Genomic DNA, 57,671 nt, shown 5'->3' with positions numbered 1-57,671 from the left:
CGCGCAAAAAAAGTGGTCAGTATTCTGGCCGATTCAGGCACCTTGCAACAGGCGCTTACAATTCGAACAGTTCGCCGTAGTGGTTTAGTACAAAAGATCAATTTTGCTGGATTATAAAGTTATTCTTTAAAATTCACCGTTTTGTAAGAAAAAGCTTACAAGGATTCGAGATATTGTCGCTAGAGCAAGCCGAATGTTTTTGAGATTATGGAAACACAACGAGTCTGGCACGGAAAGCTAGATAAATCGCAAAACGATAATAAGAAAGTCTGAAAGACAGCGAACTTACAGTGAGGTAAGTGATAAAAGAGGAAACTTACAGCCGCTAAGCCTTGTAGTTTTGGGAGAGACTACAGGGCTTTTTTATTTTTATCCATATTAAATGAATAAAATCATGATAAATATTGGTTTTATTTTAACCAGTATTGTTTAAACTCTACTTGTTCAAGCATTGCGTCAGATCGGTTGCATGTCTTGTCCATGCACATTTATCTAGTGAAAAATAACGGCAACATCTAAAAGCTAAGATATCGTTGTTTGACAATTTTTCTGGATTATTCAGTTAAATTTTATAAAGAACCGTACGTTTTTGCTTACAAAGAGATGAGAGAAATCCTATTTTTCTTCATAATTAATTTCGACAGAATGGTAAGTACAGAGGAAAGAAGATATCACCAAAGGAAACGTAAAAATCATAAGATTGTGGTAAGCGTTCAGAGGGTCTGAATGAAAAATAACAAGCAATAAAAATAAATCAAAACCAGAATAATAAAAACTACGCGCAAAGGCTCAGGTGAAAATCTGGGCTTTTTTGTGCGTAGCTGTTCTTCAACTGATTAAACCAGATCATTTTCACTACGGTCAGTGGCAAATAATGAGCGGCGCTGGTTTTTTGGGATTTTTGGACAGTTACTTGAGATTTGGTACAACATTTTTGTCAGCGCAGGCAAGTGGGTACCGACTACAGATTTTCCTGTGGTGAGTAATGACACACTGATATCACGCTCTGGATCGGCCCAGCATAAAATATTGGAGAAGCCAATATGTCCAAAAGCCTGTCCTGTCATTGGCCCAAACAGACCGACAGGGTTGCTGCCCAGCATTGGGCCAAGTGCATAACGCATTGGCGCAAGTAAACTACGGTCGATACTGACGCCCGAGGTCGGCAAGGTCGAACGGAAAACGGTTTTGGCACTCATGATCTGTTTGCCCTGATATTCACCACCACTGAGCAACATTTCAAAAAAACGTCCTGACTGCTCTGCACTGGTGTAGATGTTGCCAGCAGGGCAGATGATGTCCATGAAACGTGTGTCATTGGTAATGTCCACAGCGGTTTGTAGCCCAGCACCCAGCACATGCTTTAAATAACGATCCGTACCTAAACCTGGATGCATGCCAGTGGCGTAGTTCATTGCCACATCTGCGCGGTACTCTGGTTTTAGGCCATAGTTGAAATAATCCAGACCCATTGGCTTTTCAATATGTTCAGCCAGATATTCACGCACGCTTTGTCCTGTGACACGCTTGATCACCTCACCCAGAATATAGCCTGCGGTCACGGCATGATAGGCAAGATGCGTACCTGATGGTGAAACTGGCTTGGCCGCGCACAGGCGTTTTAGAATCTCTTTCTCATCAAACAGCAATTCAGGGGTGATCTCACCGTCGATCCGTGGAATTCCACCGCGATGTGATAACATATGGAACAGGGTCGCACGCCGTTTGCCATTGACCCCATATTCAGGAATGTAATAGCTGATTGGATCCAGCAGGTTCAAGTCACCACGCTCATCCAGCATGTGTACCAGCATGGCCGTGACCATTTTAGAGGCTGAGAACAGGCAAACGGGGGTGTCTGGTGTGCCGATCTTGGCATCCGCCCCCAGACCATCGGGAGTGTTGCCCTGAGCGTAGCCAATGCTACGGTTCAGCAGGATTTGTCCCTGACGGCGTAGACATAAGGTAATTAAAGGATAGTTCCCTGTTTTATACAGGCATTCAACACTATCCCAAATCTTCTGGACCTGCTTTTCCGTCAAGCCGCCCAATTCAGCCGCGACTTCATCTTTGGAACGAATGACTTGATTGAGGTCATCTGGCACATAACAGGTATTGGTGGATAAGATTTTCACGATTCCCTCGCTAATTTTTCGTTTTCTTTCATTTCTGTTATAAACTGAAAACAGAATTGATAAATAGTTTGCCTGTTTTTCTGACAATTGTCATTGTCCCAATGATGAAATAAAAACATTTTTGCAATATAGCCATAGATCACTTAAAATAGGCGAATTGCTGTAGTGATGCACGGCAATCAGTTGCTTGCAACTGATCATTATCATTTTATTTTTTAAGCATCTCGGAGAAATCGAATGGCTTTAACTAACGCAGATCGCGCAGAGATCATCGCTAAATTTGCTCGTGCTGAAAACGACACAGGTTCACCAGAAGTACAGGTTGCTTTGTTGACTGCTCAAATCAATGATTTGCAAGGTCACTTTAAAGAGCACAAACATGACCACCACAGCCGTCGTGGTTTGATTCGTATGGTAAACCAGCGTCGTAAACTACTTGACTATTTAAATGGTAAAGATCACGGTCGTTATGTTGCTTTGATCGGCGCATTAGGTTTACGTCGTTAATTCGATTTGACTTTATTTTCGGTATTTCGCATGTTGCAATGCCTTAACGCTGAAAACGAAGTTTCGCCTGATTTAAGTTAGGCGATTTTTAGAAGGGGCGCATGTTCGCTCCTTCTTTGTGTTTAAATTTATTTAAAAATTTTGATCTGGTGCGATGGCTTCTAAGCTTTGTCATTTATCCACACGCCAGTTGTGGTCTGAATGCCAAACCTTAGGGGTCTCACTAGAATAACTTTTTAAAAGACATCAGGAAAATATAATACATGTCAATGTTTAATATCGTTCGTAAAGAATTCCAATTTGGTCAACACCAAGTTGTTTTAGAAACGGGTCGTGTTGCACGTCAAGCAAATACAGTTTTAATCACCATGGGTGGTGTAACTGTGCTTGTTGCGGTTGTGGCTCAGCCAAAAGCAAAAGCGGGTCAAGACTTTTTCCCGTTAACTGTGAATTATCAAGAAAAACAATATGCGGCGGGTCGTATCCCTGGTGGTTATGGCAAGCGTGAAGGCCGTGCTTCTGAAGCAGAGACTTTAATTTCTCGTTTGATTGACCGTCCAATTCGTCCGTTGTTCCCAGAAGGTTATTTCAACGAAATCCAGGTCACAGCAACAGTTGTGTCTTCTGACAAAACCATGGATGCTGATATTGCTGCAATGTTGGGTACATCTGCTGCATTGTCGATTGCGGGCACACCTTTCCGTGGTCCAATTGGTGGCGCACGTGTTGGTTTGATCAATGGTGAATATGTTCTTAACCCAACGTTAGAACAACTTGCACAATCTGATCTTGATCTTGTGGTTGCAGGTACAGAGTCAGCAGTGTTAATGGTTGAATCTGAAGCGAAAGAACTTTCAGAAGACCAAATGTTAGGCGCAGTACTTTTCGGTCATGACGAAATGCAAATTGCTGTACAAGCAATCAAAGAATTTGCTGCAGCTGTTGGTGCGAAAGAATCAGAGTGGGTTGCTCCAACTAAAAATGAAGCGCTTCTTGAGCAATTAAAAGCAGCTTTCGAAGCGAAAATCTCTGAAGCATATACCATTGCGGTAAAACAAGACCGTTATGCAGCTTTGGATGCGTTGTATGCAGAAGCTGTAGCTCAGTTCGTTCCAGAAAATGACGAAACTGGTATCGCTGATGAAGTAAACGAATTATTCGAAGACCTTAAATACCGTACAGTACGTGACAACATCTTGTCTGGCAAGCCACGTATTGATGGTCGTGATACAAAAACTGTTCGTGCTATCGACGTTCAGGTTGGCGTGCTGGGCCGTGCCCATGGTTCAGCATTGTTTACCCGTGGCGAAACTCAGGCACTTGTGACTGCAACTCTGGGTAACACACGTGATGCGTTGATGGTTGATACCTTGGCTGGTACCAAAACTGACAACTTCATGTTGCATTATAACTTTCCTGCATACTCTGTAGGTGAAACAGGTCGTGAATCTGGTCCTAAACGCCGTGAAATCGGTCATGGCCGTTTGGCGCGTCGTGGTGTACAGGCGGTACTTCCTCCAGTTGACCGTTTCCCGTATGTGTTACGTGTGGTTTCAGACATTACTGAATCAAATGGTTCATCTTCTATGGCGTCTGTATGTGGTGCTTCGCTTGCACTGATGGATGCGGGTGTTCCGCTTAAAGCACCAGTTGCGGGTATCGCAATGGGCTTAGTGAAAGAAGGTGAGCGTTTTGCAGTACTTTCAGATATCTTAGGTGACGAAGACCATCTGGGTGATATGGACTTTAAAGTAGCAGGTTCTGCAAACGGTATTACTGCGCTTCAAATGGACATCAAGATCGAAGGTATTACTGAAGAGATCATGGAAGTTGCATTAAACCAAGCTTTTGCTGGTCGTATGCATATCCTGAATGAAATGAATAAAGTCATTTCACGTGCTCGTCCTGAAATTTCAATGCATGCTCCTACTTTTGAAGTGATCAGCATTAACCCAGACAAGATTCGTGATGTCATTGGTAAAGGTGGTGCTACCATTCGTGCCATTACAGAAGAGACTAAAGCTGCGATTGATATCGAAGACAATGGTACAGTTCGTGTATTTGGTGAAACTAAAGCTGCTGCTCGTGCTGCGATTGCAAAAATCCAAGCACTGACTGCTGAAGTTGAGCCAGGCACAATCTATACAGGTAAAGTGATTCGTATCGTTGAATTTGGTGCATTCGTGAATATCTTGCCAGGTACGGACGGTTTGCTTCACATTTCGCAAATTTCAAATGAACGTATTGCCAACGTGACTGACGTGTTAAAAGAAGGTCAGGAACTTAAGGTTCAGGTTGCCGATGTTGATAACCGTGGTCGTATCAAGTTGACCATGAAAGACATCGAACAAGCGTAATCGCTGCAATCGACTGACAAAAAGCCCGCCTTGTGCGGGCTTTTTTATGGCATGATATTCTTGGGATTTAGATGAATATCATGGTTATGCAGCTTTATTATTTTTATCGTCATAACAGTGAAAATACGATTTTTATTAGCGTGGACCAACAAACAGAACATACGCTTGAGTTTTTATGGGTTGATAGTTTGAGACAGGATTTGGTCAACCATACAGAATCCTGGCAGAAGAATGTCTATGAACACACAGGACTGGTTCTGAATGAGTTTCATCTGCGCGACCTACTCAATATTGAACATCCGTGTGCTTTCGACAGTGTTGAGGAATATGACCTGCTGGTGTTCCGCAAACTGATTAGCCCAGACGACCAGATTTATGAAAGTGACAGTCCACTGGAATCCCATGAAAGTGTTTTTGGCCTGGCCACCACACCAGTGAGTTTTATCCTCACGCCGAATGTCCTGGTCAGTTTAAGGGAGCAGGGCAATAAGGCGATGGAAAGCTATATTCAACGTATCCAGACCATTATGGGGCGGGCGATTGAGGAACAAAATAAACCCCGTAAATTACCAAGTACACCTGCTGATTTATCACTTCGTTTATTAAACAGTATGATTGATGGCTACCTCAATCTGCGCACCCCATTAACACGACGTGTTGAATACTGGCAGCAACAGTTATTGCAAGGAAATCGTCGATTTAAACAATGGCATCAGTTGTTTCATGAAGATATGGCATTTCAGCAGATTGAAAACCTGTGTGAGGAACAGATTGAAACCTTGCAAGAGTTTCGGGATGAGCTTGTAGATAATTATCATCATGTGGTCAGTGAACATAAACACAAAACCCAGGACATTCTTCTGGTTCGGCTGAATGACTTGATGAGCCATGTGGAGCGTGTGCAAAAGCATACCTTACGCTTGAGAAACGCCATTCAATCAGCCATTGATTTACACTTTTCGGCTATTGCGAATCAGACCAATGAAAATATGCGGATTTTGGCGATCATCACCGCCGTATTCGCACCCCTGACCTTGCTGACGGGAATTTATGGAATGAACTTTGAGTTTATTCCAGGATTAAAGTCCCCTGTCGGGTTCTGGATCATGCTGGCGGTGATGTTATTAAGCACAGTGCTGTTGCTGTATTATTTCTATCAGCAGCATCTGGTGGGGCGGGGTGAGCGTAGTGTGATTGACCTGCTGGCGCAGCAGCATAAACAACGCAACTTGAACCTGCTCTGGTTTCTGGACTATGAACCGATTAAACAAACCCTCAAAGAGGTTGAGAAAATGACTAAACTAAAATAAAGCGTTTAGTCATATATAAAGATGTTGCCTTAATGAAAATGTTTTAACTGCTTGCGGAGTTGCTGCACTTCATCAATCAGGTCCAGCATCACCGCAACCGCAGATAGACTGGCATCAAAGTCACGCTGTAAACGGTAGGCACGACGGGCGCGGGCAACATCTTCACCAATGAACTGGTGGCTTTGTGGATCAACTTGAATCTGCAAAATATCGTAGTCGATCAGCTTGAGTACCCAGTCGGTGCTTTGACCACAGACTTCGGCAAAGTGTTCGAGATCAAGTGCCAATTGTTCATCAATGATTTCAACTTGGCAGTGACCATCATATTGAATTTCTTTGTATTGAATAGTTGTCATGATCTTACTCCTTATGATGCACGAGGTCTGAATGAAGCAAAAGCATCTGCAAACTGTTGATAAGCTTGTTGCTCTTGTTCGCTGTGTGCTGGTGGTAAAACAATATTAATAATTAGATATAAATGCCCTGCAGTTTTATTTGGTATCCCTTTATCTTTGAGACGTAATTGTTGTCCATTTTTGGCATTTTTAGGTAAGTTGACTTTGAGTTGCCCTGCGGGAGTATTGACTTCAATGCTTTGTCCTAGAGCTGCTTCCCACGGAGTTACATCAATAGTTTGATAGACATCAGCCCCTTCAATACGAATGCGATCGGTATCTTTATATTGAATTTCAATATAAAGATCACCATTTTCACCGCCATTAATACCACTTTGTCCTTGGCCATTTAAGCGAATTTGCTGACCTTCTTTCATTCCTTTTGGAATCTTAACCTGCAAGGTTTTCCGCTGTACTTCAGGCTCACCATAGACGTTATAAGTTGGAATTTGCAAGGTAATCTGTTGGGTTGAACCGTGATAGGCAATATCTAAATCAACTTGAATGCTGGCATGCTGGTCTTCGCCCTTGTAACTGCGTTGCTGGCGTTGCGAACGCTGCTGCCCGCCACCAAACCCTGCGCCAAATCGACCAAATAAATCCTCAAAGCCACTAAAGTCTGCACCCCCATCGCCTGAACTTTGGCGATAGAACTGGGAACCGTCAAAACCACCCGTGCCTTGACCAAATCCGCCAGCACCCTGACCAAAGCCAGCAAAACCCTGCGGATGATCCAGCATCTGGTCATATTCAGCCTTTTTAGTGGCATCACCCAAGGTATCGTAGGCGACATTAATCGCCTGCATTTTGGCTTCAGCATCTGCCTCTTTACTAATATCTGGATGATATTTCTTTGCCAGTTTACGATAGGCTTTTTTGATTTCGTCTGCTGAGGCATCTCTTGAAACACCGAGCTCTTCATAATAATTTTTTGCCATGATCTTAAATATAATAATGAGATGTTTCTTTTATTATGAAGCGAATTGCCAAGATTTCAATAGGCTGGATTGTATAAGACTTGTTTTGTTGTTTTGGAAAAAATGCCAGCACTTTGGCTTGGCTGACACCGATCATGATGTCCATTGAACTATCACTTTAACTGAGATAGAGTTTTGGGTAAATGTTTTATCCAGTAGACCTTAATATAAAATAAAAAAGACGGTAGTCCGTCTTTTTTATGAGAAAAATCAATTAACTCAAATGTTCGCCAAACAAAGCCAAAGCTTCTTCGGCAGTAAACTCATAGCGGGTATTACAGAACTGGCAATCCATCTGAATTGGATTCTGTGCTTCCAGCGTTTCGTGTACCGCATCCACCCCAATCTGGATCAGGGCATTGGCACAGCGTGCTTTGGAACAAGTACAGCCAAACTTTAATTGCTCAACATCAGGTAAACGTACCTCTTCTTCATTATACAGGCGGTACAGGATCTCATTGGCTGGCAGGTCGGTCAGCTCTTCTGTTTTTAGTGTTTCAGTCAGCATGGTCAGACGTGGCCATAAATCCTCATCCACCAGTTTCTGCTCTTCCTCATCATTGCGTGGTAGCAACTGAATGAGTAGGCCACCCGAACGTTTGTCGTTGGTTGCCAGAACAATATGCGTTGGAATCTGTGCAGACAGGTCATAATACTGCATCAGGCAACCTGCCAGTGTCGGTTGATCCAGTGGTACAATCCCCTGATAGCGTTCGCCATGCTCAGGTTCGATATTGATAAATAGAACAGGACTGCTCAGTGATGCAAGTACAGTACGGCTATCCGACCCCTCTACGAATCTTGGGTCATCTTCATAATCCGCCAGTGCGCGCACTTCACCCAAGTGGTTGCATTCCGCCATTGCCCACTTGAATGTGCCATTGGCTTGAATTTGCAGGCTGATACGGCCACGGATTTTAAGCGTGCTTGCCAGTAAGGCGGTGGCACTGAGCATTTCACCCAGCAGGCTTTGCACCGCAGGCATATATTCACGTTGTGCCAGAATGGTTTGCAGCGTTTCTTCCAAATGAACCACCTCACCGCGAACAGGGCAGTCTTCAATATAAAAGCGTTGGCGTAAATCAGACATCTTTTTCTCCAGTATTCCGTACAGCGCACAAACAACGCTTTGACTTGCCAAGTTTGAAAGACTTCACAAGTGGGTGAATGGCGGTATGCAGTCAATAATGGTGGCGCTTTACCAAAACTCAAGATGTTTCATGCGGCGATTTTGCATCAGTCTGTGTCACCTGATCATCAGGCAGGCGTTCAGGAGAAACAATTTTTATGTTTTCAAACAAATACTCAAGTTCAGCTAGTGCATTGGGATAATGGTCCATCATTGCATACTGATCATGAGACCAGAGCGACTGATTCAGCAACTGTTGATCCTGCTGCTGGAACTGGCTGATTTGTACCTGTGCATCCGCAGTTGAACATCCAGTTTCAATCAGTGCCTGTTGGGCCATGTCCAGTGAGGACAGGTAGGTTTCACGCCAAACATGCTGAATGCCCAAATCATGCAGTAAATGAGCATGATGACGGTCACGCGCACGTACCAGCAAGCTCAGGTCTGGATAATTTAGGCGAAGATGCCGTGCAAGGTTCATGCTGTCCTCAACGTCATCAATGGCAATAATCAGCAACTGGCAATATTCAATACCTGCCGCACGCAGGTTTTCGACTTGGGTGACATCAGCATCCAGAAAATGATGTCCATATTGTTCAATAAAATCAGCATCAGGCTGGTTGCTGTCTATTACGCTGAACTGTCTGCCCTGTGCATGTAGAGCGCGTGCAACCACCTGTCCAAATCGTCCAAAGCCGACAATTAGAATCGGATGCTGTGGCACATCATGGGCATGTTTAGGCGCTTTTTTTTGCATCAAGTGCAGGATTTTGGTGTTCATTAACCAAAATAATAATGGTGTAAGCAGCATTGAGCCAAATATGATCAGCAAGGTCGGTTGCAAAATCTCTTTGTTGAGTAACTGTTCGGTTTCTGCGATTTTTAGCAGAATAAAAGACAGTTCCCCGCTTTGTGCCAGCAGGATGGGCAGTCCAAGGCTGAACTTGGCAGAACGGTGCTGATAATAACTGCATACCGCAATCACAACGGTTTTAATCAACAACAATCCAAGAATGGAACTCAGAATGAATAAAGGTGACTGTAGCAGGGGAGTCAAGGAAAGTCCCAGTCCTATGGCAAGGAACAACAACCCGATTGCCGCATCTTTAAAAGGGGAAATAATCCGTTCAACCTCTACCTTAAACTCAGTCTCTGCCAGTAAGATGCCTGCCAGAAAAGCGCCAATCAGTGTATGGATGTTGAGAATATCTATGATTAAAAGCACTGAGAGAACAATCAATAATCCCAGAACTGGAATCAGCTCAATACTATGGCGATGTGCCAAAAAGCGAAAGGCAGGACGAACCAGATAACGGCTTGCGAGAAACAAGCCTGAAATGGTAGCAATAATCGCAGCGAAATAGGCGATTCCATGCTGGGTTGATGCGGTGTCTTCCAGTAGGGGAAACAAGCCAATCAGAACCACTGCAAACAAGCTGTGTAACTGTAGGCTGGATAGTGCAGTCTGCCCCAATTTACTGTTGATTTGTATTTTATTTTGAAGCAGTTGCTGTACAAGGGTGATGCATGACAGGGCAAGTGCAAAGCCCAGAATCATACTTTTTAGAAAATCCTGTAGGATGAAAAAACTGGCACTGACCAAGAAAATAATGCTAAGTAACAGTGGCAATCCACTATTGATCATCAGACTATGGCGCTGTACCCAGAGTTGTTGCGGTTTAAAGGCAAAGCCCAGAAACAACATCAACATGATCATGCCCAAGTCAGTCATTTGACTGATTAGCCCTGCATCATGAATCAGATTGAAAACACCAGAACCCAGCAATAGCCCTGCGATGAGATAACCCAAAATAGAGGTTGAGGCATAGCGTTTTGCCAATGGTGCAAAGATTAAGGTCGCAAGCGATAACAAAATGATTTGTAGCAGTAAGGACATCTAATGCCTCAAATTTTTATGTTTCTCATATTCAGCTCTAACTAAACTCCTGTGGGTCTACATCAATCGACAGTCTCAGTTGATGCTGACGAGGTAAATGTACCACTTGTTGCCACCATTGACGTAAATAAAAATGCAGTTTTGCCCGATCAGCAGACAAAATCACCATGTGTGCCCGATAACGGCCTGCTTTACGTTCCATCGGTGCAGGAATAGGCCCCCAAATATCAACACTGTCTGTTGCCATCACTCTGAATTGCTGGGCAATCTCAGACAGGAATTGCTGACTATATTCTCTATCTTTGGATTCAACCCGAACCAGTGCAGCATAACGATAGGGCGGCAATAACGCTATTTTGCGATCAGCCAGCATTTGTTTTGCAACGGTTCGGTAATCATGTTCAATCAATGTGGTCAGCATGGGGTGGTCAGGACGCAGGCTTTGCAGATAGACATTGCCTTTGTGTTCCCCGCGTCCTGCACGGCCCGCAACCTGAACAATCAACTGGGCAGTACGCTCTGGCGCACGGATATCCACACTTAATAATCCTGCATCTATATCCAGAATGGCAACTAGGGTGACGTGGGGGAAATGATGTCCTTTTGCCAGCATTTGCGTACCCAGCAAAATCGTGGGTTTGTTTTGCTGAATACGGTCATAAATCTTCTGCCAGCTCCCCACCCGACTGGTGCTGTCACGATCCACCCGAATCACATCGTGATGCGGAAACAGCTCATTCAGGTGTTCCTCAACTTTTGCTGTCCCTGCACCCAGACTTTTCAGCGTGTGTTGCTGACATTCAGGGCAGTGTTCAGGCAAACGGTGAATGGTACCGCAATGGTGACAATGCAAATAATGATAGGGTTGTGAATGCACAGTAAAGTGGGCATCGCAATGTGGGCAATTGGCCTGCCAGCCACAACTTTCACAGATCAACACAGGCGCATAGCCACGGCGGTTGAGAAAGATCAGTACCTGTTCCTTGCGTTCCAGTGTCTGCCTGATTTGCTCAATCAGGGGCTGACTGATGCCATGCTGTTTTTTTGCCACTTTCAGGTCAATCACATGCATCTTGGGCAGGCTTGCAACACCAGCACGTTGGTTTAATTCAAGTAAATGCAATTTACCTGACTCGACTAAGTGGTAGCTATCAATACTTGGTGTGGCTGACCCCAAAATTACGGGACATTGTTGCAGATGCCCCCGATAGAGTGCCACATCACGGGCATGGTAACGAAAACCCTCTTGTTGCTTATAGGAAAGATCATGTTCTTCATCCAGAATAATCAGGCCAAGACGGGGCAATGGCGTGTAAATTGCTGAGCGTGTGCCAATCACAATTGAAGCTTTACCCGTCTGGGCATGTTGCCAGGCCTGTAGGCGTTTTGAGTCATTCAGGCCTGAATGCAGCAAGGCTACATCACAGTGAAAGCGAGACTTAAAACGTGCAACGGTTTGCGGGGTCAGGCCAATTTCAGGCACCAGCACCAGCACCTGTTTGCCCTGTTTTAACACCTCATACATGACCTGCAAATAAACTTCAGTTTTACCACTGCCTGTTAAGCCATCCAGTAAAAAAGCCTGATAGTGATACAGCGATTTTAAAATCTGTTGAATGGCTTGCTTTTGGTCTGGATTGGCTGTGAGTGGCATTTGCGCCAACTGTACAGGCATAGGCGTGAAATCATGCGGTTCAAGCTGGCATTGCACCAGCCCCTTTTTTTCCAGTGCCTTAAGCGTGGCGGTTTCCACGCCGCTCAAGTTTAAAATATTCTCTGTGGTTCCGTGTGGATGCAGCTTCAGAATCTGGTAAGCATCATATTGTTTTTGCGAGCGTTTCAATAAGCCATTAGGGTCATCATGTGGAATGACTTTCCATTGATGAAACAGGATGTCCAGGGCGCGGCCTTGCCTGAGTAAGGTGGGTAAGGCGCTTTGTATGACTTCGCCAATTGGAAATTGGTAATATTGTGCTGACCATGTCAATAAAGTTAAAACTTTTTGGTCTAGAATCGCTTCATTATCGAGCAATTCTGTGATCGCCTTAAGCTTGAATTGACCTGTAAATGCCTCGTTTGGGTCAAGCTTTTCAGTGATGATACCAATGAGATTCTGCCGCCCGAAAGAAACCGCAACCCGTGCGCCAACCTGTGCCTGTGGATACTGCTCTGCACTGAGCGTATAGTCAAACGTGTCATAAATATAGACAGGAATGGCGACCCGAATACGGTAAACAACGGCGCTGGAATTTTGGTTCGGCATATTAGGCTTCAATCAGGTGTAAAATGGCATGACTGCATGTTGTTGAATTATGCTAAAGTGCTGTGCATTATGTCGATGAATTTCTTGCGGAACACTGGTTCCCCATCTCATACACGGATATAACGGTAACGACAACTATTTTGGGACAATTAGAACAGAACCATGCCTGCTTATCAATTTACTGCGCTTGATGCTTCAGGAAAGCAACATAAAGGTGTGCTTGAGGGAGATTCCGCGCGCCAAATCCGTCAACAGTTACGAGATAAAGCATGGACACCGATTGCGGTCGATGCGGTTGAACAAAAAGACAAACAGCAACAGCGCTCATGGTTTAGAAAGGGTTTTGGTGCCTATGATTTGGCGTTGATGACCCGTCAGCTTTCAGTGCTGGTTGCGGCAGGTATTCCGCTGGAAGAAGCCTTGCGTGCGGTCAGTAAACAAAGCGAAAAGGCCCATGTGCAAAACCTGTTAATTGCCGTGCGTTCTAAAGTGCTGGAAGGCCATTCACTGGCTCAGGCCATGCAGCAATCAGGTCGTTTTCCTGAGTTGTATATTGCTACGGTTGCGGCAGGGGAGCGTTCGGGGCATCTGGACCTGATTTTAGACCAGCTTTCAGACTACACTGAAAACCGCTTTGCCATGCAGAAGAAAATTCAGGGTGCGATGATCTACCCGATTATCCTAATGCTGATGTCATTCGGAATCGTGATGGGCTTGATGACCTACGTCGTGCCTGAAATCGTCAAAACCTTTGAGCAAAGCAAGGAAGCCTTGCCGTGGATTACGGTTCTGCTGATGAAAGCCAGTACCTTTATTCGCCATACCTGGATAGGAATGCTGATCCTTGCCGTAATCGCAATTATCCTATTTACCCGCTTTCTCAGAACCACAGCAGGGCATTATGCCTTTGACCGTTTAACGCTCAAGTTGCCACTGTTTGGTAAACTTTCACGTGGTATAAATGCAGCGCGTTTTGCCAGTACGCTGTCAATCCTGACCCGTTCGGGCGTACCTTTGGTTGAGGCATTACGCATTGGCTCGGAAGTGAGCAATAACTGGGTGATTCGCGATGCGATTGAAGTAGCGATGGAACGTGTAACAGAAGGTGGTAATTTGGCAACACAATTGGAGCGTTGCGGTTATTTCCCACCAATGATGGTACAAATGATTCGGAGTGGTGAAGCTTCGGGTGAACTGGACCGCATGCTGGATCGGGCATCGACCATGCAGGATCGGGAAGTTAGCACCTTTATCTCCACCTTGCTGGCATTGCTGGAGCCGCTGATGCTGGTCTTTATGGCAGCCATTGTATTGGTGATTGTGATTGCAGTCATGTTGCCAATTATTAATATGAATAATATGATCTAGGAAATTTGATGTTTGAGATGAAAATGAATAATTCAGTGAGTGAACAGCATTCTAAGCATAATCCTAATTCTGCTACTCGAAGCACAGCTTCTCGTCTTGCGACCCGACCGAGCGTTGCTCGGTTTTCTCGGGTCTCAGGATTCACCCTAATCGAAGTGATGGTGGTGATTGTGATTTTAGGTGTATTGGCTGCGCTGATAGTACCTAACGTGATGGGGCGTGGCGAAAAAGCTAAAGTTGATACCACGCAAATTACTCTAAAAGGTGTTGCTGGCGCTTTAGACCAATATAAATTAGATAATGGGCGTTATCCAAGCATGCAGGATGGTGGTCTGGATGCCTTGGTAAACCAGCCTGCCTCTGCAAAGAACTGGTTGCCAGGTGGCTATGTCAAGGGTGGCTATCCTAAAGACAGCTGGGAAAATGACTTGCAGTACGTGATTCCGGGCCGTGAAGGCCGTGCATTTGATTTATATTCCTTTGGTGCGGATGGTAAAGAGGGCGGCGAGGGTAATGATGCTGATATTTATTATCAGCCATAATAACTAATCAAAAATATCACTTCACTTTTCAAATAAAATAAATCAGGAGTGAAGTGATAATGTTTCTTAATTCGTAAATAAAATATAATACTTTGAAAAATATAGAACTATTAAAATAGATAATATTTGAGAGTTATAATAAGAATTATTCCCATATTTAATAGTTACAAGAAATAGAAACTATGTAGGGAAATAGACTTTCTCTTTATATCGAAGCTTTGCATAATAAATTCAGACCATTTAAATCAAGTATGGAGTCATCAGATGAAAGCATTTTTTATGTTGGATGAACTGAATCAGTTTCATTGGACAATGCTTAAGTCTGTGTTGTTCATTTTAAGCCTGTTGCCCATCAGTGAGGGTGCCTTAAGCCTTTGGCAGACCACAGAGGGCAGTAGCCAGATTATGATTGGCTTTTTTGCATTGAGCATGTTGAGCGCATGGTTTGTACTGTGTTTCCTAAGTGCCTTAAAAACAACGGTATGGGATAATCAGGAGATGATTTCCAAATATGAGCAATTGTTGTTTAAGGCCTACCGCTATATTCCGATGTTATTTTTATCGAGTCTGGTTGCATATTTATCAGTACACTTAACATTGGCCTTGTAATTCAGGTGCTAATCTAGGATTGAAAAAGAGCGTTGATTTACAACGCTCTTTTTTATTACCGCCGTGATTTAAACGATACATCAACTTTACGTGGACGATAAATCCAGCCTACAACCAATAGAAGAATGGAGAAGATCAGAATAGGATAATCGCTGAAACGACTATATAAGGTTTTTCCCTGCATTGCAGGTAAATCACCACGTAATACAAACGCCTCATCCAAAGGTGCCTGTTTCACGATATGGCCATTGTGGTCAATAAACGCAGTCACGCCTGTATTGGTGGCGCGAATAAACCAGCGACCATTTTCCTTGGCGCGCATTTGCACCATTTGTAGATGTTGCCAAGGTCCAGCCGTTCCTGTAAACCAGGCATCATTTGAAACCGTGATTAAAAAGTCGCTATTCGATGCATTGCGGCGGGTGAGGTTCGGGTAGGCGACCTCATAGCAAATTGCGGCTGCGAGTGCATGACCTTTTACGATCAGTGGCTTCTGATTGGCCTCACCACGCGAGAAACCACTCATGCTGACATCGTTCTGCATGGCGGGCAGTACCCATTTCAACATGCCTGACAATGGAATGTACTCACCAAACGGCACTAAGCGTTGCTTTTTATACAGACCGTGAGAGTCGCTGCCCGAAGACATGAGGCTGTTGTAGTACAGTGGTTCACCCACCTGCTGTGATTTTGCCACGTCCCAATAGGGAATACCTGTGACCCATGCTGTATCTGTCTTTTTTGCCTGAGCTGCCATGGCCTCCAAAAATTCAGGAATATCGGTCTGGAACATTGGAATTGAAGATTCAGGCCAAACAATCAGGTCACGCCCCCATTCGGCACGGGTCAGGGTTGCATAAATCTCCAAAGTCTTGATCTGGTATTCAGTCAGCCATTTCAGGTCTTGAGGAATATTGCCCTGAATCAGGGACACGCTCAGGGGCTTGGAGGCTTTGGGCTGAACAAACTGGATAAATCCAGCACCCCAGGCCCCTAGCACCAGCAAGGCGGAGGGAATGGCCCAAAACCAGCGTCGATTTAAAATTTCGACCAAAGCACATGCCAGCACGATGACCACAAATGAAACTGCATAAATGCCAAATAAAGGTGCATAGCCATCCAGCAGCCGTTCAGTAAATGCATATCCAGCAAACAACCACGGGAAACCTGTAAATACCCAGGTTTTTGCCCATTCGAACATGACCCAGAGCGGGGCAAAGGTTAATGGGGTTTCTGGAAAAAACCGACGGTACAGCCATGTTTGAAAAGCAGTAAATAAGCCCATTGCGGCTGCCATAAAGACAATCATCAGGATGCTTAAAAAGGCATTGGTATCGCCATAGGTATGGATGGAGGTGTAGAGCCAGAACGCGCCGACAAACCATAAACCAAAACCATAGGCCCAGCCCAGTGCAAAGGCCTGGCGTGGGTTACGTTGACGTAATACAGCATACAATAGTGCTGGTGATAGAATCGCCAACCACCAGAAATAATACGGTGCAAGTGCCAAGCTAAAGATTGCGCCTGAGATCAGGGCAATCAGCAGTGGAACAATAAAGGGGAGCTGTTTTTGTGGTTGAGATGGATTTAACAGCTTTTCAAAATAGCTTCTCATTGACGGACAGCTCGAATCAGATGAATAGTGCGTGCATCTGCTTCAATAATGGTAAATTGCCAATCTCCAAGCTCAATGGTTTGACCTTGTAAATCGCTCACTAAACCAATCTCTTGCAGTAGCAAACCGCCCATAGTTTCAACTTCATCATCAGAAAAATCTGCATCTAAAATAGTGTTGAAATGTTCAATGGGTGTAAGTGCTTGCACAATCCATGTATTGGCTGTGGTTGGGTCATTGTCTGGCACGATATATAGCGCTTCTTCATCGGCAATATCGTGTTCATCTTCAATTTCACCAACGATCTCTTCGAGAATGTCTTCAAGTGTCACCAAACCAGAGGTTGAGCCATATTCATCAATCACGATGGCGATATGGGTCTGGGTATTCTTTAACATGCGTAGCACCTGGTCTGAGCGTGCACTTTCAGGCACAAATACAGGCTGGCGCATCAATGAACGAATATCGACTTTGATATTGCGCTCGGTCAAAAAGGGTAAAAGATCTTTTGCTAATAAAATACCGACCACATTATCGCTTTGATCTGCTGAAAACACAGGGAAGCGTGAATGCGCTGAATCAATCAGCACATCCAAAATATCTAACAGTTGATCATCTTCTTGTAAGCTGATGATTGCAGTTCGAGGCGTCATGACTTCCCGAATTTTTGTTGCTGGTAGATCGAGAACACCCTCAAGCATAGCAACAGTATCTGGTTCTAAAAAACGACGTGAGTCTTGAACTAACCTGAGTAATTCATCGCGGGTTTCAGGTGCAGTACCTAACCATTTTCTTAAGCCACGCATACCCCACGACGGACTGGATTCCTCGACCATGATCTTTCCTAAAGACTCTCTATATCAATTAGATGATTTTCATCATACCGAAGAAAAAGCGGATATGCATTAATAAAACGATGCGAAAAATGTACAGTTTTTCAAAAAGCTGTTGATGATTTTTATCGACTTACTTTATGTTAAAATGTGAATATTAAAATATATGAGTATGATGATGTCCGAACAACCTCAACTTCCCACTGTTCAACTTAATACTAGAGGTTTACGTTGTCCTGAGCCTGTCATGATGTTGCATCAGGCTATCCGCAAGGCAAAGTCGGGTGATGTTGTGGAGGTGCTGGCAACCGACCCGTCAACCTCATGGGATATTCCAAAATTCTGTATGCATTTAGGGCATGAACTATTATTAAAAGAAGAAAGTCTCGATGAAAACAGTCACACTGAATATCGCTACTTGGTACAGAAAGGGTAGTCTGGATATTGAATTAAATTTGAGGAAATGGCCCAGTGAAATTAAAACAGCTTGAAAAACACATGTGGGTTTTTGAAACTTTGATTGATGAGGATATAGAGCAGCAATTTGATGAAGCATTGGAGTACTTGTCTCAAGGCAGTTTACTTGCATCAGAGCTGACTCTAACCAAGCTACTTTCTGAGTATCCCCAACATATTGATGCCTGGGTTCATCTTGGGTTGGTTTATGAATATTCTGGTCGAAAAATGGAATCTTATCTTGCTTTGCGTGAGGCTCATCGTATTGGATTGGCAGCATTTTCCACTACATTTAACTGGGATAAAGATTTATTAGAATGGGGCTTTATTGAGAACCGTCCATTTTTAAGGGCTTGCTTTAATTTAGCCTTACATTTGGCTAATACACCGATGGCTGTTGAAGCGGAGCAGATTTTTACAAGATTAGTGAAGATATCCCCAAATGATAATCAGGGAGCACGCTATCTGTTATTAAAACGCTTTCTTGAAACAGGGAATAAATTAAAATTTCAATGGCTGGATACCAAGTATCCAGAAGACCATAGCCCTGAATTTTTATATGGAAAAGTATTGTTTGCATTAATGCAGCAAGATATGGATAGAGCTAAAGCCACATTTTTTGAAGCAAAAGCTGCTTTTCCACTGGTTGCTCGAGAACTCAAGAAAAAACGTCATCCTAAACCTGCTGAATTTGAGGAGGGATATATCACTATGGGTGGGAAAGATCAGGCATTTGTTTACTGGAGAGAGTTTGGTCATCTTTGGGAATATGGAAGCCCCACTCATGAGTTTTTATTGGCCAATATATAGTCATGCTATGAATAAGCCCTGACATTTTGGGACAGGGCGATATATTTATTATGCTTCCTTGATCAGGCTATTTTTAAGCAAATTTTCAAACTTGGCTATCTCAGTAATTTCACGCCATTGAATATTCTGATGTTTGAGTTGCTTAAAAACCTTTCCTTTATCTGCATAAAAAGAAAAAATTGAGTTGATTTTAGCTCGAATGTTAAAAGAAACAAAGCCCCAATCTTTCAATCAGGGCTTTGAGTAATGACTATGATAATAGATTACATGTTAGGGTAATTAGGACCACCACCACCCTCAGGGGTTACCCAAGTAATGTTTTGTGAAGGGTCTTTAATGTCACAAGTCTTACAGTGTACACAGTTTGCTGCGTTAATCTGGAAGCGTTTGGAACCATCATCATTTTCCATGATTTCATAAACACCAGCAGGACAGTAGCGTTGAGCAGGCTCATCCCATTTCGGTAGGTTTACATTCACTGGAATCGATGGATCAGTCAATTTCAAATGCGCAGGCTGATTTTCTTCATGTACGGTATTTGATACAAATACTGAAGATAAACGGTCAAAGGTCAACTTACCATCTGGTTTTGGATAGTTTGGTTTGAACGTTGAGGTATCGACTGTTTTAAGCACAGCAAAGTCTTGCTGTAGATCATGCAAGGTAAATGGCACTTTAAGGATGTTTTGATCGATAAAGTTAAATGCGCCACCAATCCATTGACCAAACTTGTGCATCGCTGGGCCAAAGTTACGCGAGCTATATAACTCTTCTTTTAACCAAGAATTGTTATATTTTTCAGTGTATGCGGTTAATTCTTTGTCGAAATGATCTTCGCCTTCAGTGACACGTGCAACGGCTAAATCACCACCTTTGGCTGCACCCGCTACAATCGCTTCAAACACAGCTTCACCACACAACATGCCAGATTTCATGGCAGTGTGAGAACCTTTGATTTTAGAGAAGTTCAAGAAACCTGCATCATCACCAATCAAACAACCACCTGGGAAAGTGAGTTTAGGTAAGGCATTAAAGCCACCTTTCACAACCGCACGGGCACCATAAGAAATACGTTTACCGCCTTCTAGGAATTGCTTAATTGTTGGGTGAGTTTTCCAACGTTGCATTTCCATGAATGGATACATGTGTGGATTTTCATAAGATAAATCAACAATCATACCCAACGTCACTTGGTTGTTTTCAGCGTGGTATAACCACCAACCACCAGACGAACCAGTTTCGTTCAATGGCCAACCTGCACCGTGCATCACTAAGCCCGGTTTGTGCTTCGCTGGGTCAATTTCCCAAAGTTCTTTAATCCCGATACCGTAGTGTTGCGGATCGGCATCTTTGTCTAGGTTATATTTAGCAATTAGGCGCTTACCAAGATGACCACGGCAGCCTTCAGCAAATAGGGTATATTTGGCATGAAGCTCATAACCTGGGGTGAAGTTATGCGTTGGCTCACCATTTTTGCCAATGCCCATATCACCCGTCTGGATACCTTTTACAGTACCATCTTCATGGTAAAGAATTTCAGAAGCGGCGAAGCCAGGGAAAATTGAAACTTCAAGTTCTTCCGCTTTTTGACCTAACCAGCGAACAACGTTACCGAGGGAAATCACATAGTTCCCTTTGTTGTGCATTGATTTTGGTACCATCCAATACGGCATTTTTTGTGCCTTGGTATCAGAAAGCAGGAAATAGGTTTCGTCGCCTGTTACAGGAACATTGAGTGGCGCGCCTTCTTCTTTCCAGTTCGGAAACAGTTCATTCATGGCGCGTGGTTCAAGTACAGCACCAGAAAGGATATGCGCACCTACTTCAGAGCCTTTTTCAACAACACACACAGTAAGGTCTGGTAGGTTGTTTTCAATCGCTAGTTGACGAATTTTAATCGCAGCAGATAAACCCGCAGGCCCTGCGCCTACGATCACTACGTCAAACTCCATCGCTTCACGTTCGATGTGTTCCATGTAGGACTCCTCATATTTTTAAGGGTGGCAACCGTAATATTGCGATTCGGTGCTGCCATGAGTGTTCTGTATTGCCAAGCACAAAGACACTATTGTACTTGCAAACGTTTGGGATAGTATAGTTTTAAACCTTGGACTCGCCAATTGGCTGAGCGGTCATATTTTTTCGTCAGCTAGGCATAAACGACGATAAATGAAAATGATTCTCCATCAGACTCGCTACAAAATAAGGGAAAAATCATGTTTTCTGATGATAAAAACTTAATGAGCATTGCACAATACGTAAAAGATGTACAGCAAAGTCACAAAAGGTCAATTCCACCTTTAGACCAGTGGCATCCAAAGCATTGCGGCAAAATGGATCTAAAGATAAAAGCCAATGGAGAATGGTGGCACGAAGGTCAATTGGTCAAGCGGCAGGCTTTACTCGACCTGTTTAGCAAGGTGCTGTGGAAAGAGGATGGAAAGTTTTACCTGAAAACACCTGTTGAGCAGATTGAAATTGAGGTTGAGGATGAGCCACTGCTAATCAACCAGGTGGATCAGGTTGAGATAGAGGGCAAGCGCTATTTACAGCTCACCACCAGCAATCAGGATGTGGTGATTGTGGATGAGCGACACCCAGTTTTTATGCGTGCCTATCCAAATGAAGCTGGGGAGGATGAATTACGTCCTTATGTGCATGTTCGTTTTGGAATGAATGCCCTGATTCAGCGTCAAAGTTTTTATCACCTTGTGAACTATGGCAGTTTGTCTGAAAATGCACGGGGTGAGACAGTTTTGACATTAAAAAGTGGTGATTTGGTCTTGCATTTAAGCACCTGAGGTTTAAGCTTAAAAGAGTGAAGAAACCACAGTGTTAATGTATTTGTATGACTGCTGTCCAATCCCTGCCCGTATTGGCTGACCCCATGCCACATGCATCCTCTGATGCGCCGATTGGGGTTTTTGATTCAGGCATTGGAGGCTTGTCGATTGCGCAGGAGATTGCCCGACATTTACCCAACGAACGGATTCTCTACTATGCCGATACCGCGCATGTGCCTTATGGGGCCCGTTCAGATCAGGAAATTCGACAATTAACAGCGCGTGCGATTGAGTGGCTGTATCGGCAGGGCTGTAAGATTGCGGTGGTGGCATGCAATACTGCATCGGCATTTAGTCTGGACTACCTACGTGACTATTATGGCGAGCATTTTCCGATTGTGGGATTGGTGCCTGCATTAAAGCCCGCTGTACTGCAAACACGGTCGAAAGTGGTGGCTGTGTTGGCGACACCTGCAACCTTTCGCGGACAGCTCATCAAGGATGTGATGAGCAGGTTTGCCGAACCTGCTGGCGTTCGGGTTTTAAAAGTCACCAGTCTGGAACTGGTGCCTTTTGTTGAGGCGGGACAGCAAATGAGCCAGGCCTGTCTGGATGTGTTGCAGGATATATTGCAGCCTGTGGTGGAGCAGGGCGCGGATTTTTTAGTGCTGGGATGTACTCACTATCCTTTTTTAAGGGATGCAATTCATCAGGTTTTTGATAAAAAGTTAAAATTAATTGATTCTGGACAGGCAGTTGCGCGGCAAACAGCCTATATTTTGATAAAAAATAGGTTATTATGTGACAAAATAAGTCATAATATTACACGTATTGAATGTTATGTCAGTGGTCATAATGCTGTTGAATTAAAATCGGTACTGCAGCATCTCATGCCAGAACAATTAACATGGACGATTCAGAATTTAGATGATCTGGGCGCCTAAAAGCATCAGTTGATTCATATTTAAGATTTTATTGGGGTTATTGTTGATAAGGCTTAAGCGAAACCGCTTAAGGATTATTGATAAGTGAACTGGGACCTAGCCTATGCAAGATACTCGTTATCAGGTTTTTATTTCTACGTCTGGCAATGAAATGCAACCAGAACGGGCAGTTTTGGCCCAGACACTGATTGGAATGGGATTCTTTTCGTGGGGCTTGGAACAGCGCACACCCTTAAGCACCTCGATTGCTCGCCGACAGATTGATGACTGTGATTACGTGGTGATTTTGCTGGGGAGTCAGTATGGTGAGCAGTCCGTTTCAGGTGTGGGCTATATGCATCTGGAATATATCTATGCCATGACCAAACAGAAACCCGTGATTGTGTTTATGCATGAAGAGCCGGAAGCACGCGAAGCCAAACTGCATGACCATAAAGCCGAGTTAAAAGAAAAATTCAAAGAGTTTAGAAAACAGCTTCAACATGAAGTTGATCAAGTTTTTACCTATCTTAGCTTAAGGGATCTGGAGCTTGCTGTTCGCTCCAGTATGCCACAAATGCTGGAACGCTATCCTGTGGTGGGGTGGGTTCGTCCACAAAATACGCAAGTTTTACAAGATGAAATTGACAGTTTGCGTGCAAAAGTAAAGCAACTTGAAACTGAAATGGGCAGTCGGGAAGCCGATCCACTCACCAGTGTGCCCAAGGTGTCCATGCATGAGGTGTATTCATTTGAATACCGTATGCATGCCTATCAGGATGGTAATTTTAAGGAAGTCAAACCACACCGTAAAATGACCTGGGCACAATTACTGAATGTGCTTGGTTCATCATTTGTGATTCCGACGCCTGAAGAATATTTTTCCAGGCGCATGAATGAATATCTAAACGAAACTGGTCTGGATGATGCGCGCAAGGAAATGCCACGCGCGCATGCTGTTTCACGTGCACAGGTGAATATCCGTGCCCTGCATGAAATCAAGTTGCAGATGCGCCAGAATGAGTGGATTGTGCCAACAGGACGAGATGACCGCCAACGTATGCTGTGGCAACTGACCGCAAAAGGGCAGAAGCTTCTGGAAAGCAACATATTGGACAGCAATCGGGTTTTTCAGTTTAAGACCATGCATTAATCCAATTTAAAAAAGTACGGCAAAACTGCTAAAGTATAGGGAGAAATTCAGCTATAGCGGAAGCGATGTATGTCAGCGACACCAAAACCCAAAGTAACTGTGGTTTTAGCAAATTTAGGTACGCCAGACCAAGCCACTGTACCAGCAGTACGTCGTTTCTTAAAACAGTTCTTATCCGATACCCGTGTCATTGAAATCCCCAAAGTAATCTGGTGGATTATCCTGCACCTGTTTGTACTGACTTTTCGGCCCAAGCGGGTTGCCGAGGCGTATGCCTCAGTGTGGTCAAAAGATTCTCCAATGCGGGAAATTGTACTTGAGCAAACACGCTTGGTTAAACAACGCTTGCAAGATGAAAATCATCAGTTTGACCTCACGGTCGTCCCTGCGATGACCTATGGGCAACCGAGCATTTATGATGTCTTGGCACAACTGGAAAAAACACCGCAAGAGCATGTGATTCTGTTGCCGCTATTTCCCCAGTATTCAGCCACCTCAACTGCACCATTGTATGACGCCTTTGCCAGATGGATTCCACAGCAGCGTCATTTGCCAGGTCTGACCCTCATCAAGGATTACTACCAGCATCCGCTGTTTATTCAGGCATTGGCGGATAGTGTTCTCAACTATCAGGCTGAACATGGCAAGCCTGAAAAGCTGTTGATGTCCTTTCATGGCATTCCCCAGCCTTATGCGGACAAGGGTGATCCTTATGCTGACCGTTGTCGAATCACTGCCCGTTTAGTTGCAAATGTCTTGCACTTGAAAGATGAGGAATGGGCGATTAGCTTCCAGTCACGTTTCGGAAAACAGGAATGGGTCAAGCCCTATACCGACCAGTTATTACAACAATGGGGCGAGCAAAAAGTTAAATCAGTGCAAGTATTGAGTCCTGCATTTTCGGCGGATTGTTTAGAAACATTGGAGGAGTTGGCGATTCAGAATAAGGAAATTTTCCAGCATGCTGGCGGCGGTGAATATGCCTATATTGCTGCGCTGAATACCGATCAGGCCCATATTGATTTGCTTGCTAGTCTGGTTCAGGCTAATCTTGATGCCCTAACCCATACCCTAGCCCATCGTTAACTGCGTTTTAGCCAGAGGTTTTTATGCTACAAGTCAAAATTGTCCCTGTGACTGCCTTTCAACAAAACTGCTCGATTTTATGGGACAGTGAAACCAAAGACGCGATTTTGATTGATGCAGGCGGTGATGCGGCAGTGCTGAAAAAAGAAATCGAAGCCTTGGGTCTGCATGTGAAAGCATTATGGCTCACCCACGGACATCTTGATCATGCAGGTGCGGTCGGTGAGTTGGTTGATACATGGAAAGTGCCTGTGATTGGTCCACATAAAGAGGATCAATTCTGGCTGGACATGATTCAGGAAGTTTCGGCACGTTATGGCTTCCCGATTCCACAACCCGTCAAGGTCGATCAGTGGCTAGAGGGTGGTGAAGTGCTGAAACTGGGTGAGGATGAGTTTGAGGTGCGTTTTGCGCCTGGTCATACCCCAGGCCATGTGATGTTCTACAATGCCAAACATGGTTTATTATGGACGGGGGATGTCCTGTTTAAGGGTTCTATTGGGCGTACTGATTTTCCTAAAGGGAATCATCAGCAATTGCTGGATTCCATCCAGCGTGAATGTTTTAGTTTGCCTGATGACACGCAATTTATTTCAGGGCATGGGCCAATGAGCACCATCGGCTATGAAAAGCGATTTAATCCTTTTGTGGCAAGTAAAGCGGGTTGAGTTCGGTACGACTAAACAAGAAGATGATTAATCCTCATAATCATCTTCATGGCGTTTGAGATCGGCCTGAGGCGCATCCTGAGTTGGGAGTTTATATTCGTCACTTGCCCAGGCACCCAGATCAATCAATTTACAGCGTTCTGAGCAGAATGGACGAAAATCATTATTTTCCCATGTGCTTGGCTGGCCACAACGAGGGCAGGGAAAGGTACGGGGCATAGAAAACTCCTAAGGCAGAAGGTAAATAGATTAGGCAAACGTCAGGTGAGTTGTTAGACTTATGCCGATTTATAGATAGTTTGATGGGATTATGTTGATTCGTCAATTTCAAGCACAACGCATGCGGGCACCACGTGATTTTCAGCCGATTCCAGATACCCCGATCTACGTGGAGATTGGGGCTGGAAAAGGCAGGCATGCCTTGTTGTTCACGGCTGAACATCCGCAGGCAACCTTGTATGCGATTGAACGAACCAGGGAAAAGTTTGTGGCGATGCAGAAACAGCATCAACTGGAACCGCGTGAACATTTAAACCCTGTGCATGCCGACGCCTTGCCCTGGGTGGTGCATGCCCTGTTTCCTACACAGGTTGAACAGTTTTTTATTCTCTATCCCAATCCAGAGCCACATAATCCAGCACAGCGCTGGTTGAACATGCCATTTTTCGAGTTCCTGTTGTCTCGCCTAAAACCGAATGGCACGATTACGCTGGCGAGCAACATTCCAGCATATATTGATGAAGCTGAACAGCAGTTGATTGAGCTATGGAAATTACCTTACCAAAAGCAAAAGATTGCAACAGACTCAGCCCGTACCCATTTTGAAATTAAATATTTAGAACGTGGTGAGCTGTGCCAGCAGTTACTAATCACTAAACCACAGGACTATCAGACCCGTTTTGATGATTTTGCGCCGTTACAAGGGCGGAACATACAAGGGCAGCCTGATGGCAAATAAGCGTATTGCAATTATTGGTGCAGGTCCAGCAGGATTGATGGCGGCTGAAGTGCTGAGCCAATACAACTACGATATTGAGGTTTATGAGCAAAAACCATCGGCGGCACGCAAGTTTTTAATGGCAGGCAAAACGGGACTGAATATTTCCCATGCCGAGCCTGTTGCAACGTTTATACAGCGTTATGACCATGCTGAATGGCTAGGCTCATGGATTGAGCAATGGGATGCAAAGTGGATTCAGGACTGGATGCACGGGCTGGGCATTGAATCCTACATTGGCAGTTCTGGACGGGTATTTCCCGTGGAGATGAAAGCCGCGCCATTGTTGCGGGCTTGGTTAAAACGTCTAATAGCGAATGGCGTGAAATTTCATTATCGCCATCGTTGTGTGGCGCTGTCAGGCAATCAATTAACCCTTGAAAATCAAAAGCAAACATTCACAACAAGCTATGATGCGATTATTTTGGCCTGTGGTGCAGTGTCATGGTCACAATTAGGTAGTGATGGCGCGTGGCAGCAATGGCTTTCCACCGATGAAATTAAGCCATTTCAGGCCAGTAATGTTGGTGTATTAAAGGCTTGGTCGCCGTTTATGCAGGACTGTTTTGGCCAGCCACTCAAGCGTGTCAATGCATGGGTACAGCCTGATCAGCAAACGTATGGTGATATTGTGGTGACACATTATGGTTTGGAAAGTGGAGTTATTTATAAACTGGGACGTGAGTTAAAACAGCTTGCAGCCCAGAATCAGCCCTTGCAACTGCATCTGGATTTACTCCCTGATCTCAGTATTGAGCAATTGGAAAAAAAATTGCAGAGCAACAAAAAGCAGTCTCTCACAAATCTTTGGCGTAAAGCAGGGTTGGATCATGTGAAGATCAATTTACTACGAGAAGTGGTGGATAAAAATCTTTGGTCGCAGCCTGGCATGATGGCAAGACAGATCAAACAGTTAAGCATTAGCTTAGATGGTTTCCGCCCAATTGAGGAAGCGATTAGCTGTGCGGGCGGGGTCAAGCAAGATGTTTTATCTTCACAACTGCAATTGAAATCTAATCCTTATGTGTTTTGCTGTGGCGAAATGCTGGACTGGGATGCACCGACAGGTGGATATTTACTAACAGCCTGTTTTGCCACAGGGCGAGCGGCAGGGCAAGGCGTACATCAATTATTGAATGCAGCCATATAATATTTACCTTGTTGTTGAGCTTTCAAAAATGCTAGTTTTTAGAAAACTTTGATTAGGATAATGGGCATGTCTCAAGTTACCCCTATTTACCACAAGATGCTGAACGTCCTTAAGCCTGCATTGTTTTGCCATGATTTTTGATACAGCCTGCTTAAGTCCAGCCGAAGCCTATCGCTTACTGGTCGGTGGTGTTACGCCGCGTCCAATTGCATGGATCAGTACCCGATCTACTGATGGCATTGACAATATTGCCCCTTACTCATTTTTCAATGTGGCCAGTTGTAATCCTCCTATCCTGTGGTATTCACAGGTCAATCCACAAAGTGGTCAGGATAAGGACACCTTGAGAAATTTAATTGCGACCAGGGAATGTGTGGTACACATTGTGAATTCCCAGTTAATGGAAAAGATGAATTTATCCTGTGCCTTGCTTTCGCCTGAGCAGAGTGAGTTTGATTTTGCTGAGATTGAGTCATGTGCGAGCAATAGTGTTGAAGCGCTGGCAGTGAAAGACTCTCCCATCCGTTATGAATGTCATTTAAGGGAGGTGATTCCATTGAGTAGCCTGCCATCAGGTGGAACGGTTGCCTTGCTGGATGTAAAGTCTATTTATGTCGATGACCGTCTTTGGAATGGCACCATGATCAACCAGCAGCAACTGGATAGCGTAGGCAAAATGGGTGGAGATTTTTATAGTTTAACCACTGAGCTACGCAAACTGGAAAGGCCTTAAAAATAGCATAGATTAAAAAAGACAGGAGGCTTTAGCACCTCCTGTTTTTATTACTTTGCTGTCAAGGCCTCACCCTCAAACTTCACACCATCCCAGCCATTCTGCATAAACTGGCGGATATTCTGGTGGTCGCTTGCTTCAGGTGTGGCAAGTACAGAGGCATAATGTTCCGCAAACAACTTGAGGGTGTCCTGTTGGTTTAAACCCTCAAGTTTGGCAAAGGAGAACACTTTGGCACTGCCCTGATTTTCAGTTGCCGCATTAAACTGCGCGCCATTTTGAAAAGCCGTTGGCGTATGCTGATAACGCGCCTCGATAAATGCCAACACGTCTGCAAACTTCGCAGAATCATCTTTTAATTGTGCCAATAATGCTTGAGCCATATTTAGTTCTCTGTTGATCAAATGAATGGCAGCATCATAGCATTGAATCAGTGGAATTGATGAAGACAGGAATTAAACTGGATGCAGCAACACAGGTGGTTTAAGCCCGGAGTAAAGAATTAAGCTATTTTAAAGTCATCAATATAGAAACTATTTTTTCGTTTTTTAGCCAGATTCCCCTAAGCTGTGGATAACTTAAACCTTATGCACAGCCTTATCACCGCCTAAAAACAGCAGTTGAGTTGTCGCGGAATTATGTTATTTTAGGATAAAGGAGATGGCATTCTTCCTGTTACAAACCGCCATAGTGGCTAATGATGCCTACGTGACCCTGAATAGGGGACGTAGGTTCGTGCGTGCTCTATTCTCTATCTGGAGTTCGCAGATGAAAAAATTTCTAGCACAAGCAAAAATTTATATCCAATCCTCCATTTTCTCCAAATCTTTTTGGGGTGAGCCATGTATTATCCTTTAATTTCAATTGCTCTGGGTTCTGTACTGGGTGCATGGTTGCGCTGGTTTCTGGGTTTAAAGCTGAATCCTATTTTTCCCAATATTCCTTTAGGTACGGTCACCGTTAATTTTGTGGGTGGCTTTATTATTGGCTTTGCAATTTCTTATTTTTCCCAAAGTGCGCTGAGTCCCAATTACAAACTGTTTGTGATTACGGGATTTTGTGGCGCACTGACTACATTTTCGACTTTTTCCGCCGAAATTATTGCCCTATTACAAAGTGGCAAGCTGGGCTACGCCTGTGCAGCGATTTTAATTCATGTGATCGGGTCGTTGCTGTTTACCATTCTGGGCATGAGCCTGCATCAATGGCTGACGGCTGCTTAGCTTAAAAGATAAACAAACAGCTAATTTAGGCATAAAAAAAGAAGTCTAAGCGGAGGAGATATAACCTTAGACTTCCAATATTAATAGCTTAATGAATGAAACTTAAAACAAGATTAACCTTTGCGATTAAAACGTGCAAAGCGTTTATTAAAGCTGGCAACACGACCTTCATTACTTGCTTGGCGTACTTCACCTGTATAAAACGGATGTGATGCGCTGGAAATATCCAGTGTGACGTAAGGATAAACCTTGCCCTGATATTCCTTAGTCTGTTTGGTTTGAATGGTGCTTCCAATCAGGAAATAGGCATCGGCATTGGTATCGTGAAAAAGAACCTGTTGATAAGCAGGATGAATATCTTTACGCATTGTGAAATACTCCATTGTTTTATGAAATGTTATAACATAACATTAAATGGAGTCAATCTAATCTATTTCAAGTTTTGTTTCCGATCATTTTGGTCTGATGAATCCTTATGCAGACAGGGCGGTTATGAAAATCCTGTATCAAGTGCTAATTGGGAACCAATTCCTCAAACAGATCATTCAGGTTGTCATGTACCTTAAGATGGATCAGGTTCCAGTAATGTCCTGAAATTGTACGGTTGACCATTAATGTATCTGGAGATGGCTTAAACACATCCCAGTATTTCAATGATTTTTTCACCAGACGCATGCCATCGTGATGGGATGAGTTTTCGGCAAAGTCATAATGTGTGTTCAATGGACGCAACAGCACCTCTATCCACTGCACGTACAGCTCACTTGGGAATTTCTGTTTTTCAGCAATTGAATGCAGTTCAACCAGTAAATCTTCAACCTGGGCAATATCCTCCTGACGTGCGGCATTGACCAGTGCCTTGAAGTGCTGAATCAGTTCTGGTGAAAGGGTTTTGACACTGCCATAGTCGTAGATGATGATACTGCCATCTTCCCGAAAGGCAAAATTGCCTGGATGTGGGTCACAATGGAAGCGTTTCAGGAAGAATATTTCCTGTCCGAGGGCACGGATCAGGCGGCGGCCAATCTGGTTGCGGGTTTCAACCGACCATGTGCTTGCGGTTTCAATGGATTCGCCCTGTTCCAGACTTAGCGTGAGTACCCTTCGCGAAGAATATTGTTTATACACGGTTGGAATAATTACTTGATCATCAAGCTGTTCATGGAAAGTCTTAAATACTTCCAGATTCTGCGCCTCAATTTCGTAGTTTAATTCTGCGGAAAGGCTATCCTGAATCTCTTGAAACAACTGATCCTGTAATTTTTTATCAATCTTTAAAACACCCATTAAACGCAGGGCAAGACGCACCTGTTTTAAGTCACTTTCACAGGCTTGGTCAACGCCAGGATATTGCACTTTCACCACCACTGCCTGCCCGTCAGGGAGTACTGCACGATGCACCTGACCAATTGAGGCTGCCGCGAAAGGCTCTGGTTCAAATGAGGTAAAAATCTCATTCAGTGGTTTGCCCAACTCTTTTTCAACCTGCTGCTTGATTTCAGCAAAAGGCATGGCTGGGGCTTGGCGTTGTAGTTTTGAGATCGCCTTGGCGACTTCAGGAGGGAAAATGTCTTTGTATTGTGAGGCGATCTGTCCGACTTTCATCACTGCGCCTTTCATTTCTCCAAGTGTATCGGCAATCTGTAAACCGATTTCTTGAAAAAGCTGGCTGCGTGCCGCATTTTTTTGTTCTTCATCTGCGGTCAGGTTGCGAATGGAATTGGCAACGCTTTTGCTGGCGATGCTTGCAGTCATGCCCGCCAGTTTTAGAAAACGTTTACTGGGAGAACTTGCATGCTTTGCCATGATGATTGCGCCTCTATGTTCTGTTTTTAAGTGATACCCTGATCATAGGCGACAAAACTTAAATTGCCTAGATGAAAATGTTAAGTCGTGTAAGTCTTATGAATCAATCACTCCATCTTGTTGGGTTTTATTATCATGAGGGCAGTATCCACGCTAGCCTTATCATAGTAACTGAATAGGAGCTGTTGCTTATGGATTTGAGCTTTTCAGTTGCATTAAACGTTTATTATTCAAATATAAACGACCAATCAACAGGACACAGGCAATGGTTAAGCCAATGATCAAGCCAAGCCAGACACCTGTCACACCCCAACTGGTATAACGGGCCAAGTACAAGCCTATTGGAAAAGCCACAACCCAATACGCCATCAGGGTAATCCACATCGGAGCCTGTGTATCCTGCATGCCACGCAGACAGCCTGCCGCACTGACCTGCCAGCCATCCACCAATTGATATGCGATTGCGAACCAGAGCAGGTACATGGCAATCGGCATGATGTGTACATCATTGGTATAAATCGCCACGATATAGGGACGGGCCAAGGCAATCAGGGCCATGGTACAGGCAGCAAAGATGGTCGCACTAATCAACCCGACTTTTTGTACCTGACGCATGGCGAGCCAGTTTTTTTCGCCATAATACATGCCAACCCGAATGGTTAAGGCTATCGCCAAGGATAGGGGAATCATAAACAGTTGTGACGTGACGGAAATGGCGATCTGGTGCGCTGCAATTGCATTTTCACCTAATGGACTGAGGACAATCGCACCCGTACTAAAGATACTCACCTCAAAGAAAACCGCCAGACCAATCGGAAAGCCCAGCTTTAAAATCCGTTTTGTCCAGCCTAGGTCCAGCTTTTCCCATTGGGTAAAGATCGGTGCCTGTTGATAAGCCTGAGCTCTGGAAATATAGATGGCTAAAGTGATGAACATCAGCCATTGCAAGATGGCCGTGGCAAAGCCACAGCCTGCGCTTCCCAATGCTGGAATAGGACCAAATCCATACATGAAAACAAGGTTCAGGGGAATCAGCGCCAATAAGGCAAGTAGGCTAATTGCTGTAACAGGACGGGGATGTCCCAATGCCTCGGAATAACTGCGCAGGGCGGCGTACATCATTACTGCGGGCATGCCAAAACCAATGGCATGCAGGAACAGGCTGGCTTTGGGGAGTAAGCTTTCAGGCACACCAAACAGGGGTAAAAAGAATGGCATGCCTTGCAGGATCAACATGGCAACCACTCCAAGAATTGCGGCAACCCATAAGGACTGGCGTGCAATGGTTGGGATTTTCTCAGGGGTTTTTGCGCCCCGTGCTTCCGCAACCAGTGGGGTGGTGGCAATCATGATGCCTGCAAACAGCAGCATAATTGGAATCCACAGGCCCACACCAATCGCGATTGCGGCAAGGTCGGCTGCGGATAAGTGGCCTGCCATAATCGTGTCAATCAAGCCTAAACCCGCTTGGGCGAACTGTGTAATCAGGATGGGTAACATCAGGTGAAACAGTTGCTTAAGTTCAAACCGTGCAGTGTGGGTGTGGGGCACAAAAAATACTCTTTAAAATTGTGAAAAATCAGCGTTGTAAAGTCAGTAAAACACCAAGGAAAATGACAATACCGCCCAGTAGGCGCTGCCAGTTGATAGGGGTTTTCTCTGTCCCTAACCAGCCAAAATGATCCAGTAACATGGAAATGAAAAGCTGCCCAAAAATGACCAAACCCGTAAATGTTAAGAAGCCAAGTTTAGGTGCAGTATAGATGCTCGTACTAATTGCATAAACCCCAAGTATCCCACCCAGCCACAAGAACCACGGAATGTGTAAGAGTTCACTTAAACTTGGCTTTGCTGCGCTCTGGAAATAGACCATAACCGCAAGAATAATTGTACCAAACAAAAATGAAATAAAAGCGGCCTGTATGGGCGAATGTAAATATGTTTTAAGCTGGGTATTTATTGCAGTTTGAAAGGCCATTGCAATACCAATTCCCAAAGCGAGGGGAATGATAAAAAGTAACTGGCTTGAGAGTTTGATCATATTTATATCATTCATTATTCTTGGTAATTCTCATACATAACATAGATGATGAGCCGTTGATTAGTCGAGTCATGTTAAAATAATTAAGTTCTGTTATTGAGCTTATATTTTGAGTGCATTAAATCCAGCCCTTATTCCACTTTCACTTTATATCCATATGCCTTGGTGTGTGCGCAAGTGCCCATACTGTGACTTTAACTCACATGCTGTACCTGATGGTCAATTGTCTACAGATTTGGAACAGCAGTATCTGGCGGCATTGGTGGCTGACTTTGAAACTCAGCTGGAAATGGCACAAGGGCGCTCTATCCATAGCGTTTTTATTGGGGGGGGGACGCCATCGCTGATTTCTGCACAGGGCTACACATGGTTATTTGAAAAGCTCAGGGCTCGTCTGGACTTTGAGCCTGATTGCGAAATCACTTTGGAAGCCAACCCTGGAACGGTTGAGCATGATCCTTTTGCAGATTATCTTGCTGCGGGCATTAACCGATTGTCGATTGGTGTGCAAAGTTTTAATACGGAACATTTACAGCGTTTGGGAAGGATTCATTCTGCCGATAATGCGCTCAGTGCCATTCAGCAGGCGCGGCAGGCAGGCTTTGAGCGTGTTAATGTGGATTTAATGCATGGTTTACCGCAACAAACCCTTGAACAGGCTTTAACTGACCTTAAACTTGCGGTAGAGCAGGGCGCAACCCATATCAGTTGGTATCAGTTAACGATTGAGCCGAATACCGTTTTCTTTCGTACCCAACCTGCTTTACCGCAAGATGAACTGTTGGAGCAGATACAGGAGCAGGGCGAAGCTTATTTAAAGGCACAGGGCTTTATCAATTATGAGGTTTCTGCATGGCGTAAAGAACAGCCATCAGCGCACAACCTGAACTATTGGCAGTTTGGCGATTATTTGGCAATTGGAGCGGGGGCACATGCTAAGATCACCCGTCCAGATGGAATTTATCGTTTTCAGAAAACCCGTTTGCCTAGGGATTATTTAGCCAAGGTTCCTGCGGATCATCTCCAGATGAAAAAGATTGAAGCCGATGAATTGCCTTTTGAATTTATGATGAATGCCTTGCGTTTAAATGATGGAGTTAATGCCGAACTTTATGGACAGTGTACAGGACTTGATCTAAATGACCTGAATAAAACATTGAACCAATTGCGTGAAAAGAATTTATTGATTAACGATTTAAACCGCATCTCATGTACTAAACAGGGGCATGTGTTTTTAAATTCGGTGTTGGAAAGTTTTTTATAATTTAGCTGCAAGATTGCTTTGAGCAAGAATGCTTAAAGTAATCTATTATTTGTTGTCATCTTTTAGAAAGATAGTCCGCACAAAATAAAAAACCTCATCATTTAAGATGAGGTTTTTTAGAATCTGGTGGGTCGCCCGCGATTCGAACGCGGGACCAACGGATTAAAAGTCCGCTGCTCTACCGACTGAGCTAGCGACCCAGATAATGATCAAAACTATAAAGTGGTGGGTCGTCCGCGACTCGAACGCGGGACCAACGGATTAAAAGTCCGCTGCTCTACCAACTGAGCTAACGACCCTGAGCGAGGATAAGTAAAGCAACGCTTTACCCGAGCGCAAGAGAAAATCTATGACTTTCTTTGGTCTTGGATCCTAAGCAATCAGAGGAAAGATAAATCTTTCAAACACTGCATCGTTTTGATGTTGCGTATTCTAGCAATTTATTCAGCTAACACAAGAGGAAATTGTAAATCATGCGAATGATTGTTTATAAAAAACACGATTTCCTCTCGTTTAGCTAAAAAATAAACTAAAAGCGGTACTGATAATTTTGAATATTGTTAAAGATTTCAGCATTTACATCGCAATAGGCTGTTGCGCCTGGTAATAACACCAACAAACGTTCAGACGTTTTGGCTGGATTAAAGGCATCTTCTTTCAGCTTGTTTTTCTGATACTTAAATGTGCCTGTGGTTTCAACCTTGGCCTGAACGCGAAGGAATACTGGGATTGCGTATGATGGCAGGTATTTCTTGAATACGTTCACCATAGCGCTTAAATCAGCTTCATTCAGTTCTTCACCATCCACAAGCGTGATTGCAGCCATACCTGCACGGCCATTGGTATTTGGAATTTCCACGCCATAAACCACCGCTTCTGCGATCTTGTGGTATTCGCAAACCATGTTTTCAACTTCGGTGGTGGATACGTTTTCACCTTTCCATCGGAAAGTGTCGCCTAAACGGTCCACGAACTGTGCATGGCGGAAACCGATGTCACGAACCAGGTCACCTGTATTGAAGTATGAATCACCCTTGGTAAATACATCCTTAAGAATAACCGACTTGTTCTTTTCAGGATCGGTATAGCCGTCAAACGGGGAACGACTGGTAATCTTGCCAATCAGCAAGCCCACTTCACCTGTCTTCACTTTCTTGCAGTGGCCTTTCTTGTCACGGACAAGCTCATTCTTTTCCTTGTCAAACTCAACAATGGCATAAGGGGTAGGAGAGAAGCCCACGGTATTGTCAAAGTTGAAGATGTTGCTAAAGCCAACATTGCCTTCACTTGATGCATAAAGTTCAAGAACCTCCTGCACACCAAAACGTTCCTTGAATTTGCCCCAGATGTTTGGACGCATACCGTTACCAATCATTTTGGTGACACGGTGGGCGCGATCAAGTTCCGTTGTCGGCGCATCAATGAGGTAACGGCAAAGCTCACCAACATAACCAATCGCAGATGCATTGAATTTTTGAACATCTTTCCAGAATGCACTGGTTGAATATTTACGACGTACCGCAAGTGTTGCACTACCCGCAATCACGCCACACCAGCACACCACCACACCTGTTGCATGGTAAAGTGGCAGGGTCACATACATCACGTCATCCTTGCCAAGATTAAGGATATGGCCGTATGTACCATAAGCTAGCGTCCAGCGGCTGTGGGTGAAAATAACCGCCTTAGGCAGACCTGTTGTACCAGAAGTATAGATATAGAACAGGCCATCCTTACCTGTCACTGTACGTGTGGTGGATGGATTGAATTTCGGGAATTGATCAATTTGCTGGGCAAGATTGACATAGTCTTTAGGTGCAGTACCAGCATGCTTGCGCGTTTCCTGGTCAGCAAACCAGTGGAAACGGTCTTGTGGCACTTTTAATTCTGGGCGAGCTTCATCAATCGCAGCACGGACTTCTTCACCTGCAATCACTGCAATTGGATTAACCAAATTAATGCTATGAGCAAGGACTTTACCGACTTGTGATGTGTTTACGAGTGCGATCGTGACACCAATTTTAGCTAAAGCAACAATCGTAGCAATCAGTTCAGGACGGTTTTCAACCATCACCGCAATAACATCACCCTTTTTTGCGCCAAGAGACAAATAGTAATGTGCAATCTGGTTTGCCCATTCATTTAGTGCTCGATAGCTATAGCTTTGATCTTCAAATAACAGTGCAATACCTTGTGGGTTACGCTTTACTGCTTTTTCAAATGCGATCCCTAAACCAGTTGGAGAGGCTGGTGTACGCAAATATGCCTGTTTAAGACCACTGAGGATATGAGGTACTTTGGTAATGAAGTTCGGAAGTCGGGTTGCGACATCACCAATGGTAATAATATCGGTCTGCGTAGTTTGGCTCATATCAATCCTGTTTATTTTTTGATCAATCCAAGAAGTGGCTATTTTTTGGAACACTACCATTTAACATCTTTGCTGTTGATGCTGCTTTTAGTGGCAATTCCCTAGAGCAACCAACCTGAGCTGCGTCTAAAGCAGCGCAAGGGCCTACCTCTCTTACAATATCTCAATGACGCTACATTTTACAGTAACAAAAAAGCCTAATCATCGAAATGATTAGGCTTTTGCTTATTGAGTGTAATTTAGCAAATTATTCATTGCCAACGATACTCTTTTTCGGTGGTCGTCCACGAGGGCGGCGAGGGCGGGTAGATTTCTCCTTCTCCGCTTTGGCAGCTTCATCTTCCACATCTGTTTCTTCAGTGCTTGCGACTGATTCAGTGTTTTCAACAGTCTGCACTGCTTCAACTGCCTCTGTAACCACCGCAGTTTCAGTCTCAACAGCAGCTTGCGCTGACTCAACTGCTTCAACAGGTGCTGTTTCTTCCACCACCACAGGCATTTCTTCATTTGCAAGTGCCAGTGCCTGTTGTTCAGGTGCCGCATCACCAACAGTGTTTTGCGCAACAACAGCCTCAATTGCTGTTTCCTGCACTTCTTGCGTGGTTTCAGTGCTTTCTACAGGGGCACCAGGCGCTATATTGGAAGCCAGATGCTCCTCTTTTGCCTGCTCAGCCGCAAGTTTTGCTAAACGACGACGTTCACGTGGATCGTTGGCAACACGCGAAGCGGAAGCTTCTGGTGGTGTTAATGGCAATACAGGTGCTGGTTCAGCTTCTTCGGTTGGCTTCTGGCTTGGAAGTTCTACATCACGTGTAACAGGGCGCTTTTCCTCAGCAGCTGTTTCAACCACCAGGGTGCTGGCATATTGTTCAGCGAACTTCTGCAAGGCACGGTTGAATGTAGTCACTAAACCAAACTGCTCAATCAGGAATTTGCAGTCTTCACCATAAATATGACGAATCAGGCCACCCATGGTGTATTGTCCCAACGCTGGAATTTGCGATGGTACAATTTTTGGTGACACTTTTTGGCTGCTTTGCGCCCCACGCTGACCAGGGCGTGAACGTGGATCATTGCTTGCACGTTTCGCTGGTGCCTGGGTTGCCTCTTCAACTGGTGTTGTTTCAGCAGCAACCTGCTCTACCTGAACAGGCGCAGTTGTTTCAGCAGCCTCCACAACCGCTTTTACTGGCTCGGCCTGTGGTGCTGGCGCAGTGGTCTGCTGTGGATTGAGCGCAACAATTTCACTTTGTCCCTGATCAATGTTGACGATCAATGCCGTATTCATTGGTTCAGTGCGAGGTGTATCAATCACATCAACTTTAAGCTGCTGTGGATTGGATGCAGCCTCAACTGCAACAGGCGTTTCGTTGAGAACACTTTGGTCACGGTGACGGTTCGGGCGGTTTGGACGCTGCTGGCTATGACGGTCACGACGTGGCAACGGTACAGAGGTATCATTTCCATGAACAGCATCATTTTGCTGTTGCTGGTTTTGTGATTCCTGCGGACGTTTTTGCTGGCGTTTCAGGTCACGTTGCTCTTGGCGCTGTTCCTGACGTGACAGTTGAACAACTTCCTCATGCACCTGATTTTGTTGTTCATGGGCAAGTACATGCTGTTCACGCTGCTCTTTATGCTTACGTTTCTTTGGGTTTTGAGACTGATTTGGACGGTTCAGTTTTTCGTCTTTCTCAAACGCTTCGCGAGTTTCCTGCTTTACAGGTGTCTGGGAAATATAGACATTATTTGCTGTTGTTTCCGCAATTGCAGCTGTCTCAACCTGGCCGAATTGACCACGGCTCACAGCGCCATTATTGATCATCTGTTCAATAGCTGACGCCGCATTTTGTGCAGAGCGGGACTGATCAATGGTCTGAGCCTGTTTTTGAACAAACAGGTTCTCTAACCATGCGCAAGGGCTTGCTGCTTTTGACGCTGCTGCCTGTGCCTGTTTTGGCTGGGCAGTGCCTTGCTGTGTTATAGCCTTTTTCTGTGGCGCTGTCGCCTGCTGCTGTGCTGGAGCAGCATGACTGTGCTCAGCTTCTTCCAGATGCCATTCAGAAGACTCATAACCGAGTTGTTTTTCACTGTCACGGGTCGCTTCAGTGCGTTCATAGCTGGATGGCGCAAAGCCTGCTGGATTGTACTGGATTTCATAATGTGGCGTTTCCAAATGTGGATGCGGCAGAATGGTGACACGCACATTGGAGGTTTGTTCCAGATATACAAGGCTGTGACGCTTTTCATTCAACAGGAATGCAGCGATTTCTACAGGGACTTCCACCTGTACCTCGCCTTGACGTTCACGTAATGCAATTTCTTCCACTTTACGCATAATTGAAAGTGAAAGGGAGCGTAGGTCGCGTACCATGCCTGTGCCATGACAGCGTGGGCACACATAGCCCGTTGCTTCCTCAAGCGATGGGCGCAAACGCTGACGACTCATTTCCATCAGGCCAAAACGTGAAAGCTGGCCGAACTGGATACGTGCGCGGTCACTTTGAGTTGCTTCACGAAGTTTCGCCTCAACCATGCGCTGGTTGCGGTCCTTGGCCATGTCGATAAAGTCGATCACAACCAAACCGCCAATATCGCGTAAACGAAGTTGACGCGCAATTTCCTCAGCCGCTTCAAGGTTGGTATTTAATGCTGTTTCTTCAACATCATGACCACGGGTTGATTTCGCCGAGTTAATATCGATAGAAACCAGCGCCTCGGTTTGGTCAATCACGATTGAACCGCCAGAAGGAAGTTTTACTTCACGTTCATAAGCAGTCTGGATTTGGCTTTCGATACCGAAATGAGCAAATAATGGCTCATTCTGGGTATAGGTTTTTAACTTGTCCAGCTGACGTGGCATCACAGCTTTAACGAAGTTGTAAGCTTCATTATAGGCCTGTTCGCTATCAATCAGGATTTCAGCAACGTCATCACGTAGATAGTCACGGATGGCGCGTGTCACCACACCCGCTTCCTGATGCACCAGCATTGGTGATGGACCAGAACTTGCCGTACCCTGAATTTGTGCCCAAAGGTCCAGCAAATGCTGTAGGTCAAGTTGCAGTTCTTCCTGTGAGCGACCGATACCCGCAGTACGAACAATGACGCTCATGCCACGAGGTAAATTTAAAGAAGATAGAATTTCTTTGAGTTCTTCGCGCACAGAACCTGAAATCTGACGGCTGATGCCACCACCTTTCGGATTGTTTGGCATCAGAACCAGATAACGGCCAGCCAGTGAAATGAAAGTTGAAAGCGCGGCACCCTTGTTGCCACGTTCCTCTTTTTCAACCTGGACCAATAATTCTGTGCCTTCGGTGATCAGTTCACGGATGTTGGAGGTTTGGCGTGGGTCCGCCTTGAAATACGAGTTTGCAATTTCCCGCATTGATAAAAAGCCCTGGCGCTGAGCGCCGTACTCGACAAAAACCGCTTCTAGAGACGGTTCAACACGAGTGACATGACCTTTATAGATGTTTGATTTTTTCTGTTCGCGAGTACGATTTTCCAGATCAAAATCGTAAAGACGACTACCAGTGATAAGTGCAACGCGAACCTCTTCAGCGTGGGTTGCATTAATCAGCATACGTTTCATGGGTGTGACACCTAATAGTGATACACACAAACAACTCGCTCGCTATTTTTGAGCAAACATCAAATTGGCGTGATCAAGACTCAGGAGCAGCTTTGATATGCGAAGCTCTGAAACCACTGACTGTAAATCCAGTTCTGGGTTCTGATACGGTTATTTCGATGTCGGCAATCCTGCTTCAATCTTGGGTACCGTGATATATCACTGGACCCTAAGTGATCCAAGTTTCCTGTGCGCTTCACTGGCGGGTGAGCGGTGCATTGGATGTGATGACTTTCACTGTCATTAAGCATTAAGGCCGCCCCATTTGGACGTCCTGATACGGAATGATCATCGTATCTTCGCCTGGCAGTTCCAATGCATCAACGCTTTAGCCTGAATGCGGCATCAGGGAGCAAATTGTCTGATGTGGATCAGTTTACATTTAATAGCCAACAAACCTGTTGGCAACATATTTTTTCTGGACAAACCGCAGGGTACATTGAAATATCAATAAACCCTATGTGCAGATGCACAATTAAACGCAACAGTTTGCCATTTTTGCCGATATAATAAGCCTTCGGCGTCGGCATAATTCTTTAGGACCTATCCGAGCTATTGGTGAACATTTCGTCAATCTGAAATTTCAAGTTAATAAAATTTCTGAGTTGATGTTCACTTACGGTGGTATCCGTGCGCTGAATATATCAAACCTTGCAGCATCTGCCTATGGGCTAAGTTTAGGTTTCTTGTGAAATAACTTAGCTAAATGATCGTTCTTTAATCGTATTTAGCAAATCTTGGATGAATCTAGCGTATGAATTCTACACAGCAATGGCAAAGTGTCACTTGGTTTGACGTGGATGAGCATCAGGCTGGACAGCGAATTGATAATTTTTTATTTACCCGATTAAAAGGTGTTCCAAAAAGCCGTATTTACCGTTTGATCCGTGAGGGACAGGTCCGTGTAAACAAAAAAAGGGTAAAGGCCGAGACCCGTCTGGAAATTGGCGACCAAGTTCGAGTTGCCCCGATTCGCTACGAACAGAAAGATGACAGTGCGGTGCCAGTGAGTGATGGCGTGGCGCAAAGCCTGCTTAGCCGTGTGGTCTATGAGGATGAGGGCCTGCTGGTGGTGAATAAGCCATCGGGCATTGCGGTGCACGGGGGCAGCGGTGTGGCTTATGGCCTGATTGAGGCCCTGCGTGCCGCCACAGGTAAAAAATATCTGGAACTGATCCATCGTATTGACCGTGATACTTCTGGTTTGGTGATGATCAGCAAGAAACGCAGTACCTTAAAATTATTACAGGATTTACTGCGTGAGCATAAAATCCAGAAAACCTATGCGGCAATCGTCAAGGGGCAGGTCAGTCTGGATCAGCAACTGATTGATGCACCTCTGTTCCGTTATGAACTGGCCAATGGTGAACGCCGTGTGCGTGTCTCTAAAGAGGGCAAGCCGAGTAAAACCGAGTGGAACGTGGTTGAACGTTTCAAGGCGGCAACACTGGTGCATGCCTCGCCTTTGTCGGGACGTACCCATCAAATTCGTGTGCATGGTTTAAGTATTGGCCATCCGCTTATTGGCGATGATAAATATGGTCACAGCACCGCCTATGCTGGTCCAGAGGCCAGACGCTTGTGCCTACATGCCATGCGTCTGCAAATTCCAGGCTACCCAACCATTGAGGCCCCAATGCCTGAAGACATGCAACAGGTTTTAAATGAGTTGAGAAAGCAGAAATGAGTCAAAATATCGAACTGGTGATTTTTGATTGGGATGGAACCTTATTTGATTCAGTGGAACAAATCGTGGCAAGCCTGCAATATGCGGCACAACAATTCCAGCAGCCCTTAACCAATGAGGCTGCGAAAAGCATTATTGGGCTGGGTTTGCCAGAGGTGATGCAAATCCTGTTTCCGAAAGTACCGCATTTACAGCAGGATATTTTGCAATGCTATGCAGACCACTATGTTGCGAACTCTAAAGGTGATGCATGGTTTGGTGGTGTAGCAGAGTTGTTGGCCGATCTAAAGCGGCAGGGCATCAAGCTGGCGGTGGCAACAGGTAAGAGTCGTAAAGGTCTGGATCGGGTGTTGAACCAGACCAATAGTCACGATATTTTTGACATTACCCGTGCCGCCAGTGAAACCCGATCAAAGCCTGACCCATTAATGTTGCAGGAAATTCTGCTTGAAACAGGTGTGACGGTAGAGCGGGCCATTATGGTGGGTGATACCAGTTATGATCTTGAAATGGCACAAAACCTGAATATGCAGCGCATTGGGGTGAGCTATGGGGTGCATAGTGTTGAAACCTTGCAGCAATACCAGCCCCTGACCATTGTCAGTTCAGTTCAGGACCTGCATGGCTATTTTCAAGCTGTATTGCCATCCTCTGCCTTGATTGAAAGTTAACCAACACAATATTGATCTGACTGGGGTAAGGATGCCTATCAGGCCTTTGTTCAGGGGCTAAGCGAGGATGATCCATATCTATGTGGTCAGCAATTTACCGCTGCCGATGTGACGGTTGCCGCGATGCTGTTTTGGCGGCTTAAAATGGGAGGATTTCAGGCCCATCATCCAGCCATAGAATGTTATCTTGACAATATAAAGCAACGACCAAGTTACCAAAAGTTTGCGGATTTTTTTAGTAATGCCTAAAGGGTAAAAAGATAGCCGACTGAATCGGCTATCTTTTTCATCATTGGGACTATGCAGGAATATCGAGCTCAAATATCTGTCGAATTTCTTCCAGAAACTGCTCTGTGGCCAGGCTGGGCTCAAGCCTGTTATAGCTGAAAAATACATCCAGACAGGGGAGGGAATGACTCAGTCGGCGCATCACGATTTGATCGGTTGCCAGCGCCTGCATATAAGAGGGCAGAATGGCACAGCTTTGGCCTGAATGCACTGCCTGAATACTCTCCGCAATGCTGTTGGCCTTAGAAATTGTCTGAAACTGAATCTGTCTCTGTTCAATATAATGGACGATGGTATCAAACAGGGGCTGGGAGAGCTTTTGGGACAGAACGGTTATGGCCAGCCCATTTAATTGCCCTACTGGAATTTCAGTTAATTGCGCTAGGGGATGCTGTTTGGGCAGCATAAACACCAGGGGTTCTTTCAGTATTAACTGACTGGCAAAAACCTCATTTTGAAACTCCTGATTAATAAAAATCATGTCTAAGTCGCCTTTCTTGAGTTCAGCGATTTGGTCACTTTCTTTTAGGTTCAGGGTGCGGATTTGCAGCTTGGGAAGTTTGACCCTCAGGCGCGGTAGAATATAGGGAAAAATACGGATTTCAGCAGAAGGGACAAAGCCAATTTTGAGGTACTGGACTTTTGCCGCAGCCACCTGCCGTGCCATGGTGATGGCCTTGTCCGCCTGTGTCAGGGTAAGGCGAGCCTGTTCCAGAAAAATCAGTCCTTCCTCGGTCAGTTCAACCTTGCGTTTGGTGCGGTGAAAGAGCTGTACGCCAATATCATCCTCAAGGTCCTTGATCTGCTGGCTTAATGAGGGCTGCGCCGTGTGCAGCTTTAGTGCGGCTTTACTAAAACTGAGTTCTTCAGCGACGGTGATGAAGTAACGTAGATGGCGTAGTTCCATAAGACTTGTCCGTGTGTGTCTTACTGTTATTCTTAATTAAAGTATTAAAAAATAATTCTCATGGCCGCATTATATAGTAGCTGCTTTTCTAGACAATATGCTTTTTTCTAAAATATAAAAAATATATTAAAACGCTATACCTGTAAGTTTAGCTGAATTGTCATTTGGCGTTATGAGTTCAGTAAAATTGTATTGACTCAGCCAGAGAAAATCAGCATAACTCAATGACCTTATGTTAGGATCAAGGACCGATTATGGAAAGCCATGTTTTTAAAGGATCAGGCAGGTCAAGGCTAGGTTATCGTCCCAAGCCATATCTTGATCTGGAGAAGATAAAACCTTAAAAAATAAGCCATAATCCTAAGCCAATATAACTCAGCCCCACAAGCGATCAGGTTCCACCACAGAAGAAGTACATGAAAGATAAGCCGACATTAACCTACCAATTGCCGACACAATCTTGCTTGAGCCATACCTGGGGGAAACCTCCTTTTCCACATGAGGCCTCTGACCACTGTGGGATTGACCGTTTCTACAACCTGGACAAACCGTTGACACCGTTTGACCGTAAGGGGCTGCTAAAATGGCTGACAACACGTAAATCCTTTACCTGGAATGTTGACCGTAGCCATGAGTCTAATCTGCGTAACCAGATGCTTGATTTACCGCAAAACCGCCCACATGCCGACCTGAATGACTGGCAGATTTGGTTTGTGGGGCATGCCACCATTTTGATCCAGATCGGCCCCTATAATTTTTTAACCGATCCAGTCTGGTGTGAATATGTCAGCCCAAAGCAGGGACGGGGACCCAGACGGGTTTGCCCAGCGGGCATTGCACTGGAGCATCTTCCGACCATTCATGCGGTGTTGCTAAGCCATAATCATTACGACCACATGGATTTGGCCACCCTGGACTGGTTGCACCAGAAATTTGAAATGCCGATTTATACAGGGTTGGGCAATGGCCACTATCTACCGAAGCACCTGCATGTCATTGAAATGGACTGGTGGCAGGAAATCCCTTTTCATGATGAGTTAAAGATCGCCTATACACCAGCGCAGCATGCCTCAGGACGTGGTGTCAGGGACCAGAACAGGGCGCTGTGGGGCGGATTTTCACTATTGGCAAGAACGGGGCACTGTTTTTTTGCAGGTGATACGGGGTATGCAGGTCATTTCAAGAAGATTTATGAACGCTATGGGCCTGCAAGAATTGCATTGCTGCCGATTGGTGCCTATGAGCCACGTCAGTTGATGCGTTATGTACATATGAATCCACAGGATGCCTTTCATGCGCATCTGGACCTGCATGCGCACCGTTCACTGGCGATTCACTATCGCACTTTTCAGCTTACCGATGAAGACCGTGATGCACCAGAACATGAATTGATGCAGGCCATGAAATCCTCTTCAAAACTGGTGAACCCTTTTTACTGTATCCGTGAAGGGCACTTTATTCGGGCCTAGCTTGCTGTAGTGTCCTGATAAAGCATAAGGCAATGATGGAAAGGCTCGCAAGCCCAATATTTATCATCACAGGATTGAACGCTTATTCATGTCATGGCTTGACTAAATTGTCGCCTAATTCAATGTAAAAAGCCATCCGAAGATGGCTTTTTAAAAGGATTCTCAAGAATTAAAGAAAGCTTGGTAAATGACGGGCTGGATCCGTTTCACGGGCAGCCTGTGCGTCAGCAACGGTCATGCCAAGTGCTTTTGCAACTCCTTCACCATAGGCAGGGTGGCAGGCATGGCAGTTACGGATATGGCGATATTTGATGAAGTCCAGCGCATCGCCCATTGCACGGGCAGTATTGTCAAACAAGACCTGCTGTTGTTCAGGTGTCATCAGTTCAAACAGGGCACGAGGCTGGCTGAAATAGTCATGGTCATCTTCACGATAATCCCAGAAATCCGCATCACCATTGATTTTTAATGGGGGTTCCCTGTATTGGGGTTGTTCCTGCCACTGGTTAAAGCTGTTTGGCTCATAGTGTGGTAAACCACCATAGTTGGCATCAATACGGCCCTGACCATCACGGTGATTGCTGTGTACAGGGCAGCGTGCCGCATTGACTGGAATTTGCTGGTAGTTCACACCTAAACGGTAACGCTGTGCATCGGCATAGTTAAACAGGCGTGCCTGTAGCATACGGTCTGGTGAAGCACTGATACCAGGCACCAGATTGCTTGGGGCAAAGGCTGACTGCTCCACATCCAGGAAGAAGTTTTCAGGGTTGCGGTTCAGTTCAAATTCACCCACTTCAATCAATGGATAGTCACCATGCGGCCAAACTTTGGTCAGGTCGAATGGATGGTATGGTACTTTCTCTGCATCCTGTTCTGGCATAACCTGAACAAAAAGTGTCCATTTTGGATAATCACCATTTTCAATCGCATCAAATAAGTCACGTTGATGGCTTTCACGGTCTTTCCCTACGATGCTTTCGGCTTCAGCATCGGTCAGGTTTTTAATGCCCTGCTGGGTTCTAAAGTGGAATTTCACCCAGAAACGTTCATTGGCCGCATTGATGAAACTATAGGTGTGACTACTGAAACCATGCATATGACGGTAGCTGGCAGGAATACCACGGTCTGACATCACGATGGTGACTTGATGCAGTGCCTCTGGAAGCAGTGTCCAGAAATCCCAGTTGTTGGTTGCACTGCGCAAATTGGTTTTCGGGTCACGTTTGACCGCTTTGTTCAGGTCAGGGAATTTACGTGGATCACGTAGGAAGAATACAGGGGTGTTGTTGCCCACCATATCCCAGTTGCCTTCCTCTGTATAGAATTTTAACGCAAAACCGCGAATGTCCCGTTCTGCATCGGCCGCACCGCGTTCACCTGCAACGGTGGTAAAGCGGGCGAACATCTCGGTTTTCTTGCCGATTTCACTAAAAATCTTGGCGCGGGTGTATTGGGTAATGTCATGGGTGACGGTAAACGTACCAAATGCACCTGAACCCTTGGCATGCATACGGCGTTCAGGAATCACCTCACGGACAAAGTTGGCCAGTTTCTCATTCAGCCATAAGTCTTGGGCTAATAATGGTCCTCTCGCACCTGCTGTCATACTATTCTGGTTATCCACTACAGGTGCGCCAAAGTCTGTGGTTAAGTGGCTAAAAGGACATTTTTTATCGTCTTGGCTCATGTTTGTTCTCCATCAAGATGACCTGTGTAAACTCATCTTGACCATTTGACCGTTCTAAAAGATAGATGCTTGAATCAGCTCATATGCAAACTGGGTATCAAAATTTAGATGCCTGTACGGGATTTGCAATGATGATTGAACATCCTTTGTGTTTTTACTTTAGGTTGATGAAAGCTTTTTTTCCAATGGATTAAAGCTGATGCCGTAAATGTTTTATTCGATAAAAGCTGTATAAATATTAAATGTGGTACTGAGAATTGTTGGGCAATAAATTGTTAAAATTTTAAAAAATTCCCATTAAAATAACCAATTAAACGGAATTGAATAGTTCGTTAAGGGCAGTAGCTATTTATTTTTAGGCACTGACCAAACGATTGGATTTTACCATATCGGCCAAGCCGTGGGTTTTAAAGTAATGCTCAAGCCAGCTTTTAATGACCAGTGAGTTATTCATTTGCAGGACATTGTCCAGCAGCTGTTTGGCATCTGCCATTGGGACATGGCAAATAGCCTTTCTCACCCGCAGGATGTTGCTTGAACTCATGGAAAGTGTATTGAACCCCATCGCCATGAGCAGGATGGCGGTCAGGGGGTCGCCCGCCATTTCTCCGCATACACTAATCGGCTTCTGTTGCTGATGGCAGGCTTGAACAAGGTTTTGCAAAGCCCGCAGCACAGACGGATGAAAATGTGAATAGACATTGGCAACATGCGGGTTGTTACGGTCAACCGCAAGCAGGTATTGGGTCAGGTCGTTGGAACCTACAGAAAAAAAGTCCACCAACTCTGCAAATTCATCAATCTGGAACAGGACACTTGGAACCTCAACCATGATGCCGATTTTAGGTTTGGTGATCTTCACCTGTTCTTCTTCCTGAACCGCAATCCAGTCACGTTCCAGCAAATACAGGACTTCCTCCACCTCGCTGACACTGGTGACCATCGGCAGCAGGATATGTAGGTTATTCAAGCCGATGCTGGCCTTGAGCATGGCGCGAATCTGTGCGGAAAAGATTTCTGGATGGTCAAGGGTAAAGCGCACGCCACGCCAGCCTAGTGCCGAGTTTTCCTCTTCAATGCTAAAGTAGGGTAGGTCCTTATCCGCACCAATATCCAGCGTCCGCATAATCACAGGCTTGTTGGCAAAATGGATGAGCTGTTGACGATAGATGGCACGCTGCTCTTCCTCACCTGGGAAGCGCTCACGCAGCATGAATGGAATTTCACTACGGTATAGCCCCACACCCTTGGCACCGCGTTGAACGCCACGCACCACATCAATCATCAAACCTGTGTTGACGAACAATGGAATTTCCACCCCGTCAGGAGTAATGGCATCACGGGTTTCGTATTGCTTCAAATCTTTGGCAATCTGTTCTTCTTCTTTCTGGACTTCCTTATAGCGTTGACGGAGACGGCGCGGTGGATTGACAAAGACACGCCCCTGATAGGCATCGACAATCATCTCAATGTCATCCAGTGTGTTGATTGGCAGTTCGGTGACACCAACAACGGTTGGAATCCCCAGGGCACGTGCCACAATCACCATATGTGAATTGGCTGCACCTTCAGAGGTCACAATCGCCGCAATATTATCGACAGGCAGTTCAACCAGTGCCGCAGTGCTGATCTCCTCGCCAATCAGGATACTGTCAGGGCTGAGTTCACGATGGCTTGAATCCGCCTCCTGTAGGCAGGCTAAAATGCGCCGTCCCAAGTCCTTGAGGTCAGAAACCCGTTCGCGCAGGTAATCGTCCTCCATTTGTGCAAACAGTGCCACATGCTTGTCAATGACTTTGCGCACTGCACCCTGAGCCCAGCTACCTGTGCGGATATGGTCCTTGATTTCACTGGGTAATGCATTTTCATCCAGCATGCGCAGGAACACGCTGAATAACGCGCGTTCCTCTGACATGAGGGAATCCTGCATTTTTTCATCCAGAGACTGGATTTCCTTACGAACAGAGGCAATGGCCTGATCAAGCAATGCCAGCTCGTCACTGATGTCCTCAGCTTCACGATCTGGAATTGCGGTCAGGTCGGCAGGTGGATAGAGCACAATCGCCCGACCCAATGCGATACCACCCGCGCCAGAAACGCCCTGAAAGGTCTTGTAGGTGGAACCACTATTCGGTTTTCGGAAAACATCAATATTTCCGACTGCATGGGCATGGGCGATGACGCCAGAAAGCTGTGCGCACAGTGTGACAAGGAACGATTCAGCCGCCTCGCTAAAGTCCTGGGATTCCTTGTTCTGAACCACTAGAACGCCCATCACCTTGCGACGGTACATGACAGGTACGCCAAGGAATGAGTTAAACAGCTCTTCACCTGTTTCGGGTAAATAGGCAAAACGTTCGTGTTTTGGGGCATTGTCGAGGTTGACAATTTCCTCACGTTTTCCAACCAGGCCCACCAGACCTTCACCCACGCTTAAGGAAACGTGTCCAACCGCCTCAGGCTTTAGGCCCTTGGAGGCCATCAGCACATAACGCTTGTTGCGTTCATCCAGCAAATAAATCGAGCAGACATCGACATGCATGGCCTCAGCCACATGGTTGACCATAATGTCGAGGGAATCATGCAAACTGACGGACGCATTGATTTCCTGCACAATGCGTCTGAGCGTGTCGAGTTGCATGTTTGACATGAGGTGTCTGCTCCTGTTTATTGAATCGTTATATGCCTATTTATAACAGCTATATCGCTAAAAATCATTGCTTAAAATGATGATTTCGCGACAATTAACGCTGAGGTAACTGTAAACACAACTCCATCATGGCCTTGCGGTAAACATCACGCTTGAAGTTGACCACCTGACCCAATGGATACCAGTAACTCACCCATTGCCATTGATCAAATTCGGGTGGGTCTGACAGGTTTAGCTGGATATGGTGCGGCGATGCCGTCAACCTCAGTAAAAACCATTTTTGCTTTTGTCCAATACATACGGGATCTGAATCTGACCGAATGTACCGATGTGGCAAACGATAACGCAGCCAACCTTTAGTTTGCGCTATAATCTGGACGTGTTCGGGCAATAAACCGACTTCTTCTCTCAGTTCACGGTAAAGTGCCTGTTCAGGGGTTTCTCCAAACTGGATCCCTCCTTGTGGAAATTGCCAAGCATTGTGACCAATGCGTTTTGCCCATAAAACTTGTCCATCATCGTTTGCCAAAATGATCCCGACGTTGGGTCGGAAACCTTCTGAGTCGATCATTTGGCTACCTAAATTTTGTCTATATCGTTGACTTTGATCTCGGGGACAGTCACTCTTCACGTCCAACTCGAAAAAGGTCAAAGTAAAATGTTTAAATTGCTATGATCTTAACGAATTTTTAGTGACTTACGGAAATAGATTTACGTTTTTTTTCTTTAATTTGCATTTAAATGAGTATTTATATGAAATTGGCTTTGTTTGATTTAGATCACACCCTGTTAAATACCGATTCTGACCACTCATGGGGTGAGTTTTTGGTCAATGAAGCCCTGGTTGATCCTGTCCATCATCGCCAAATGAATGACAAGTTTTATGAAGACTATAAGGCAGGGCAGCTTGACCCGATTGCCTATAATGAATTTGTATTTGAATTCCTGACCAAACATGACAATGCCTATTTAATTGAACTACATCAGTTGTTTATGCAAAAAGTGATTCGCCCACAAATGCGCCCAAAAGGCTTTGATGCAATCAAGAAACATCAGGATTTGGGACATGCCATCGTTGGGATTACCGCAACCAGTGATTTTATTACCGCACCAATTTTCCGTGAGTTTGGCATTACTGAAATTATTGCCACCAATGCCGAGGTGCTTGAGGGTAAATATACGGGTAAGGTCACAGGCTTGCCATGCTACCAGAAAGGTAAGCTGGCACGTCTGGACCAATGGCTAGATGGTCGGATGGTTGAAGAATCGTGGGCCTATTCAGACTCGATTAATGACCGTTTCCTACTTGAATATGCCACCCATGCCATTGCAGTCAATCCTGATGATCGTTTGGAGAAGCTGGCACGCGAACAGGGCTGGGAAATTCAGGACTGGTCGATTTAATCAAAAAATATAGAAAAATGTTAAACATATTACAGTTTTAATATGTTTAACATGTTGAATAATAAGAAGATCAATAATTGGATATAAAAAATGCAAGAGTATCGTGATGAAACTGAACAAACTAAAAAACCAACCTGGCTAGATTATGTCGCCGAAGGTTGTGGGGAATTGATCGTACAACTTACATTATTAGGAATCTGTTTTTTAATTGGGAATGTTTATTTTGCCTATGTTGCTTTTGGCGTAGGTGCACTATTTCTAATTTTACCTTTTGCGATGTTAGTTTATTTTATAGCGAAAAAATATGTGAAAAAGCAAAGGCTAAACTATCAAAAAGCTCAGCAGAATGAGAAGTGAAAATATTTTGTTTTTAGGAAAGGTTTTTTTTGATATAAAAATGTTTTTGATAGGGGTAAATAATGAAAAAACAACAAATTGAATTGCCAGAGAAGTTGTGGAAAGAGCAAAGCATTGATTTAACCCGACACAGTTATCAAGGTCAGTTGCTGAGTAAACGTGATGGTTTCAAATTGGGCAAAACGCAACGCAAAAAAATTCCGCGTGAGCAATTATCACAATTGTCAGAACGACCAAAAGATACAACGGCTTTAATGATTTATGATTGGAGCAATCAGGGGCGTTTAGAAAAGCTTAAGCCCATTCGTGCCAAAAGGATGAGTGTGTCTCCATTTACCTTTTATCGTGGTATGCCTTCCCAGATGCTGTTTGATCAGGCATGGGAACAACATCATTCGGGTTTGTTCCAACAGATTTGTGGCGACTGTCATTTAAGTAATTTTGGTGGTTTTGCCAGTCCTGAACGTAATCTTCTTTTTGGAATCAATGATTTTGATGAGACCTTGGTTGCGCCATTTGAATGGGACTTGAAACGTTTGGCAACCAGTTTTTTGATTGCTGCACAAGATGTTGGGTTGGGCAACCGTGTAGGCTTAAAAGCCATTAAAACCATGTTGAATAGTTACCGTCAGCAGCTACTTGAAAATATGGAATTATCGCCATTACAGGTATGGTATGAGAAAGTTGATGCCAGTACATTGCTGGAAAATACGGAATGTCGAAAACTCAGAAAGAAAAGAGAGAAACATCTTGATTCAGCACAAAAGAGAAATGCCCACTCGGTTTTGCCTAAACTGACTCAACAGGACAAAGAGACAGGTTTCAGACATTTTATTGATGATGAACCTTTGCTTTGGCATCCAAAGCCAAATGAACCGTTCAGCAAGAATGTGGATGAATTTTTTAGACAGTATCGTGATTCATTGAAACATGATCGGCAGGTCCTATTTGACCGTTATCAACGTACCGATGTGGCATTCAAAGTGGTTGGGGTGGGGAGTGTGGGTACACGTTCAGCCATTGCACTGTTTCAGGATGCCGATCGTGAGCCGTTGATTTTGCAGATGAAAGAAGCCAACCCCTCTATTTTAAGTCCATTATTCCCTGAAAAAGTGAAGCATGAAGGCGAGCGTGTGGTGTATGGCCAGCAGTTGATGCAAGCTGCAAGCGATATTTTTCTTGGCTATTCCACCTTGGGGCAGCATTTCCATGTCCGCCAACTACGTGATATGAAGATTTCAGTCGACTTAACCGATATGGACGATGAGTATTTTCATGAATATGCGGAAAGTTGTGGTCTGGCTTTAGCCCATGCCCATGCCAAGGCGGGGAATGCCGATGTTTTGATGGGTTATCTGGGCGAGGGGAATACCATGGTGGAGGTTTTACAGGAATATGCCACACAGTCTATGGAACGGAATTTAAATGACTATCAGCATTTTATGAATGAGATTGCCGATGGTAGGATTCAGATTGCTGGAGATGAGGCACTTTAATCATCGGTATATTGCTACAGATGAATTGAAATAATTTAAAAGGTTTGTGAAAAAAATGTTTAAAAAAATGATGTCTGGTTTAAATATGCAAGGGGTAAACGTCGAAACACGTTTATATAATCCTACGTTACAGGCTGGTGAGACACTACACGGTGAAATTAATTTTACTGGTGGGTCAACGAATAAGGAAATTAATGGCTTATATCTAAAATTGATGACCATTGCAGAGGTTGAGTCTGGCGATCATGAATTTAATCAGGCTTTGGTGCTGGATCAGTGGTTGATTAGCTCGAAATTCTTGCTGGCTGCAAATGAGTCACATCATATTCCATTTACCATGGAAATCCCTCATGAAACCCCCATCACTGAAGTTTCCTGCCGACGTAATGGCGCTCGTGTATGGATTGAAACACACATGGATGTTGACTGGGGACTGGATTCAACCGATCGTGACTATTTAAAAGTGACCCCAACACCAGCGATGCAGGCTTTTTTACAGGCGATGCAACAATGTGGATTTGTTCTGTCGACTGTGGATGTTGAAAAAGGGCAACTTACCGCAAGAAATTTTAGATCAACGATAGGCTGTTACCAAGAGCTGGAATTTGTATCTTCAAACATGTTTAGCGGTTTTAATGAGGTTGAGGTATCCTTTGTTGCTGAAGCGCAGCAAACCCATATTATGCTGGAAATTGATCGTACCTTTCGCTCAGACCAGTTGCTTACGATGACCATATCAAACCATAATTTGGACGTGAATCAGATCACGCAGCAAGTTCGCCGTTTATTACAGATTGGATAAAAGATTGAACCTCCCTTTCTAATGGGAGGTTTTTTTGTCATCTTACTGTCATCTTTTCTTCTTAAGATTTAAGCATGAAAATAAAAATAAATCAGGAAGCACAGACTTCCAACAAGCTTGATGCATTAATTCAATTAAAACGCCATCAACCGCATATAAAAATACGCTGGATCATGTTACCCATCTTAGTCTTATTGGTCATGTATAGCTGGCAACAGCAGATCTTTAACGCTTGGGTTTTACTCCCATTAATATGGACAATTATTGTTTTAAACCATGTTTTGATCGCCAAGACTCGAAGGAATAAATTAGAGAAGATTGAGCAACTCAACATTGATCCAATATTTTGGAATAAATTAAAACAACAATATCCCGAACTGAGCTTAAAACAACGTCGGCTGATTGAACTTGGATTTAAGGATTATTTGGCATTACACGTGATGCAAAAACAAGCCTATGCCATGCCTTCACATGCAGTCGATGCTTTATGGCATGTGATGTTGCAATATCCGATCCAGTATCAGCAATTATGTGAGCAAACCATAGGTCGAATGTTGAATCATAGCCCTTATGACGGAACAACGAGACCAGAAGAACAAGCAAAGCAATTATTTGAAGCTTGGAAATATAGCTGTATGTTACATGGATATAATCCAAGGAATACGATGCAATTGCCACGACTATTTGCGGTTGATCAGGTGTTGGGTTGGGAAAATGGACAATCGTTTGAACTGGCGCAAATGACTAAAGATTTTGCAAAATATGTGCAAGATCAATCATCATCTTCATCCAGTTGTGGCAGTAGCTGTAGCAGTTGTGGCGGAGGCGGTGACTAACTTATCTTTAGCTAACCTAGCCAAGTTGCATCATATTGATTAATTCTTCCGCTGCTTTTGATTGGATTCGTGCAGGATGCCACACCATACCCAGTTGACGTTGCATATCGAGATTCAGATCAAGTTGTTTTAAATCCTGATTGAGTAAGGTCTTGGGTAGAACTGACCAACCCAAACCAATTGAGACCAACATCCGTATGGATTCTAACGGATTGTTGCTCATGGTAATTTTCGGTTTTAGCCCTTTCTTTTCAAATTCCGCCAGCGTGATCTGGCTGGTATAGGTATGTGAGGCGGGAAGCAGGCTTGGATAGGCAATCAGGTTTTCCAGACTCAGTTCTGTTTGCTGGGCTAAAGGATGAAAAGGGGAGGTTACAAAAACCAGAGGATCATTCCAGATGGTGACATAGTTGAGACGATCATCGCCAACAGGAGGCAGGGTTAAAAACGCCAGCTCCAGTTCACCTGCCAGAACTTGCTCATGCGCCTGTTCAGAATCAACAAAATGCACATCTAATGTCACTTGCGGAAATTGCTGTACAAAACGCTTTAGGGGTTCAGCAAGGTGGTGTAGGCCAATGTGGTGACTGGTGCCAATCTTTAAACGGCCTTGTACCTGTGATTGTTCATGGCTCAGCGTATGGTGAATTTCTCCAAGCTCATTCAGCCAGGTTCTCACTTTGGGTAAAAGGGAATGTGCTGCATGGGTCGGCTGAATACCACGTCCTGCGGATTCAAACAGTTTGACACCAAAATATTCTTCAAGCGTATGAATTCGTTTGGTCACCGCAGGTTGAGTAATAAATAATTGTTCTGCTGCAATTGAGATTGAACCTGTTTCCATGACTTTTAAAAATGCTTCAAATGCAGCAAGATTCATACAGACTTACTCAAATAACTTTAAAATAGGTGCTCAGATATTGAAGCGGAAAATTAGAAATAATTCCAAACTTTTTCATGGAAGAAAAAGGCAAAAGCTTGTACGGTTGGTTCAATTAAACTCAAGGTTGCAGCCATGATTAAATTGCCAGTAATCATATAGGCAACTATCATTGCAACACTAATATGCATGATGTAGTAACTCAAGGTTTTTTTTAAAGTCCGTTGATTGTTAATCACGAATTGCTGAATGTTTGCCATATCGCTCACCCTTTCAAACTCTACTTGATTAAATAATAATGATTATCATTTAAAAAGTAAAAAAGAAATTTCTCCTCTTGATGATCGAACTTTTAGATAGCTAAGGATTTATCTCTTTTATTGAAAAATTGATGCACAAATGAATTATGTATTCCAGAAAGTTTAATAACTAATAAAAATGATAAATTAGATTTATGTGAAAGCATTGCTATAATAAATTTAAGATTTAGTTACCCAGTCCTATGACAAGCACGTTGGAGAGCGACGACATGGCAGGCAAGACATTATATGACAAATTATGGGATGACCATTTAGTTAAGCAGCGTGATGATGGTTCAAGCTTGATTTATATTGATCGTCATTTATTACATGAAGTGACTAGCCCTCAAGCATTTGAAGGCTTACAACTTGCTGATCGTCAGCCATGGCGTTTAAGTGCCAATGTCGCAACACCTGATCATAACGTTCCGACCTCTAAAAAAGAGCGTGAGCAAGGTATTGCTGGGATTGAGGATGATACGTCTCGTATTCAGGTTCAAACTTTAGATGATAACTGTAAAACATTTAATATCGTTGAATTTGGTATCAATGATATCCGTCAGGGTATTGCGCACGTAGTTGGGCCAGAGCAGGGTTTGACATTGCCTGGCATGACGGTGGTGTGTGGTGATTCACATACTGCAACACATGGTGCTTTTGGCTGTTTGGCACATGGTATTGGAACTTCTGAAGTTGAACATGTGTTAGCAACTCAATGTTTAGTACAGAAAAAATCGAAAAACATGCTTGTTCGTGTTGATGGCGTATTAGGCAAAGGCGTGACGTCGAAAGATGTTGTTTTAGCGATTATTGGCAAAATCGGTACTGCTGGCGGCACAGGCTATGCGATTGAGTTTGGTGGTCAGGTGTTCCGTGATATGTCGATCGAAGGACGTATGACTGTTTGTAACATGGCAATCGAAGCGGGTGCGCGCGTAGGTATGGTCGCTGTTGATGACAAAACCATCGCTTATGTGAAAGATCGTAACTATGCGCCTAAAGGTGAGCAGTGGGATCAAGCGGTAGAATATTGGAATACCTTACACTCAGACGAAGATGCTGTATTTGATGCGGTAGTCGTATTGAATGGTGCTGAGATTGAGCCACAAGTTTCTTGGGGAACATCTCCAGAAATGGTGATCCCTGTTTCGCAAGCAGTACCGACTTTAGAACAAGCAAAAGATGATGTTCAACGTA

Annotated in this window: 51 protein-coding genes, 2 tRNA genes, 2 pseudogenes and 1 riboswitch (2 of these 56 running past the window's edge); of the genes and pseudogenes, 30 read left to right on the top strand and 25 right to left on the bottom strand. The window is 44.5% G+C overall.

Annotation, left to right across the window (positions count from 1 at the left end; translation table 11 throughout):
- Positions 1–117, top strand: the 3' end of a protein-coding gene (gene recD, locus F973_RS13115; protein WP_416201899.1) for an exodeoxyribonuclease V subunit alpha. The gene continues 1,587 nt to the left of window position 1, outside the view; the window shows 117 of its 1,704 coding nt (coding positions 1,588–1,704); its start codon lies off the left edge, out of view; the stop codon is at positions 115–117.
- 719 nt (positions 118–836) lie between these two features.
- On the opposite strand, the gene F973_RS13110 is transcribed toward recD, so the two are convergent.
- Complete coding sequence (locus tag F973_RS13110) at positions 837–2,135, bottom strand: serine hydrolase domain-containing protein (protein WP_004762243.1); 1,299 nt, start codon at positions 2,133–2,135, stop codon at positions 837–839.
- Positions 2,136–2,372: 237 nt separating this feature from the next.
- Here F973_RS13110 and rpsO point away from each other — a divergent pair, with 237 nt between their 5' ends.
- The 3 genes from rpsO to F973_RS13095 all read left to right on the top strand — a co-directional run bounded on the left by rpsO (position 2,373) and on the right by F973_RS13095 (position 6,309).
- On the top strand, positions 2,373–2,642 hold the full coding sequence (gene rpsO / locus F973_RS13105; protein WP_004637724.1) for a 30S ribosomal protein S15: 270 nt from the start codon (positions 2,373–2,375) through the stop codon (positions 2,640–2,642).
- Positions 2,643–2,911: 269 nt separating this feature from the next.
- The gene (gene pnp, locus F973_RS13100; RefSeq protein ID WP_171062367.1) at positions 2,912–4,999 is read left to right on the top strand and encodes a polyribonucleotide nucleotidyltransferase; all 2,088 of its coding nucleotides are present in this window, start codon (positions 2,912–2,914) and stop codon (positions 4,997–4,999) included.
- 86 nt (positions 5,000–5,085) lie between these two features.
- A complete protein-coding gene (locus F973_RS13095) occupies positions 5,086–6,309 on the top strand; it encodes a magnesium transporter CorA family protein (RefSeq protein ID WP_034431284.1) in 1,224 nt (407 codons plus the stop codon).
- 29 nt (positions 6,310–6,338) lie between these two features.
- On the opposite strand, the gene F973_RS13090 is transcribed toward F973_RS13095, so the two are convergent.
- The 5 genes from F973_RS13090 to F973_RS13070 all read right to left on the bottom strand — a co-directional run bounded on the left by F973_RS13090 (position 6,339) and on the right by F973_RS13070 (position 12,970).
- Positions 6,339–6,665 carry a chaperone modulator CbpM gene (locus tag F973_RS13090; RefSeq protein WP_004762240.1) on the bottom strand — a complete coding sequence of 109 codons (327 nt, stop codon included), beginning with the start codon at positions 6,663–6,665 and terminating at the stop codon, positions 6,339–6,341.
- An 11-nt stretch (positions 6,666–6,676) separates the two neighbouring features.
- Positions 6,677–7,642: a DnaJ C-terminal domain-containing protein gene (locus F973_RS13085; protein ID WP_004762239.1), complete on the bottom strand. Its 966-nt coding sequence runs from the start codon at positions 7,640–7,642 to the stop codon at positions 6,677–6,679.
- Between the two features lie 253 nt (positions 7,643–7,895).
- Positions 7,896–8,771: an Hsp33 family molecular chaperone HslO gene (locus F973_RS13080; protein ID WP_004762237.1), complete on the bottom strand. Its 876-nt coding sequence runs from the start codon at positions 8,769–8,771 to the stop codon at positions 7,896–7,898.
- A 118-nt stretch (positions 8,772–8,889) separates the two neighbouring features.
- Entirely contained in the window at positions 8,890–10,707 is a 1,818-nt protein-coding gene (locus F973_RS13075; RefSeq protein WP_004762236.1) for a cation:proton antiporter domain-containing protein, read from the bottom strand.
- Positions 10,708–10,744: 37 nt separating this feature from the next.
- The gene (locus F973_RS13070; protein ID WP_004762235.1) at positions 10,745–12,970 is read right to left on the bottom strand and encodes a primosomal protein N'; all 2,226 of its coding nucleotides are present in this window, start codon (positions 12,968–12,970) and stop codon (positions 10,745–10,747) included.
- Between the two features lie 162 nt (positions 12,971–13,132).
- Between F973_RS13070 and gspF the strand changes: the two genes are divergently transcribed.
- From gspF to F973_RS13055, 3 genes are all read left to right on the top strand, one after another.
- Positions 13,133–14,338: a type II secretion system inner membrane protein GspF gene (gene gspF / locus F973_RS13065; protein WP_004674462.1), complete on the top strand. Its 1,206-nt coding sequence runs from the start codon at positions 13,133–13,135 to the stop codon at positions 14,336–14,338.
- Between the two features lie 8 nt (positions 14,339–14,346).
- Complete coding sequence (gspG, locus tag F973_RS13060; RefSeq protein ID WP_004756246.1) at positions 14,347–14,880, top strand: type II secretion system major pseudopilin GspG; 534 nt, start codon at positions 14,347–14,349, stop codon at positions 14,878–14,880.
- Between the two features lie 264 nt (positions 14,881–15,144).
- Positions 15,145–15,489: a hypothetical protein gene (locus F973_RS13055; RefSeq protein WP_004762234.1), complete on the top strand. Its 345-nt coding sequence runs from the start codon at positions 15,145–15,147 to the stop codon at positions 15,487–15,489.
- A gap of 55 nt (positions 15,490–15,544) precedes the next feature.
- Here F973_RS13055 and lnt read toward each other — a convergent pair whose 3' ends face one another.
- Together lnt and F973_RS13045 are read right to left on the bottom strand one after the other, a co-directional pair.
- Positions 15,545–17,104 carry an apolipoprotein N-acyltransferase gene (gene lnt, locus F973_RS13050; RefSeq protein ID WP_004762232.1) on the bottom strand — a complete coding sequence of 520 codons (1,560 nt, stop codon included), beginning with the start codon at positions 17,102–17,104 and terminating at the stop codon, positions 15,545–15,547.
- On the bottom strand, positions 17,101–17,940 hold the full coding sequence (locus F973_RS13045) for an HlyC/CorC family transporter (protein WP_004762230.1): 840 nt from the start codon (positions 17,938–17,940) through the stop codon (positions 17,101–17,103). The genes lnt and F973_RS13045 overlap by 4 nt, the downstream gene beginning before the upstream one ends.
- A gap of 175 nt (positions 17,941–18,115) precedes the next feature.
- Between F973_RS13045 and tusA the strand changes: the two genes are divergently transcribed.
- Together tusA and F973_RS13035 are read left to right on the top strand one after the other, a co-directional pair.
- A complete protein-coding gene (gene tusA / locus F973_RS13040) occupies positions 18,116–18,373 on the top strand; it encodes a sulfurtransferase TusA (protein WP_004680654.1) in 258 nt (85 codons plus the stop codon).
- A gap of 35 nt (positions 18,374–18,408) precedes the next feature.
- A complete protein-coding gene (locus F973_RS13035; RefSeq protein WP_004762228.1) occupies positions 18,409–19,203 on the top strand; it encodes a tetratricopeptide repeat protein in 795 nt (264 codons plus the stop codon).
- Positions 19,204–19,466: 263 nt separating this feature from the next.
- On the opposite strand, the gene F973_RS13025 is transcribed toward F973_RS13035, so the two are convergent.
- Positions 19,467–21,179: an electron transfer flavoprotein-ubiquinone oxidoreductase gene (locus F973_RS13025; RefSeq protein WP_004762227.1), complete on the bottom strand. Its 1,713-nt coding sequence runs from the start codon at positions 21,177–21,179 to the stop codon at positions 19,467–19,469.
- 240 nt (positions 21,180–21,419) lie between these two features.
- Between F973_RS13025 and F973_RS13020 the strand changes: the two genes are divergently transcribed.
- From F973_RS13020 to F973_RS13000, 5 genes are all read left to right on the top strand, one after another.
- Positions 21,420–22,004: a DUF1285 domain-containing protein gene (locus F973_RS13020; RefSeq protein ID WP_004762225.1), complete on the top strand. Its 585-nt coding sequence runs from the start codon at positions 21,420–21,422 to the stop codon at positions 22,002–22,004.
- A 47-nt stretch (positions 22,005–22,051) separates the two neighbouring features.
- The gene (murI, locus tag F973_RS13015; RefSeq protein WP_004680647.1) at positions 22,052–22,930 is read left to right on the top strand and encodes a glutamate racemase; all 879 of its coding nucleotides are present in this window, start codon (positions 22,052–22,054) and stop codon (positions 22,928–22,930) included.
- Positions 22,931–23,033: 103 nt separating this feature from the next.
- Complete coding sequence (locus tag F973_RS13010; protein ID WP_004762223.1) at positions 23,034–24,062, top strand: DUF4062 domain-containing protein; 1,029 nt, start codon at positions 23,034–23,036, stop codon at positions 24,060–24,062.
- 69 nt (positions 24,063–24,131) lie between these two features.
- Positions 24,132–25,148 (top strand): ferrochelatase, encoded by a 1,017-nt coding sequence (gene hemH, locus F973_RS13005; RefSeq protein ID WP_004762221.1) that lies wholly within the window; start codon positions 24,132–24,134, stop codon positions 25,146–25,148.
- 23 nt (positions 25,149–25,171) lie between these two features.
- Positions 25,172–25,816: an MBL fold metallo-hydrolase gene (locus tag F973_RS13000; protein WP_004680640.1), complete on the top strand. Its 645-nt coding sequence runs from the start codon at positions 25,172–25,174 to the stop codon at positions 25,814–25,816.
- A 27-nt stretch (positions 25,817–25,843) separates the two neighbouring features.
- Here F973_RS13000 and F973_RS12995 read toward each other — a convergent pair whose 3' ends face one another.
- Positions 25,844–26,035 (bottom strand): DNA gyrase inhibitor YacG, encoded by a 192-nt coding sequence (locus tag F973_RS12995; protein WP_004680638.1) that lies wholly within the window; start codon positions 26,033–26,035, stop codon positions 25,844–25,846.
- A gap of 91 nt (positions 26,036–26,126) precedes the next feature.
- On the opposite strand from F973_RS12995, the gene F973_RS12990 reads away from it, so the two are divergent.
- The 3 genes from F973_RS12990 to F973_RS12980 all read left to right on the top strand — a co-directional run bounded on the left by F973_RS12990 (position 26,127) and on the right by F973_RS12980 (position 28,696).
- The gene (locus tag F973_RS12990; protein WP_004762219.1) at positions 26,127–26,774 is read left to right on the top strand and encodes a class I SAM-dependent methyltransferase; all 648 of its coding nucleotides are present in this window, start codon (positions 26,127–26,129) and stop codon (positions 26,772–26,774) included.
- Complete coding sequence (locus F973_RS12985; protein WP_004762217.1) at positions 26,764–27,963, top strand: TIGR03862 family flavoprotein; 1,200 nt, start codon at positions 26,764–26,766, stop codon at positions 27,961–27,963. Before F973_RS12990 ends, F973_RS12985 begins: the two co-directional genes overlap by 11 nt.
- Positions 27,964–28,093: 130 nt before the next feature.
- Complete coding sequence (locus tag F973_RS12980; protein ID WP_004762216.1) at positions 28,094–28,696, top strand: flavin reductase family protein; 603 nt, start codon at positions 28,094–28,096, stop codon at positions 28,694–28,696.
- Positions 28,697–28,746: 50 nt separating this feature from the next.
- Here the strand turns inward: F973_RS12980 and F973_RS12975 are convergent, their stop codons facing one another.
- Positions 28,747–29,079 (bottom strand): HopJ type III effector protein, encoded by a 333-nt coding sequence (locus tag F973_RS12975; RefSeq protein ID WP_004762215.1) that lies wholly within the window; start codon positions 29,077–29,079, stop codon positions 28,747–28,749.
- A gap of 264 nt (positions 29,080–29,343) precedes the next feature.
- A riboswitch (Fluoride riboswitch) is annotated at positions 29,344–29,410 on the top strand.
- Positions 29,411–29,538: 128 nt separating this feature from the next.
- Between F973_RS12975 and crcB the strand changes: the two genes are divergently transcribed.
- Entirely contained in the window at positions 29,539–29,919 is a 381-nt protein-coding gene (crcB, locus tag F973_RS12965; RefSeq protein WP_004756224.1) for a fluoride efflux transporter CrcB, read from the top strand.
- 113 nt (positions 29,920–30,032) lie between these two features.
- Here crcB and F973_RS12960 read toward each other — a convergent pair whose 3' ends face one another.
- From F973_RS12960 to F973_RS12945, 4 genes are all read right to left on the bottom strand, one after another.
- A complete protein-coding gene (locus F973_RS12960) occupies positions 30,033–30,287 on the bottom strand; it encodes a type B 50S ribosomal protein L31 (RefSeq protein WP_004762213.1) in 255 nt (84 codons plus the stop codon).
- A 145-nt stretch (positions 30,288–30,432) separates the two neighbouring features.
- Positions 30,433–31,725 (bottom strand): ABC1 kinase family protein, encoded by a 1,293-nt coding sequence (locus F973_RS12955; protein ID WP_004762212.1) that lies wholly within the window; start codon positions 31,723–31,725, stop codon positions 30,433–30,435.
- 189 nt (positions 31,726–31,914) lie between these two features.
- Positions 31,915–33,276, bottom strand: a complete 1,362-nt coding sequence (locus F973_RS12950) for an MATE family efflux transporter (protein ID WP_004762211.1) — start codon at positions 33,274–33,276, stop codon at positions 31,915–31,917.
- A gap of 28 nt (positions 33,277–33,304) precedes the next feature.
- Positions 33,305–33,766, bottom strand: coding sequence for a DMT family transporter (locus F973_RS12945; protein ID WP_004763738.1), 462 nt, complete (start codon positions 33,764–33,766; stop codon positions 33,305–33,307).
- Positions 33,767–33,875: 109 nt separating this feature from the next.
- Between F973_RS12945 and hemW the strand changes: the two genes are divergently transcribed.
- A complete protein-coding gene (hemW, locus tag F973_RS12940) occupies positions 33,876–35,030 on the top strand; it encodes a radical SAM family heme chaperone HemW (protein ID WP_004762208.1) in 1,155 nt (384 codons plus the stop codon).
- A 124-nt stretch (positions 35,031–35,154) separates the two neighbouring features.
- Here hemW and F973_RS12935 read toward each other — a convergent pair.
- From F973_RS12935 to F973_RS12920, 4 genes are all read right to left on the bottom strand, one after another.
- A tRNA-Lys gene (locus F973_RS12935) sits at positions 35,155–35,230 on the bottom strand.
- Positions 35,231–35,253: 23 nt separating this feature from the next.
- Positions 35,254–35,329 (bottom strand) — tRNA-Lys (locus F973_RS12930).
- A gap of 230 nt (positions 35,330–35,559) precedes the next feature.
- On the bottom strand, positions 35,560–37,401 hold the full coding sequence (locus tag F973_RS12925; protein WP_004762206.1) for a long-chain-acyl-CoA synthetase: 1,842 nt from the start codon (positions 37,399–37,401) through the stop codon (positions 35,560–35,562).
- A 247-nt stretch (positions 37,402–37,648) separates the two neighbouring features.
- Positions 37,649–40,999 carry an Rne/Rng family ribonuclease gene (locus tag F973_RS12920; protein WP_004762204.1) on the bottom strand — a complete coding sequence of 1,117 codons (3,351 nt, stop codon included), beginning with the start codon at positions 40,997–40,999 and terminating at the stop codon, positions 37,649–37,651.
- A 354-nt stretch (positions 41,000–41,353) separates the two neighbouring features.
- On the opposite strand from F973_RS12920, the pseudogene F973_RS15710 reads away from it, so the two are divergent.
- The 4 genes and pseudogenes from F973_RS15710 to F973_RS14855 form a co-directional block, all read left to right on the top strand.
- Positions 41,354–41,730, top strand: a pseudogene (locus F973_RS15710) (hypothetical protein).
- 62 nt (positions 41,731–41,792) lie between these two features.
- Positions 41,793–42,725: an RluA family pseudouridine synthase gene (locus F973_RS12915; RefSeq protein ID WP_004762202.1), complete on the top strand. Its 933-nt coding sequence runs from the start codon at positions 41,793–41,795 to the stop codon at positions 42,723–42,725.
- Complete coding sequence (locus F973_RS12910) at positions 42,722–43,396, top strand: HAD-IA family hydrolase (protein ID WP_004762201.1); 675 nt, start codon at positions 42,722–42,724, stop codon at positions 43,394–43,396. Before F973_RS12915 ends, F973_RS12910 begins: the two co-directional genes overlap by 4 nt.
- Before the next feature lie 27 nt (positions 43,397–43,423).
- Positions 43,424–43,645 (top strand): annotated as a pseudogene (locus F973_RS14855) (glutathione S-transferase family protein); the annotation flags it as partial.
- A gap of 49 nt (positions 43,646–43,694) precedes the next feature.
- On the opposite strand, the gene F973_RS12905 reads toward F973_RS14855, so the two are convergent.
- Positions 43,695–44,591, bottom strand: a complete 897-nt coding sequence (locus tag F973_RS12905) for a LysR substrate-binding domain-containing protein (protein WP_004762199.1) — start codon at positions 44,589–44,591, stop codon at positions 43,695–43,697.
- Between the two features lie 416 nt (positions 44,592–45,007).
- On the opposite strand from F973_RS12905, the gene F973_RS12900 reads away from it, so the two are divergent.
- The gene (locus F973_RS12900; protein WP_004762197.1) at positions 45,008–46,060 is read left to right on the top strand and encodes an MBL fold metallo-hydrolase; all 1,053 of its coding nucleotides are present in this window, start codon (positions 45,008–45,010) and stop codon (positions 46,058–46,060) included.
- A 169-nt stretch (positions 46,061–46,229) separates the two neighbouring features.
- On the opposite strand, the gene F973_RS12895 is transcribed toward F973_RS12900, so the two are convergent.
- From F973_RS12895 to F973_RS12885, 3 genes are all read right to left on the bottom strand, one after another.
- A complete protein-coding gene (locus F973_RS12895) occupies positions 46,230–47,750 on the bottom strand; it encodes a catalase (protein WP_004762196.1) in 1,521 nt (506 codons plus the stop codon).
- A 355-nt stretch (positions 47,751–48,105) separates the two neighbouring features.
- A complete protein-coding gene (gene ptsP / locus F973_RS12890) occupies positions 48,106–50,400 on the bottom strand; it encodes a phosphoenolpyruvate--protein phosphotransferase (RefSeq protein WP_004762195.1) in 2,295 nt (764 codons plus the stop codon).
- 94 nt (positions 50,401–50,494) lie between these two features.
- A complete protein-coding gene (locus tag F973_RS12885; protein ID WP_004674529.1) occupies positions 50,495–50,971 on the bottom strand; it encodes an RNA pyrophosphohydrolase in 477 nt (158 codons plus the stop codon).
- A 182-nt stretch (positions 50,972–51,153) separates the two neighbouring features.
- Between F973_RS12885 and F973_RS12880 the strand changes: the two genes are divergently transcribed.
- The 5 genes from F973_RS12880 to F973_RS12860 all read left to right on the top strand — a co-directional run bounded on the left by F973_RS12880 (position 51,154) and on the right by F973_RS12860 (position 55,295).
- The gene (locus tag F973_RS12880) at positions 51,154–51,804 is read left to right on the top strand and encodes an HAD family hydrolase (RefSeq protein ID WP_004762194.1); all 651 of its coding nucleotides are present in this window, start codon (positions 51,154–51,156) and stop codon (positions 51,802–51,804) included.
- 90 nt (positions 51,805–51,894) lie between these two features.
- Positions 51,895–52,161 carry a hypothetical protein gene (locus F973_RS12875; RefSeq protein WP_004680584.1) on the top strand — a complete coding sequence of 89 codons (267 nt, stop codon included), beginning with the start codon at positions 51,895–51,897 and terminating at the stop codon, positions 52,159–52,161.
- A 59-nt stretch (positions 52,162–52,220) separates the two neighbouring features.
- Positions 52,221–53,657, top strand: coding sequence for a DUF2252 domain-containing protein (locus tag F973_RS12870; RefSeq protein ID WP_171062363.1), 1,437 nt, complete (start codon positions 52,221–52,223; stop codon positions 53,655–53,657).
- A gap of 55 nt (positions 53,658–53,712) precedes the next feature.
- Positions 53,713–54,459: a sporulation protein gene (locus tag F973_RS12865; RefSeq protein ID WP_004762192.1), complete on the top strand. Its 747-nt coding sequence runs from the start codon at positions 53,713–53,715 to the stop codon at positions 54,457–54,459.
- 74 nt (positions 54,460–54,533) lie between these two features.
- The gene (locus F973_RS12860; RefSeq protein WP_004762191.1) at positions 54,534–55,295 is read left to right on the top strand and encodes a glycine-rich domain-containing protein; all 762 of its coding nucleotides are present in this window, start codon (positions 54,534–54,536) and stop codon (positions 55,293–55,295) included.
- Between the two features lie 16 nt (positions 55,296–55,311).
- Here the strand turns inward: F973_RS12860 and F973_RS12855 are convergent, their stop codons facing one another.
- Both F973_RS12855 and F973_RS12850 read right to left on the bottom strand, forming a co-directional pair.
- Positions 55,312–56,175, bottom strand: coding sequence for a LysR family transcriptional regulator (locus tag F973_RS12855; RefSeq protein WP_004762190.1), 864 nt, complete (start codon positions 56,173–56,175; stop codon positions 55,312–55,314).
- A 53-nt stretch (positions 56,176–56,228) separates the two neighbouring features.
- A complete protein-coding gene (locus F973_RS12850; protein WP_004674543.1) occupies positions 56,229–56,435 on the bottom strand; it encodes a DUF2061 domain-containing protein in 207 nt (68 codons plus the stop codon).
- Positions 56,436–56,704: 269 nt separating this feature from the next.
- On the opposite strand from F973_RS12850, the gene leuC reads away from it, so the two are divergent.
- On the top strand, positions 56,705–57,671 hold the 5' portion of the coding sequence (gene leuC, locus F973_RS12845; RefSeq protein ID WP_004659116.1) for a 3-isopropylmalate dehydratase large subunit. Its footprint extends 452 nt past the window's final position; 967 of the gene's 1,419 nt are visible here — the first part of the coding sequence; the start codon lies at positions 56,705–56,707; its stop codon lies beyond the right edge, outside the window.

Origin of the sequence: Acinetobacter sp. CIP 102129 (genome assembly GCF_000368305.1) — a bacterium.
Lineage (GTDB): Bacteria > Pseudomonadota > Gammaproteobacteria > Pseudomonadales > Moraxellaceae > Acinetobacter > Acinetobacter parvus.
This window is presented reverse-complemented; position numbering and strand designations above follow the sequence as displayed.

What these genes read in the sequence shown, in the direction of transcription:
- F973_RS12995 (WP_004680638.1), bottom strand. Translation starts at nt 26,035, where the DNA reads ATGCCCCGTACCTTTCCCTGCCCTCGTTGTGGCCAGCCAAGCACATGG.
- pnp (WP_171062367.1), top strand. Translation starts at nt 2,912, where the DNA reads ATGTTTAATATCGTTCGTAAAGAATTCCAATTTGGTCAACACCAAGTT.
- F973_RS13090 (WP_004762240.1), bottom strand. Translation starts at nt 6,665, where the DNA reads ATGACAACTATTCAATACAAAGAAATTCAATATGATGGTCACTGCCAA.
- lnt (WP_004762232.1), bottom strand. Translation starts at nt 17,104, where the DNA reads ATGAGAAGCTATTTTGAAAAGCTGTTAAATCCATCTCAACCACAAAAA.
- F973_RS12880 (WP_004762194.1), top strand. Translation starts at nt 51,154, where the DNA reads ATGAAATTGGCTTTGTTTGATTTAGATCACACCCTGTTAAATACCGAT.
- F973_RS13055 (WP_004762234.1), top strand. Translation starts at nt 15,145, where the DNA reads ATGAAAGCATTTTTTATGTTGGATGAACTGAATCAGTTTCATTGGACA.
- F973_RS12955 (WP_004762212.1), bottom strand. Translation starts at nt 31,725, where the DNA reads ATGGCAAAGCATGCAAGTTCTCCCAGTAAACGTTTTCTAAAACTGGCG.
- F973_RS12895 (WP_004762196.1), bottom strand. Translation starts at nt 47,750, where the DNA reads ATGAGCCAAGACGATAAAAAATGTCCTTTTAGCCACTTAACCACAGAC.
- F973_RS12980 (WP_004762216.1), top strand. Translation starts at nt 28,094, where the DNA reads ATGATTTTTGATACAGCCTGCTTAAGTCCAGCCGAAGCCTATCGCTTA.
- tusA (WP_004680654.1), top strand. Translation starts at nt 18,116, where the DNA reads ATGTCCGAACAACCTCAACTTCCCACTGTTCAACTTAATACTAGAGGT.
- F973_RS12990 (WP_004762219.1), top strand. Translation starts at nt 26,127, where the DNA reads ATGTTGATTCGTCAATTTCAAGCACAACGCATGCGGGCACCACGTGAT.
- gspF (WP_004674462.1), top strand. Translation starts at nt 13,133, where the DNA reads ATGCCTGCTTATCAATTTACTGCGCTTGATGCTTCAGGAAAGCAACAT.
- F973_RS12975 (WP_004762215.1), bottom strand. Translation starts at nt 29,079, where the DNA reads ATGGCTCAAGCATTATTGGCACAATTAAAAGATGATTCTGCGAAGTTT.
- F973_RS12945 (WP_004763738.1), bottom strand. Translation starts at nt 33,766, where the DNA reads ATGATCAAACTCTCAAGCCAGTTACTTTTTATCATTCCCCTCGCTTTG.
- crcB (WP_004756224.1), top strand. Translation starts at nt 29,539, where the DNA reads ATGTATTATCCTTTAATTTCAATTGCTCTGGGTTCTGTACTGGGTGCA.
- F973_RS12960 (WP_004762213.1), bottom strand. Translation starts at nt 30,287, where the DNA reads ATGCGTAAAGATATTCATCCTGCTTATCAACAGGTTCTTTTTCACGAT.
- F973_RS12925 (WP_004762206.1), bottom strand. Translation starts at nt 37,401, where the DNA reads ATGAGCCAAACTACGCAGACCGATATTATTACCATTGGTGATGTCGCA.
- F973_RS13095 (WP_034431284.1), top strand. Translation starts at nt 5,086, where the DNA reads ATGCAGCTTTATTATTTTTATCGTCATAACAGTGAAAATACGATTTTT.
- F973_RS13045 (WP_004762230.1), bottom strand. Translation starts at nt 17,940, where the DNA reads ATGGTCGAGGAATCCAGTCCGTCGTGGGGTATGCGTGGCTTAAGAAAA.
- F973_RS12855 (WP_004762190.1), bottom strand. Translation starts at nt 56,175, where the DNA reads ATGAATCTTGCTGCATTTGAAGCATTTTTAAAAGTCATGGAAACAGGT.
- gspG (WP_004756246.1), top strand. Translation starts at nt 14,347, where the DNA reads ATGTTTGAGATGAAAATGAATAATTCAGTGAGTGAACAGCATTCTAAG.
- F973_RS12850 (WP_004674543.1), bottom strand. Translation starts at nt 56,435, where the DNA reads ATGGCAAACATTCAGCAATTCGTGATTAACAATCAACGGACTTTAAAA.
- rpsO (WP_004637724.1), top strand. Translation starts at nt 2,373, where the DNA reads ATGGCTTTAACTAACGCAGATCGCGCAGAGATCATCGCTAAATTTGCT.
- F973_RS12900 (WP_004762197.1), top strand. Translation starts at nt 45,008, where the DNA reads ATGAAAGATAAGCCGACATTAACCTACCAATTGCCGACACAATCTTGC.
- F973_RS12875 (WP_004680584.1), top strand. Translation starts at nt 51,895, where the DNA reads ATGCAAGAGTATCGTGATGAAACTGAACAAACTAAAAAACCAACCTGG.
- F973_RS12985 (WP_004762217.1), top strand. Translation starts at nt 26,764, where the DNA reads ATGGCAAATAAGCGTATTGCAATTATTGGTGCAGGTCCAGCAGGATTG.
- F973_RS13080 (WP_004762237.1), bottom strand. Translation starts at nt 8,771, where the DNA reads ATGTCTGATTTACGCCAACGCTTTTATATTGAAGACTGCCCTGTTCGC.
- F973_RS12915 (WP_004762202.1), top strand. Translation starts at nt 41,793, where the DNA reads ATGAATTCTACACAGCAATGGCAAAGTGTCACTTGGTTTGACGTGGAT.
- F973_RS13070 (WP_004762235.1), bottom strand. Translation starts at nt 12,970, where the DNA reads ATGCCGAACCAAAATTCCAGCGCCGTTGTTTACCGTATTCGGGTCGCC.
- F973_RS13085 (WP_004762239.1), bottom strand. Translation starts at nt 7,642, where the DNA reads ATGGCAAAAAATTATTATGAAGAGCTCGGTGTTTCAAGAGATGCCTCA.
- F973_RS12865 (WP_004762192.1), top strand. Translation starts at nt 53,713, where the DNA reads ATGTTTAAAAAAATGATGTCTGGTTTAAATATGCAAGGGGTAAACGTC.
- F973_RS13020 (WP_004762225.1), top strand. Translation starts at nt 21,420, where the DNA reads ATGTTTTCTGATGATAAAAACTTAATGAGCATTGCACAATACGTAAAA.
- F973_RS12910 (WP_004762201.1), top strand. Translation starts at nt 42,722, where the DNA reads ATGAGTCAAAATATCGAACTGGTGATTTTTGATTGGGATGGAACCTTA.
- F973_RS12885 (WP_004674529.1), bottom strand. Translation starts at nt 50,971, where the DNA reads ATGATCGACTCAGAAGGTTTCCGACCCAACGTCGGGATCATTTTGGCA.
- ptsP (WP_004762195.1), bottom strand. Translation starts at nt 50,400, where the DNA reads ATGTCAAACATGCAACTCGACACGCTCAGACGCATTGTGCAGGAAATC.
- F973_RS13075 (WP_004762236.1), bottom strand. Translation starts at nt 10,707, where the DNA reads ATGTCCTTACTGCTACAAATCATTTTGTTATCGCTTGCGACCTTAATC.
- F973_RS12920 (WP_004762204.1), bottom strand. Translation starts at nt 40,999, where the DNA reads ATGAAACGTATGCTGATTAATGCAACCCACGCTGAAGAGGTTCGCGTT.
- F973_RS13010 (WP_004762223.1), top strand. Translation starts at nt 23,034, where the DNA reads ATGCAAGATACTCGTTATCAGGTTTTTATTTCTACGTCTGGCAATGAA.
- F973_RS12860 (WP_004762191.1), top strand. Translation starts at nt 54,534, where the DNA reads ATGAAAATAAAAATAAATCAGGAAGCACAGACTTCCAACAAGCTTGAT.
- F973_RS12905 (WP_004762199.1), bottom strand. Translation starts at nt 44,591, where the DNA reads ATGGAACTACGCCATCTACGTTACTTCATCACCGTCGCTGAAGAACTC.
- murI (WP_004680647.1), top strand. Translation starts at nt 22,052, where the DNA reads ATGACTGCTGTCCAATCCCTGCCCGTATTGGCTGACCCCATGCCACAT.
- F973_RS13025 (WP_004762227.1), bottom strand. Translation starts at nt 21,179, where the DNA reads ATGGAACACATCGAACGTGAAGCGATGGAGTTTGACGTAGTGATCGTA.
- F973_RS13000 (WP_004680640.1), top strand. Translation starts at nt 25,172, where the DNA reads ATGCTACAAGTCAAAATTGTCCCTGTGACTGCCTTTCAACAAAACTGC.
- hemH (WP_004762221.1), top strand. Translation starts at nt 24,132, where the DNA reads ATGTCAGCGACACCAAAACCCAAAGTAACTGTGGTTTTAGCAAATTTA.